Below are 55,900 nucleotides of genomic sequence, written 5' to 3' on the forward strand. Positions count from 1 at the left end.
GGTCAGCGTCTCGAAGACGGCGTAGTCGGCCAGCGTGTACTCCGCGCCGGCGAGCAACCCGGTCAACACCTCGATGTTGCCCGCGACGCTGTGAGGCAGGTGGGCGAACCCGATGGTGAACGTGACGATGAAGATGGTGAACAGTCGGCTGATGGTGTCCTGTGCGGACGTGAGGATCCACGACAGCAGTCCCATCAGCCACCCCGCGAACACCGCGCCCGTGAACGTCGCCAGCGGTGTCAGTGTGATGAACGTGTCGCCGATCTCCCTGAAGGCGCTGAGTTCGATCACGTCGAGTGCGGGGCCAGCGTAGACGGCGACGACGGAGAACAGGGCTCCGCCGACGAGGTTCGTCACGAGGACGACCCCCCAGAGGATGCCGAGTTCCCGGAGCGACGCCCGGTCGGTCAGCACGGGCAACACCGCGAGCGTGGTGTGTTCGGTGAACAGTTCGAGGCGACCGAGGATGACGAAGATGAACCCGAACGTGTAGACGCTCGACGTGACCAGCTTCATCGTCGGCTCGTCCCAGTAGCCGGAGACGGCGGTGTGGACCGCGTACAGCATGAACATCCCGATACCGAGGTCGAGTCCGCAGGAGAGCCCCGAGATGAACTGCCCGCTCATCGGCCGCCGGAGCGCCATCAACCCCTCCTCGACCTGCTGTTCGAGGATGGTGGTGTAGTCCCGTTGCGTGTCGATGGACGGGTCGTTCATGTCGTTCATGTCGTGGGGGTGACCCGGACCTACGACCGTCCCGGCGATACCTGTTGTGCCCGCAGAACTCAGGTCAGCAACTGCGGCCCGAACACCATCAGGACGACGCTGGCGAGCATCACGACGCTCACTGCCGTCGTGATGGTGTTCGTGAGCCGCCTCCCGCCGGGGACCGGCAGCCGCGACACCACCGCCTCCGTCGAGGTCCGCAGGATGTGCCCACCGTCGAGCGGGAACGCCGGGATGCAGTTGAAGAACGCGAGGTTGACGTTGATCCACCCGATCCAGAACAGGACGTTCGCGAGCAGGAACGTGCCGCCGCCGAGCGCCGACAGCGGCCCCTCCACGACGAAGAAGTTCGTGTAGGGCGCGACGAACCCCGCGAAGTTGTACGGCAGTTGGCCGACCGCACCGGCCAGCGGCAGGAACAGCGCCGCGCCGATGCGCGCGAAGAACGTCGCGAGGTCGCCGCCCGTCGCCCCGAGGATGTTGAGGTACTGCTGGGCGGGGTAGGGGTAGACGCCGAAGTCGTCGACGGCGATACCACCGGTGCCCGGCGGGACGGACGCGCCGATGAGGCCCGCGTCGCTGTTCGGGTCCTCCTGCAGCGTCACCCGCAGGTCGTGCGGTTGGCCGTCGACGTACACCGTCACGTCGACGGTGTCGCCGGGACTGGTGTCCTCGCGCACCCGCTGGAACTCCTCGGTGGTGACGACGCGCTCTCCCGCGAATCGCGTGAGGACGATGGAGTGGTCCGTCGCGTCCGTCGGCAGGTCCGCGTCTTCGAGCGCCGTCGCCAGTGCGCCGTCGTCGCTGAGACCGGCGATGTACGCGCCGCCGACCACGTCGAAGCTTCCCCTGTCGGTCTGGACGGTCGCTACCGGGCTATCCCGGAACCCGTCGTAGAACTGGGCGCTCGACCCGACGGACTGCCCGTCGACCGACTGGATGCGCGGCGGGTCGCCGCTCGTGTTCAGGTCGCCGACGACGCTCGGCGTGGTCCGCGTGAGGATGAGTTCGCGCTGGACCTCCACCTGCCGCTCGCCGGAGCCGTTGTCGACGGTGACGGTGATGGCGCTGTCGGGCGTGTCCGAGAGCGCCTGCTGGAGGTCGCCCTCGTCCGAGACGTCCTGTCCGGCGACGCCGACGATGCGGTCACCGGTCCCGATACCCGCGTTCGCGGCGGGCGAGTTCGGCACCACGTCGCCGACGGCCGCACCCGGTGCGACCCCGATGGCGCCGATGACGGGACCGAACAGCAACGCGAAGGCGACGACCGTCACCGCGAAGTTGTTCGTCACGCCCGCCGCGAACATCCGGGTCTGGTCGCCCCGGTCGGCCCGCGCCCGGTCGTCCTCGTCGGGTTCGACGAACGCGCCGACGGGGATGAACGCGAGCAACGCGACGCCCATCGAGGAGATGTTTATGTCTCCGACTCGACAGAACAGGCCGTGGCCCCCCTCGTGGACCACGAGACCGACCAGCAGGCCGAGGATGATCTCCGGGGCGACCGACAGCGGGAGGAACTCGTTGACGCCGGGGATGACGAGGACGTTCTGCGGTTCGGTGACCGCGCTCGGCGTCGGGTTCGTGAGCGCGGTGTACGCCGACAGCAGGACGGCGAAGAAGACGCCGAACATGACGACGAGGACGAGACCGATACCGAAGTTCCCCCACGCCCGCCAGAGTCGTTTCGGGCGAGAGAGTTTATCGAGGAAAATCTTACCGCGCATCGTGTGGATCGTCGTGATGGGGCCGGAGACGCGCACGGACTCGGGGAGGAGGCCGCGGGCGGAAGCGGCCATCACGAGGAGGGTGTAGATGGCGATGCCCGCCAGCACCAGCCACAACGTGTCGACCATTATCGTATCCGAAGAGAGAGGTGGCTATGAGGCTTGTCCCTCGGGCTGGAGACGAACCCATACGTACTGGAGTCCCGACCGGCGACTCCTCGAAAGCCCCCGGACGCTTTCGAGGTCACAACTCCAGCGAGAACGTCGCGACTCGATTCAGAGAACGGTCCGTTACGAACTTACGCTTCCCGACGAAGCCGCTCGACCACGAACGTCCGGTCGAGGGCGGCGAGGAACGGACCGAGTCGCGGTCCCTGTTCCTCGTTCAGGAAGAGACGGTAGCCGAGCGTGAAGAAGTCGCCCACCTCGACGTCGTTGTCGCGGGCGCTCTCGTACACCCGTTCCTGGACGGCCTCGTCGTCTCGACCGTCCGCCTCGATGAACGCCGCGAGCGCGTCGAGCGCGGCGGCCTCGTTCTCGGAGACCTCCACGTCGGGCAGGTCCTCGGCGAGGCGGTAGTTGTACTCGTTGTCCGTCTCCACGGCCCAGGTTCGGGCCTTCTCGACGCGGGCGAGAGCGTCGTCGACGGCCCACGGCTCCGCGTCGTCGGCGAGGTGACCGCTCCGTCGGGCCATCGTCTCGCGCAGGTCGTCGTCGTCGGTCATCCCGAGGACGGCCGCGAAGGTGTACGGGATGCGCTCGACGCCCTCCCGGACTTCGCGTACGCACATGGGGTACGCCCGCTGTGCGAGCGCCCGGTCGCGCTCCTCGACGCTCACGTCGCCGAAGTAGCCGCCCTCGAACCGGTCGAACTCGTCGACTAGCTGGTCCAGCCGGGAGACGTCGAAGTCGCGGGCGCGCTTCGGCTGTTTGGTGAAGAAGTAGCGGAACACCTCGACCTCGAGCATCGAGAGCACGTCGTCGACGGTGATGACGTGGCCCGACGACGAGGAGAGCGCCTCGCCGTTGTAGGTGAACCACTCGTACACCATCGGGACGGGCGGTTCGGCGTCGAACACCTCGCGGACGACGCGCTCGCTGGAGGGCCACGACCCCTCGGCGTGGTCCTTGCCGAACGGTTCGAAGTCGACGCCGAGGACGCGCCACTGGGCGGGCCACTCCAGCCGCCACGGGAGTTTGCCCTCGCGGAACGTCGCCGTCCCCTCGTGGCCACAGCCCTCGATGGTGCGGTTGCCCGCCTCGATGTCCGAACAGCGGTAGTCGACCGTCCGAGCGTCGAGGTCGACGCCCGTCACGTCCTCGGTTATCTTCCCGCACTCGGCGCAGACGGGGTTGAACGGGACGTACTCCTCGTCGACCTTGTCCTGGTACTCCGAGAGCACGTCGCGGACGGTGTCGGCCTTCGCGAGCACTTCGCCGACGACTTCGTCGAACGCGCCCTCCTCGTACAGGTCGGTGTTCGACCGCACTTCGATGGGGACGCCCATCGCCTCCGCCATCTGTTCGAGCAGTTTCGTCTGGTGCGCACCGAAGGAGTCACAGCAGCCGAACGGGTCGGGGACGCTCGTCAGCGGGTGGCCGAGGTTCTTCCCCAGTGCGCCGGGGTTCTCGGTGTCGCCGAGACCGACGATGTCCCAGTCGAGCGTCGAGAGCGTGCGCGGCACCTTGCGCAGTGGGTCCCTGTCGTCGGAGGTGAACACCTGCCGGACCTCGTGGCCACGGTCCCGCAACGCCTCCGCGACGAAGTAGCCGCGCATGATCTCGTTGAGGTGGCCGATGTGAGGGACGCCCGAGGGCGAGACGCCGCCCTTGACGATGATGGGGTCGTCGGGGTCTCGGGCCTCTATCTCGTCCGCGATGGCGTCGGCCCAGAACACGCGGTGACCCTCGCTCGACTCGTCTTCTTCCCCCTCGTCGGCCGACAGCGGGTCGGCGTCGAACGCGTCGCCGGAGTCCGGCGTCTCGTCCGCATCGGAACTCACGGCACGACCTCCGTCCCCTCGTGGTCGCCGTCGGCGATGGCGCGGTAGACACGCTCGGGGTCCTCGCCGTCGAGGACGAGCGTGCGGGTCCCGGAGCGCTGGACTATCTTCGCGCCGAGCAGGTCGATGGGCGCGTTCGACCCCGCGGTCATCTCGATGTCGCCGATGATGTCCACGAGTTCCTCGGTCGCTATCTGGTCGTACTTCTCCGCGTCGGGGTTCTCGCTCGGGTCGGCCGTGTAGACGCCGTCGACGCTCGTCGCGAACACGAGCAGGTCCGCGCCGACGGTCTCCGCGAGCGCCGCGCTGACGGCGTCGGTGGTCTGTCCCGGAATCATCCCGCCGAGGACGGGCACGTCGCCCCGGTGGAAGGCGACGGCGGCGTCCTCGTACCCCTCGGGCGGTGTCGGGGCGGCCTTCTCGCCCAGTGCGGCGATGAGGAGGCGTGCGTTCAGGCGCGTGACGCCGATGCCGACCTGGTCGAGCGCCATCTCGTTTGCGCCGAGTTCTCGCGCGGTCACGATGTAGTCGCGTGCGACCCCGCCACCGCCGACGACGACGCCGAGTTCGACGCCGTCGTCGAGGAGCGATTCGATGACGTCCGCGTACGCCGCGACCCGCCCACTGTCGAGTCCCGGCGCGAGGACGCTTCCGCCGACAGAAACCACTGCTCTCATTGACTGCGGGTAGCTCTGTGCGGCGTTTAAGAGTTGTCAAGGAGTGCGCGGCATGAGTGAGCGAGTGTAGCGAGCGAACGAGCGCCGCGCAGAGGCGAACGGCGACCGAAGGGAGCCGTGAGCGGCGTGGTGTCACGTATGGTAGTCGGACCGAATAAGCGAAACCACTGGTAGCGACCAACGGGAACGAGCGCCGCGCAGAGGCGAACGGCGACCGAAGGGAGCCGTGAGCGGCGTGGGGTGTACGGATTCTGCAGGATGAGCGCGGTTTCGGCTCGTGACAGCTCCTGGGTGTCCACTACAGCGTGACAAACCTCAAGCCGTCGGGCGGGCGTACTCGAACCATGCACGTCGTCTCTGTCATCGGGTCCGACTCGTCGACGCTCGTCGAACGACTCGTCGAGCGACTCGCCGTCGAGGGTCGCGTCGCCACCGTCTCGAACCTTCCGCAGTCGCCCGCACCGGGGTTCGAGGAGAGCGTGACGTTCGGCGGTGCGGGTGCAGGCGTGACGTACGGTCTGGGGGACGGCTGGACCGCGCTCGGAGACGACCGTGACCTCTCCGACGTCGTCGACGACTGCGCGCCGGAGTACGACTACCTGCTCGCCGACGGGTTCCTGGAGGCGGACCTGCCGACCATCGTCGCCGGGAACCGCCCCGAGAACCCCGGTATCAGGGGTCTCATCCTCGCCACCGTCGACGCGGAGACGGCCGACCTGGACGAACTCGTCGACGTGGTCGAGGGGACCGAACCGCACGAGACGCTCGACTCGCTCGTCGCGGCAGTCAAGCGCTCGCCGGACGCCGAACGCTCGGGAGCCATCGCCACGTTCACCGGGCGCGTCCGGGCGAAGGATGACGACGACGACGCCCGGACCGAACTGCTGGAGTTCGAGATGTACGAGGGTGTCGCCCAGGAGACGATGGCGACCATCTCGCGGGAACTGGAACAGCGCGACGGCGTGTTCGAGGTGCGGATGTACCATCGCTCGGGGGTCGTTCGCGACGGTGAGGACATCGTGTTCGTGGTGGTGCTGGCGGGTCATCGAGGTGAGGCGTTCCGGACCGTATCGGACGGTATCGACCGTCTGAAGGACGAAGTACCCATCTTCAAGAAGGAGGTGACCACGGACGAGGAGTTCTGGGTCCACGAACGGTCCTGACACCGTTCCTAAATTATTTCATGGAAAATAACACGGCCATTACACCCGCAGGAGGTAATTAACGCCGTGAAACAGTCGCTGGCCACTCCTTTGATTCATATAGTATATGATAAGAATAAAAAATCGAGAGAGGGTTGTGAAACGTCTAAGAAAATTTGAGAGCTTCGTGAAAGGTCGGCGAGCGCTTTTTCGAACTCGAAATGGGCTGAAGCTATGTTAAGATTCTCTCCGTTATATACTCCCTCCGGAGAAAGCAGGGGTGAGGTCAGAGATGAGCGCAACAGCCCCCTCCCCCCAGACCGAAAGCAAAGAAGACCGACTCCGCTCGTACCTGCGTACGCAGGCCGAGAACGGTGAGATGTACTTCAAAGGGAAGTTCATCTCGGAAGACGTCGGTCTCTCACCGAAAGAGATCGGTGCGCTGATGGTCAAACTCTCCGACACCGCCTCAGACCTCGAAATCGAGAAGTGGTCCTACACGAGTGCGACCACGTGGCGCGTCGCCCTCGCATAGGGTAGCTCGCCAGCTCTCGACAGCCGACCCCCCAGATTCGACACCCCGACACCCCGACACACCCACCCCGCTCGACCGTACTGACACTCCCGACACGTCTCGAATCGGTCCCGTTCTTTCGGTCTCCGACGACACTCACGGGTAGCGCTCCGTCGTTCGACACTCTCAGCGAACGTTCGACGTGGCAGGAAGCTTATCCCACCAGCCACCGTTGCTTGGCGTAGATGGACGAGTTCGAGGAACCGCGTGCAGGCCCTCCCGTCTACGCTCTCCGCTCGGTCTTCCGCGTCTACGAGACCCGACGGGAGGGAGACCGCCTGCTCTACTTCGGTGATCCCATCGTCTCGCCGGACGCCCTCGAACGACACGTCTGGCCACTGTTTCGCGAGGCGGGCTACGAGGTGACCCTCCAGGTTCGGACGGGCGAGCACGTCCTCGTCGCCGAACCGCGCTCGACGGGACTCGACGGCATCCCGTGGACGAACGTCGTGATGGCACTGCTGACGGTTCTGACGACGCTGTTCGCGGGCGTAGAGTGGTACGACGCGACGGTGACGCTCGACGACCCGCTGTCAATCCTTCAGACGTGGCCGTTCGCCGTCGCGGTCCTCAGCGTCCTCGGTATTCACGAGCTCGGCCACTACGCGATGAGCCGCTACCACGACGTGAACGCGACGCTGCCGTACTTCATCCCCGTCCCGACCATCTTCGGGACGATGGGAGCGGTCATCAAGATGAAGGGCCGCATCCCCGACCGCGAGGCGCTGTTCGACATCGGCGTCGCGGGCCCGCTCGCAGGACTCGCCGCGGCCATCGTCGTCACGGCCGTCGGTCTCCAGCTGGAACCGGTCGCGGCCGGGCCGGTGTACGGGCTCGGGGGACTGAACTACCCGCCGCTCATCCAGTTCATCGCGACGGTGACCGGTGGCGAACTCTACCCACCCGGTGGGCGCGTCAACCCCGTCGTCGTCGGTGGCTGGGTCGGGATGTTCGTCACCTTCCTCAACCTGCTTCCCGTCGGCCAGTTGGACGGCGGTCACCTCGTCCGGGCGATGCTCGGGCGACGGCAGGAGACGGTCGGTGCGCTGGTGCCCGCGGGGCTGTTCGGACTGGGCGGCTACCTGCTGTTCGTTCAGGAGGAGACGCTGCAGTCCATCACGCTCTGGTTCTTCTGGGGGTTCGTCGCCATCGCGCTGGCGTACGCCGGTCCGGCGACGCCGGTCCTCGACGACGCGCTGGACCGACGGCGGATGGCCGTCGGCGTGTTCACGTTCGTCCTCGGACTGCTCTGTTTCACCCCGGTTCCGTTCACGTTCGTCTGAGGTCGCTAACGCGAGAACGGGTCCTTCTGTAGTACTCGCCCAGCGAGGGACGACTCAGTGCGTGTAGCCACGGTCCGGGAGCGGCTCACCGTTCATCGTGATGCTGGACTCGGTTACCTCGCCGACTTGCGTCACGGGCGTCGGCGACGCCGCCTGTGCGGCCGCAGGAGCGTCGGTCGTGAACACGAGTTCGAAGTCCTCGCCGTAGTGCGTAGCGAGTTCGCGGCGGTCCGCCTCGTCCTCGGCGACCGCCTCGACTGCCTCGTCGACAGGGAGCGTAGCCGAATCGACGGCGAACCCGCAGTCGCTGGCCTCCGATAGCTGGTGGAGCGAGCGCGCGAGACCGTCGCTGGAGTCCATCATCGCGCTGGCGTGGGGGGCGAGCGCCCGTCCGGCGGGGACCCGCGGAGGGAACTGGAACAGGTCGTTCGCGCGGTCGGGGTCGTCGGGGAACAGTCGAATCGCGGCGGCGGTCCGGCCGAGCGTTCCGGTGACGCAGACCGCCTCTCCGGGGGTCGCGCCCGACCGGCGGACGGGGTCGTCGGTCCTGCCGATGGCCGTCGTCGCGACGGTGAACTCCTCGTGGTCGTCGAGGTCGCCCCCGACGTACTCGGCGTCGACCGACGCACAGACCGCCTGTGCGCCGTCGAGGAACGCGCCGAGTTCGTCGCCGTCGAAGCGCGGGGCGGCGTAGACGGCGACCGCACACCGCGCACTCGCGCCCATCGCCGCGACGTCCGAGAGCGACGCGGCGACGGCCCGCCAGCCGGCGGTGTAGCGCGTCGTGCCCTCCGGGAAGTCGGTGGTCTCGTGGAGCATGTCCGTCGTCACCAGGAGGTCGTCCACGACGGCGGCGTCGTCTCCCGCCGCGGGGAGCGACCGGCCGACGAGCGCGAGCCCGGACCGTTCGTCCATACGCTCTGGTCGAGGGTACGAGCGAAACGCGTTGTGGTTCACCTGCTGCCGGGTCGGCGTGGGTGAATTCGACCCGGTTCGGTGGTTTGAAGCAGCCGACGCTCCCGAATCGAGGTATGGATGTCAACGTGCGAGCCACCGTCGTCGGGTTCCTGGCGGCGCTGCTCCTCCTCGGTGGACTCGTCACGTTCGTCGGTATCGACGCGACGCTGGACGCGTTACGGATGGCGGATCCAGCCATCCTCGCTCTGCTCCCGGTGGTAGCCGTCGCCTGGCTCACCGCGTGGGGGCTCTCGCTGCGAATCGTCCTCACCGTCGTCGGCACGCCGATCTCGACCGCGAAGGCGGTCGGCATCTACACCGCCGCGGTCTTCGCCAACAACGTCACCCCGTTCGGGCAGGCCGGTGGCGAACCCGTCACCGCCTTCCTCATCGCGGACGCGACGAACAACCGCTACGAGACCGGGCTGGCGGCCATCGCGAGCGTGGACGCGCTCAACCTGTTCCCGTCGCTCTCCATCGCGGCCGTCGGTCTGGGCTACTACGCGGCGACGGCGACGCTCGGTCGCCAGCTCCAGATCGCGAGCGCCGCCGTCGCCATCCTCGCCGTCCTCATCCCCCTCGCGGGCTACGCCGTCTGGCGTCGCCGGGACTCCGTCGAGGAGGGCATCACCCGAACGCTGACGCCGCTGGCGGCGGCCGTCACCCGATTCCTGCCGGGTCGGTCGCCGCCGAGCGAGGAGTCGGTCCGCGTGCGCGTCAACGGGTTCTTCCACGCCATCGAACGCGTCGCGACCGACCGGCGACAGCTGGTTCTCGCGCTCGGGTTCGCCACCATCGGCTGGCTGGCCCTGTCGACGTCGCTGTGGCTCTCGCTGTACGCGCTGGGCCACCCCGTGCCGCTCGCGGCCGCACTCCTCATCGTCCCCATCGGCTCCATCGCGTCCGTGACGCCGTTCCCCGGCGGACTCGGAGGTATCGAGGCGGTGCTCATCACGCTGCTCGTCCCGACGACGGGCATCACCGCCGCGACGGCGACGGCGGCGGTCCTCATCCACCGGGTGGCGACGTACTGGATTCCGACGGTTCTCGGTGGCGGGGCGGCGATGTGGTTCGGACTCGACCGGATGTAGAACGTTCGGGAGCACGTTTTTACGGTCCGTCGTCACACGACTGGACGATGCCCTCGTCGACCACGCTCCTCGCGTTCGTCCCGGCCGCACTCGCGCTCATCCTCGCGCCCGGTCCGGACACCGTCTACGTCCTCTCGCGTGGCGTGAGCGGCGGCCGCGAACCGGGTCTCCGGGCGGCCGCGGGCGTGGCGACGGGCGTCCTCGTCCACACCGCTCTCGTCGTGGCGGGCCTCGCAGCGCTGCTACGCGCCGTCCCGGCGGCCTACCGCGTCGTGAAGTACGCCGGCGCGGCCTACCTCGTCGTCCTCGGCGTTCGCGCACTCGCCGAGTCGGCGTCCGGCGGCGATGATGACGACGACGCTACCGTCGCGGCCGACCTCGACGCCGAACCGGCCGGTGGCTACCGGCGGGGACTGCTCGTGAACGTCCTCAACCCGAAGGTGGCGCTGTTCTTCCTCGCTTTCCTCCCCCAGTTCGTCTCGGGCGACGACCCGGTCGGACTCGCCACGCTCGGCGGAACGTACGCGGTCCTCACGCTCGGCTACCTCGGCGGCGTGGCGCTCGGTGCGGACTCGCTGGCCGAGCGTCTCGCGGGTCGGGAGCGAACGCTCGAACGACTCAGCGGTGCGGTCCTCGTCTCCTTCGGCGTCCTCACCGTCGTCGAAGACGCCGTGGCGGCCGTACCCGTTCGACGGTGACCGCGGCAGTTCGGGGCGTCGCTGTGGTGCTACGTCAACTGCTGACACGCCCGCGAACCATCGATGGCCTTAAACGGCGCGCGGGGGAGAGTTGGGGTAATGACGACGTTCTACGACGTCCCGGCCGACGACCTCATCGAGGCCGTCGCCGAGGAACTCGACCTGGAGGAACCGGAGTGGGCCGCGTACTCGAAGACGGGAGTCTCGCGAGAGCTCCCCCCCGAGCAGGAGGACTTCTGGAACGTTCGCGCCGCGAGCATCCTCCGCACCATCGCGAAGGACCAGCCGGTCGGCGTCGAACGCCTCCGCTCCCGCTACGGCGGCAGCAAGCAGGGCTCGACGCGCTACCGCGTCCGCCCGGACCAGAAGACCGGCTCCTCTGGCAAGATCATCCGCACCATGCTCCAGCAGCTGGAGGAGGCGGGCTACGTCCAGATCGCGGAGGGCGAGGGCCGACGCATCAGCGGCGAGGGGCGCGCGCTCCTCGACAACACGGCCAGCGAGGTCCTCGAGGACCTCGACCGCCCGGAACTCGAACGCTACGCGTAACGCCGCCGTAGCCACCGATTCTCTCGGCTCTCGACGCTCCCGAGCCGCTGCTGCCCTCGTTGCTCCTCTTGGCGGTCTACCTTCGACACGGTGGCGTCCGTCCCGCGATACGTGCGCGACGTGGCGTCACGGTTTTGTTTCGGAACCACGAAGGCCCGGACATGCCAGACGAGGACGAACTCGAAGAGCTTCGACAGAAGAAGATGGAGCAGCTGAAAGAACAGCAGGGCGGCGAGGCCGACGAGGAGGCGATGCAGGCCCAGCGCGACCAGGCCGAGGCCCAGAAGAAGGCGGTCCTGCGTAAGTACCTCACCGACGGCGCGCGCAAGCGTCTGAACACGGTGAAGATGTCCAAACCCGACCAGGGCGAGCAGATAGAGCAGCAACTCGTCGCGCTGGCGAAGTCCGGTCGCGTCCAGGACCAGATCGACGAGGACCAGATGAAGGAGCTGCTCCAGGAACTGACGCCGGACAAGCAGAGCTTCAACATCAAGCGGCGATAGTCGGCGCTTCTCTCTCGTCTCTCCTCGACCACCCGTAGCGACCCGCCTGCCACCGAGGGTCGAGCGATCGTCAGCTGACTTCTCTTTCGTGGCGCGATTCGCGCTCCCTCCGGTCGCACTTTCTGAACCGCGCTGCTCACGGGTCGCTCGCGCTCCCCGTTCGCGTCTCCGTGATTCTCACTCGCTCCCTTCGGTCGCTCGTTCCGAATCACGCTCTCCCTATCAGTTGCTTCAAGTACGTCTCGCGTGACCGTCGAGTATGTACGAGCGCATCAAGGGGTTCCGCGACTTCTACCCCGCCGAGATGTCGCCACACCGCGAGACCATCGACACCATCGAGTCGGTGGCGGCGCGCTACGGCTTCCGGGAGATAGCCACGCCCGCGCTGGAGCACGCCGAACTGTGGACCGACAAGAGCGGCGACGACATCGTCGACGAACTGTACGCCTTCGAGGACAAGGGGGGCCGACACGTCACGATGACACCCGAACTCACTCCCACCGTCGCCCGGATGGTCGTCGCGAAGGGCCAGGAGCTCTCCAAACCCATCAAGTGGCGCTCGACGCGACCGTTCTGGCGCTACGAGCAGGTCCAGCAGGGTCGGTTCCGCGAGTTCTACCAGACGAACGTCGACGTCTTCGGCGCGTCGGCACCCGAAGCCGACGCCGAGGTCCTCGCGTTCGCCGCGGACGCGCTGGTCGAACTCGGCCTCGACGCCGAGGACTTCGACTTCCGCGTCTCCCACCGCGACATCCTCGGCGGCCTGCTGGACTCGTTCGACCGCGACGTCGACACCGAGGCGGCCATCCGCGCGGTCGACAAGCGCGAGAAGGTCGAACCGGCCGAGTACTACGGGATGCTGGAGAACGCCGGGCTCACGTACGACGAGGCCCGCGAGTTCGACGACCTGCTGGACGTCGACGACCGGCAGGAACTGGTCGAGTTCGCGGGCACCGACCGGGTCCGCGACGCCGTCGAGAACCTGGACGCCGTCCTCGACGCCGCCGAGGACTTCGGGGCACGCGAGTACTGCACCGTCGCCCTCGACACCGCCCGGGGACTGGACTACTACACCGGAATCGTCTTCGAGTGCTTCGACACGACCGGCGAGGTCGGTCGCTCGGTGTTCGGCGGCGGGCGCTACGACGACCTCATCGAGGACTTCGGCGGCCAGCCGACGCCCGCCGTGGGGGTGGCGCTCGGCGTGATGAACTCGACGCTCCCACTCCTGCTCCAGCGTGCTGGCGTCTGGCCCGAGGAGGCGCTGTCGACGGACTACTACGTGCTGACGGTCGGCGACACGCGCGCGGAGGCGAGCGACATCGCCCGCGAACTCCGCTCGCGCGGCCACGTCGTCGAGACGGACGTGGCGGACCGCGGGTTCGGGTCACAGCTAGGCTACGCCGACGGCGTCAACGCCGAGACGGTCGTCGTCGTCGGCGAGCGCGACCTGTCGAACGGCGAGGTGACGGTCAAGGACATGACGAGCGGCGACGAGACGACCGCACCGTTCGACTCGTTCCTCGACGAGGCGGACCGCCCCACCTACGACGACTTCGCCTGACTCCCCGGACCGTCAGAGCTACCCGTCGGCCTCTCGCTCCCAACGCATGACCGACCGCCGACCGAACGTCCTGCTGTTGCTCACCGACCAGGAACGAGCGGACCTCCTCGCGCCCGACGGCCTCCCCGTCGAGACGCCGAATCTCGACCGGCTACGGGCCGAGGGGACGTGGTTCGACCGGGCGTACACGCCCGTCAGCATCTGTACGAGCGCCCGCGCGTCGCTCCTGACGGGGCTCTACCCCCACGCCCACGGGATGCTCAACAACAGCCACGAGGCGGACGCGGTGCGGACCGAACTCCCGCCGGACGTGCCGACGTTCGGGGAGCGCCTCCGAGACGCTGGATACGAGAACACCTACGCCGGAAAGTGGCACGTCGACCAGCGACGCGGCCCCGAGGCGTTCGGCTTCGAGTACGTCGGCGGGGCCGACGACGTGGGCTACGCCGACGCCGACCTCGACGACGAGATTCGCACCGCCGACGGGACGCTCGTCTCGGCGAGGACGACCCGACCACCCGAGTCACTGCCGGCCGCCCGTCTCGCCGACCGAACTATCGAGATGCTCCAGCGGTGGGCGGACGGTACGAGCGGTGCGGACGGCGGGCCGTTCTTCCACCGCACCGACTTCGTCGGCCCGCACTTCCCGTACGTCGTCCCCGAACCGTACGCCTCGCTGTACGACCCCGAGGACGTCGACCCGTGGCCGTCGTACGCCGAGACGTTCGCCGGGAAGCCAGCCGTCCACGAGCGCTACCGCCACTACCGGGGGGTCGCCGACTTCGACTGGGCGACGTGGGCGGAGGCGGTGTCCATGTACTTCGGGTTCGTCACGTTCATCGACGAACAGGTCGGGCGAATCCTCGACGCGCTCGACGACCTCGGCCTCGCGGAGTCGACGGCCGTCGTCCACGCCGCCGACCACGGCGACTTCGCCGGCGCGCACCGCCAGTTCAACAAGGGGCCGCTGATGTACGAGGACACCTACCGCATCCCGCTTGTCGTCCGACACCCGTCGGTCGAGGGCGGGAGGCGCTCGGACGCGTTCGTCCGTCTCCAAGACCTCATGCCGACGTTCCTCGACTGGGCCGACGCGCCGGTGCCCGACGGCCTCCACGGCCGAAGCATCGACCCCCTTCTCGCGGGCGACCGGCCCGACGACTGGCCGACGTCGGTGTACGCCCAGTACCACGGCGACGAGTTCGGTCTCTACTCCCAGCGGATGGTCCGGACCGACCGGTACAAGTTCGTCTACAACGGCCCCGACCGGAACGAACTGTACGACCTCCACGCGGACCCCCACGAACTCAACAACCTCGTCGACCACGCCGACTACCGGGACGCCGCGAGCGAGACGAGCGACCGACTCGTCGAGTGGATGGAGCGCGTCGACGACCCGCTGTGTGGGTGGGTCCCCGAGACGCTCCCCTGACGGCGACACGTCGCGGGGAGAGAGCAGGTGCCGACGAGGGCGGTGGCCGGACCGCGACTGCCGCGGAATCAGTTCGCTCAAGGCGAGGGATACGCGACTCTCGACCATGCGAGCGTTCCGTGTCGCATACGACGGCACCGCCTTCCGCGGGTTCCAGCGCCAGCCGAGCGTGCGGACCGTCGAGGAGACGCTGTTCGATGCGCTGGCCGAACTCGGAGTCTACGACGCGGAGCGCTTCCGACCCGAGGGGTACGCCGCGGCGGGCCGAACAGACGCGGGCGTCTCCGCCCTCGCCCAGACCGTCGCCCTCGACGCACCGGACTGGCTCGGGCCGAGCGCGTTCAGCAGCGAACTCCCCGCCGAGGTCCGTGTGTGGGCGAGCGCCGACGTTCCGGACGACTTCCACGCGACGCACGACGCGACGGAACGCGAGTACGCCTACCACCTCCACGCGCCCGACGCGGACCCGGACCTCGCCCGTGCGGTCCTCGACGACCTCTCCGGGCCCCACGACTTCCACAACCTCACCCCGGACGACGACGGGACCGAACGGACGCTCGCGACGGCGCTCCACGAGGACGGTCCGTTCCTCGTCGTCGTCGCCCGCTCGGACGGCTTCCCCCGCTCGTTCGTCCGCCGACTCGCCACGCTCGTCGGCGACGTCGCTACCGGCGCGCGTGACCGCTCGTTCGTCGACCGGGTGCTCTCCGAGGAGGACCTGGGCGGCGGCGACGCCGTCGGGACGGCCCCGGCCGAACCGCTGGTGTTGACGGACGTCACCTACCCGGGCGTCGAGTTCGAGCGTGACGAGCAGGCCGTCGCCAGCGCCCGCGAGGTGTTCGAGGGCCGGCGCGTCGAACGCGAGACGGGCGCGCGCGTCGCGGGACGGATTCGCGACGAGGTCTCCGACTAGTCCCAGTCGTCGGGCCAGAGGTCGGCCGCGCGCATCCCGCGCTCCGCGTCGGCCTCGCGCAACTGGTCGGCGAGCGTCCCCGGGTCCACCCGGTCCAGCGGGTCGGCCGAGGCCAGTTCGTCGACGAGCAGTGCCGTCAGGATGGCGTGTTCGCGGACGTCGCGGACGTCGACCTTGTCGCGCGTGTCGGCGTGGGTGTGCCCCCAGCCGCGGCCTCGCTCCGCACCGTCCGGTGGCTGGCTGTGCAACTGGAGCGCCGGGACGCCCGCCCGGACGAACGGCCAGTGGTCGCTGTACGGGTGGGGCTGCTCGGTGACCGAGAGCGGCTGTCCGGCGTCCGCGACGACCCGCTCGGCGAGGTCGTGGACGCCGTCGTGGCCGTGGACGTACGCCCGGAGGTTCCGCGCACGACCTGCGCCGTCGACGTTGACCACGGCCTTCACCGTCGACAGGTCCAGCGAGTCGGCCAGCGCCTCCGCACCCATCAGCCCGGTCTCCTCGCAACTGACGCCCACCAGCCGGACGCGGCAGTCGAGGTCCATCGTGGCGAGGATACGTGCGGCGCTGACGACCGTCGTGATACCACAGCCGTTGTCCTGCGCCCCCTCTGCGATGTCGTGCGCGTCGAAGTGCGCGACGACGACCACCTCCTCGTCCGTGTCGGGGCCGAGCGTCCCGACGACGTTCCGGCTCTCGGCGCGGTCGGTCGTCGCGCTCACCCGGACGGTCGCCTCCGCACCCAGGTCGGCGTACTCGGTGAGCCAGTCGCCCGTCTCCGTCGAGACGCCGACGCCGGGCATCGCCGCCTCGGCGTCGAACTTCAGCGAGCCGGTCGGCGGGAGCTGGCCGGGGACGTGGTTGGCGAAGACGAACGCCTGCGCGCCCGCGGCGGCCGCGTGGCCGAACTTCTCCATCCGGTGGACGAACCGGCCCTTCTCGGGCGGCGTGTCGGTGCTGGCGACGGCGATACCCCCGGCCAGTTCCTCGCCGACGTCGTCTATCTCGTCGGGCGTGCCGTAGCCCACGTCGACGAGCGGCCCGGTGACGTCGCCCGCCGGGGAGTACGGCAGCGCGATGGTCTCGAACGAGCGCTCGACCGGTTCGCCGTCGCGCTCGGCGCGAACCGCGAGTTCCGCGTCGCCGCGCGTCCAGCGGTGCATCTCGAACGGTTCGACCTGGGGGTCGGCGTCGACCGCCTCGAACGCCTCCGAGACGAGGTCGGCGGCCTTCCGCTCGCCGGGGGAGCCGCCCATCCGGTCGCCGAGTTCGGTGAGTCGGGTGAGGAACGTCCACGGGTAGTCGTCGCGCCACGCGCGCCCGAGCGCGGCGTCGGTGTCGTCGTCCATGGACGGGGTTCGACCGTCGGGGGGAAAACTGTGGCCGCCTCGACCCGGCGCTCGGCGCGCCCGGCGACGCGCACTCCGGTGACCGAAAAGCGCGTGACAGCGTAGTGAACCGACGGCGTTAACACGCGTGCAAGCAACTCTCAGCCATGAGTTCGGTTCCCGACCGTGGGGAAGTCGACGAGGAGTACAAGTGGAACCTCGCGGACCTCTACGACGACGACGAGGCGTGGGAGGCGGCCTACGAGGACGCCGAGGAGGAGGTCGAGGCGCTCGCCGCCTACGAGGGCGAGTTCACCGAGGACGCCGCGACGCTGCTCGCGGCGCTCGAACAGTACGAGCGCACGATGCGACTCGTCTCGAACGTCTACTCGTACGCCAGCATGCGGAGCGACGAGGACACGCGCGACCAGGAGTACCAGGCGTTCCAGGCCCGCGCACAGTCGCTGTACGCCAGCGCGTCCTCGGCGTCGAGCTTCATGGAGCCGGAGCTGCAGGACGTCTCGCGGGAGACGCTCGACGAGTTCGTCGAGGAGGAACCCGAACTGGCGGAGTACGACCACTACTTCGACGACGTGCTGCGGATGAAGCCGCACACGCGCTCCACCGAGGTGGAGAACCTGCTCGCCGAACTGAGCGAGGTGACCGGCGCGGCCGGCGAGGTGTACACGATGCTGTCGAACGCCGACATGGAGTTCCCGAGCGTCGAGGGGCCGGACGGCGACGAGGTGGAGGTGACGCAGTCGAACTTCACGAAGCACCTCAAGCACCCGGACCGCGAGTTCCGCCAGCGCGTCCACGAGTCGTTCTACGAGGAGTGGGAGTCGGTGCGGAACGCCGTGGGCGCGTCGTTCAAGAACAGCGTGAAGGCCGACACGAAGCTCGCCGAGGCGCGCAACTACGACACCGCCCGCGAGGCGGCCCTCGACGGGCCGAACGTCCCCGTCGAGGTGTACGACACGCTCGTCGAGACGGTCAACGACAACCTCGACGTCCTCCACGACCACGCCGACCTGAAACGCGAGGCGCTCGGGGTCGACGAACTGCAGATGTGGGACCTCTACGCGCCCATCGCCGACGGCGAGAGCCCCAACGTGAGCTACGAGGAGGCCAAGGAGTACATCGTCGACGCCGTCGAGCCACTGGGCGAGGAGTACCAGTCCCGACTCGCGGAGGGCCTCGACTCGCGCTGGGTCGACGTCTACGAGAACACCGGGAAGCGCTCGGGGGCGTACTCGGGTGGCACGTACGACAGCCAGCCGTTCATCCTGATGAACTACCAGGACGACATCGCCTCGATGTTCACGCTGGCCCACGAACTCGGCCACTCGCTGCACTCCGACCGCACCAGCGACGAACAGCCGTTCGTCTACTCGAACTACGAGATATTCGTCGCCGAGGTGGCCAGCACCGTCAACGAGACGCTGCTCACCCACCACCTGCTGGAGACGGTCGAGGACGAGCAGTTCCGCCGCCACGTCCTCGACGAGTACCTCGAACGGTTCCGCTCGACGCTGTTCCGCCAGACGATGTTCGCGGAGTTCGAACAGCGCGCCCACGAGAAGAGCGAGGCGGGCGAGGCGCTCACCCCGGACGTGCTCGACGACATCTACGGCGACCTGAAGCGGACCTACTACGAACCGGCCGAGGTGGACGACGCCATCGCGCGCGAGTGGATGCGCATCCCGCACTTCTACCGCGCGTACTACGTCTACCAGTACGCGACGGGCATCTCGGCGGCCGTCGCCATCGTCGACCGCATCCGGGACGAGGGCGACGTGGCCGCCGAGGAGTACCGTCGCTTCCTCGACTCCGGCGCGCGGGAGTACCCCCTCGAACTGCTCCGCATCGCGGGCGTCGACATGGCGTCGCCCGACCCCGTCGAGTCGGCCATCGCCACGTACGGCGAGTTCGTCGAGGAGATGCGAGAACTCGTCGTCGACTGAGGGTCGCTCCGTCTGACGGCCGGAATCGTCGGGGACCCAAAGTCACTTTTAGCTCAGTCACGTACTCGGACCAACCACATGTCACGCAGCCCCTCGTTGCCGGATCGGCCCACCCTCGAACTCGATCCGGAGATGTCGCCGTCGGAGCGGCTGGAAGCGCTGCGCGAACACTTCGCCCGCCTCGTCGAGGTCAACGACAAGCTCAGCGACCAGATCGACGCCGCCGAGGAGAAGCAGCAGTCGCTCAGCAACGATGTCGACAGCCTCCAGCGACAGAACGAGACGCTGAAGAGCGCCGCCCGCTACATCGCGACGGTCGAGGAGGTCAACGACGAGGAGGTCGTCCTGAAACAGCACGGCAACAACCAGGAGGTCCTCACCGAGGCCGTCCCCCGCATCCTCGACGAGGTGGAGGCCGGCGACCGCGTCGCCATCAACGACTCCTTCGCCATCCAGTCGGTCCTGAGTACGGAGACCGACGCCCGCGCACAGGCGATGGAGGTCGACGCCAGCCCCGGGGTCACCTACGAGGACATCGGCGGCCTCGAACACCAGATTCGCGAGGTCCGGGAGGCCGTCGAACAGCCGCTCCTCGACCCCGACCAGTTCACCGAGGTCGGTATCGAACCGCCAGCGGGCGTCCTCCTCCACGGCCCGCCCGGCACGGGGAAGACGATGCTCGCGAAGGCCGTCGCCAACGAGACCGACGCGACGTTCATCAAGATGGCCGGCTCCGAACTCGTCCAGAAGTTCATCGGCGAGGGCGCGCGCCTCGTCCGCGACCTGTTCGAACTCGCCGGGGAGCGCGAACCCGCCATCATCTTCATCGACGAGATCGACGCCATCGCCTCGAAGCGCACCGACTCGAAGACATCGGGCGACGCCGAGGTCCAGCGGACGATGATGCAGCTGCTCTCGGAGATGGACGGCTTCGACGACCGCGGTGAGATTCGCGTCATCGCGGCGACGAACCGCTTCGACATGCTCGACCGCGCCATCCTCCGCCCCGGCCGGTTCGACCGCCTCATCGAGGTGCCCGAACCCGAACTGGAGGGTCGCAAGCGCATCCTCGAGATTCACACCGGCGAGATGCCCATCGACGACGCGGTCGACCTCGAAGCGGTCGCCGACATGACCGAGGGGTTCAGCGGCGCGGAACTCGCCAGTCTCTCGACGGAGGCCGGGATGTTCGCCATCCGCGACGGCCGCACGACCGTCGAGATGCAGGACTTCGAGGACGCCTACGGGAAGGTGAGCCACGAGGACGACACCAGCGGGACGCCCGTCGCCTTCCAATAGCACGTTTTTCTTCTTCGGGTGCGCTCGCTCACTCGCGTTGCTCGTTCGCTCGCCGACCACTCCTCGAAAAACCTGCACTAAAAAGGCCGCTCGCTCGGCTTCGCCTCGCTCGCGGTACTGTGGACTTGTTTCTACCGCACCGCCAACAGCACTGCTACCGCCCTCGCTGGCTCGTCGTCGCCGAGTGTGCGCCACCGTCGCACCGTTCGCGCGATGCGAAAGGCGTTACCTCGTCCTGCCGCTACTCCCGGCCGATGGGAACGATTCGGGTCGTCTGGGGCACCGCCAGCGCACCCACGGCGATGTCGTCGTACGACGCGGCGCTTGCGGACGCGGGCATCGAGAACTACAACCTCGTCTCGGTGTCGTCGGTCATCCCGAGCGACGCGCACGTCGAACGCGTGGGGACCGCCCCGGACCTCGGGCCGGTCGGCGAGCGACTGACCGTCGTCGAGGGGCGTTCGACGGTCGAGGACGGTCCCGCCGCGGCCGGACTGGCCTGGGCGACGACCGAGGACGGCACCGGCCTGTTCTACGAGTCGTCCGGTCGAGCGGGCGAGAGCGTCCGCGAGGAGGTTCGGGCGGGCCTCCGGGCCGGGATGGACCTGCGTGACTGGGCGTTCGTCGACGAGGGCTGTGAGGTGGTGACCGCCGACTCGGGCGACGGGTTCACGACGGCCGTCGTCCTCGCGGTGTACGGCCGCAGTTCGCCGTTGCTCTGAGCGAGCCGACCCCGTATGCTTTAAGACCTCGCTCCACTTCTCTCTCCGCGAATGTACGGCAACGCACCGTACGCGGGGTACGAGGGAGAACCGCCGTCGCCCGAGGCGGTCGACCGACTGCGCCGCGAGACCGAAGGAGTGGCCGCCCTGACCCGTGACCTCCTCCCCGACGAGTTCGTCGTCGGGTCGGACCTCCGGCAGGGGATGGAGGGGCCACAGGGGACCGTCGCCGTTCGACCGCCCGTGGGGGACCTGGTACGGACTGGCGTGAGCGCCGACACGACCGACGAAGAGCGCACCGGACTCGCACACGAACTCGCCGCCGGGGCTGCGATGCAGGTGAAACAGGCGGTCAACGACATCTCGCCGACGGCCGGCTGAGCGCTGGCCGACCGGAGTTCGGAATCGTGCAGCCGTTTCCCCGCCGTTCTCAGAGCAACAGCCCGTTCTGGAGCAGCGAGACCAGCGCCGTCACGGTCACCACGCTACAGAGCGTCGAGACGAGCACGACCGAACTGGCGAACTCCGAGGCGAGCGTCGCGTCGGTCTCGCCGAACTCGACGAGCAGGATGAGCGGCGTCACCGCCGCGGGCGTCGCACATTCGAGGACGAACACCGCGCCGACCGTCCCGTCGAGGCCGAACCCGACGCTGTTGAGGCCGAGGGCGACGCCGAGCCCGACGACGGGTGCGACGAGCAGTTTCAACCCCGTCGACAGCGAGACGACCCCGAGCGACGAGCGGACGTCCGTCCCGACGAGTTCGCTGCCGAGCATCACGAGCATCAGCGGGATGGCGGCGTTGCCGACGAGTTCCAGCGTCGTCATCAGCGTCCCGTCCTCGGGCGGGGCGACCCCCGCGAAGCGAATCGCGATGGCGACGACCACCGCGTAGACGAGCGGGATGGTGAACACCTGCCGGATGGCCGTCGCCCCGACGTCGCCGCCGCTCCGGGCGGCGATGTAGACGCCGTGCGTGTAGACGATGACGCTCTGGGCGGCGAGGTAGAGCACGGCGGTCGAACGGCCGACGGCACCGAATGCAAACGCCGACAGCGGGATGCCGTAGTTGCCGCAGTTCGGGTAGACGCTCGTCAGCACCGCCGCGCTCAACAGCGGTTCCTCGACGCCAGCCAGGCGGACGACGGCCTCGACGAGGACGACCATCACGGCGAAGAAGGCGACGATGCCGACGCCGAGCGAGACGAGCGTCCCGCCTTCGATGTCGGTCGTCAGCAGGCTGTGGAAGACGAGCGCCGGGGCGAAGAAGTAGACGACGACGGTGTTCAGCGGGTCGACGTCGAGTCCCTGCGTCCGGCCCAGCAGGAAGCCGACGGCGGCGATGGCGACGACCGGAGCGATGGCAGAGACGAATATCGACGCCAGTGACACGGTTCGTCCGATGAGCGACGGCGTTAGAAACGTTCCGGGATGGCACGACCGCTCGGCGAGAACGAAGCGTCACGGGCGCTACGGAGAACGGCTACCGTGGTCGTCGACGGCCGGCGCCCGTGGTCCGCCTACTCGGAGTCCGGCGGGTCCACGAACAACGCGTAGCCGACCATGCCCGTCGCTGGCAGACTGCCGCCCGCCAGTCCGAACACGAGTGACAGCGAGCTCACGACCGCTGCACACGCGCCGAGGACGAGCGTCAGTGGAATAGCCGCTAACACGACGTCGTGTCGGCTCGACGCTTCGCTCTCTGACATGGTGTCGGTCGGCTACGAAACGCACCTAATTAAGAGTAATTACTGGCGTGGGCAAGGGGGTTCTCACTTCCCCCAGAACGGGTCCACCTTCCGGCGTTTCTCCAGGTACATCGACAACGCCTCCCGTTCGTCGGCGGGGATATCCTCCTTCAGCTCCTGTTCGAGAATCTTCGCGTGCTTCTCGGGGAGTTCGGCCCAGAGTTCGTCGCCCTCGTCTATCTGGCGGCCGACCGTCGGGCCGTCGATGGAGACGGAGACGCGTTCGCCCGCTCGGGCCTCGTCGACGTCCTCGCCCTGACTCTGGATGGCTTTCAGCGTCCCGATGCGGTTGGGGTCGTTACCCTGGAACTTCGCGGCGGGCGTGTTGCGCCGGAGCGTCCCCGAGAGCACCTCGACGCCCACGACGGCGGGGCTCGACTGGCGGAACACGTGGTCCTCGAGGATACGGAACCGACACGGGCGGCGGATCTTGTCGAGGACCGCCGACTGCTGTTCGCGCTCCATCTCCTCGACGAACTCCTCGTACTCGTTGATGAGCTGGTAGATGACGTCGTCCTCGAACAGGCGGATGTTCCGGTCGTTCGCCTCGCGGCGCGCGTCCGGGAGGACGTCGACGTTGAACGCGAGGATGACCTCGTGTTTCGTCTCGTCGGCGGTGGAGGCGACGGCGATGTCCCGCGGTGCGACGTCGCCGACCTCGGCGCGGACGATGGGAATCTCGGCCTCTTCGAGGGCGTTGGCGATGGCCTCCAGCGACCCGAGGGTATCGGCCTTCACGACGACGCCGTTCTCGGCGGTGTCGACCTCTATCTCCGCGAGTTCCTCGCGGACCTCCTCGATGACCTCTGCTTCGCTACGGTCTCGGACGACGCGGACGGGCGCGCCCGCCAGCGCGTCGTCAAGGTCGGGTGCGGCGATCTTCACCCCGGCGGCGGCCGACACCTCGTCGACCTTCTCGAAGCGCTTCTCGGTGCGAATCTCCGCGAGCGGCTGTGGCTGGAGCAGCGCGCGGACCTCGGTGACGATGGGGTCGTTCTTCGCGCCGACGACGACGGTGTCGTCGGTCCGGATGGAGCCGTCGTACAGCACCACGTCGAGCGTCGTGCCGAAGCCGCGTTCCTCCTTGACTTCGAGGACCGTCCCCGCGCCGGGGCCGGTCGTGTCGATGGACATCTCCTCTTTCATGTAGCGCTGTGAGAGGCCCATCAGCACGGCCAGCAGGTCGGGGACGCCCTCGCCCGTCTCGGCGGAGACGGGGACGACGCCGATGTTCCCCCGGAAGTTCTGGACGCGCCAGTACATGTCCGCCGAGAAGTCGTTGTCCGAGAGCTCGCCGATTATCTCGTAGAGCTTCTCGTTGAGCGTCTGCTCGGCGCGGTCGGACTGCGCTTCGAGGGACTGCTGGATGGGGGTGTCGGGCTGTGGGTTCCACCCCGGCGTCGTGTCGACCTTGTTCGCGGCGACGATGAACGGCGTCTGGGTGCGTTTGAGGATGTCGATGGCTTCCAGCGTCTGTGGCTGGAACCCGTCGTTGACGTCGACGACGAGGACGGCGATGTCCGCCAGCGCGCCCCCGCGCGAGCGGAGCGTCGAGAACGAGTGGTGGCCCGGCGTGTCGATGAACAGCAGGCCCGGCAGGTCGAAGTCGTCCGGGTCGACGAGTCGCCCGGCGATGTCGGAGATGGTCGCGAGGGGGACGGCGGTGGCCCCGATGTGCTGCGTGATGGCTCCGGCCTCTCCCGACGTGACGGCCGACCCGCGTACCTTGTCGAGGAGGCTGGTCTTTCCGTGGTCGACGTGTCCAAGGACCGCGACGATGGGCGTTCGTAACCCGCCACCCGCGTCCGTGGTGGTGTCCGTATCAGACATGGCGAAGAACTCTTGGTGTGAAACTGCCGGTGGTTCCGGTTAAGTCTTTCAGAACCGGAGCGAACCCTGCGCACACGTCGCACAGCCGTCGGTGCCCGACGCGGACGGTCACTCGACGGTGAACGACGCCTCCATCCCGATGCCCCGGTGGACGCTGCAGTAGTAGCTGTACTCCCCCGGCGTGTCGAACGTCTGGCTGTAGGAGAACCCGGCGTCCTGCGTATCGGACTGTCCGCCGGGCAAGTTCTCGAACCCGCCGCCCTCGGGCTGAGAGTCGACGAGCACGTTGTGGCCGCCCTGCTCCCACTCCCACGTGACGGTCCCGCCGCTGACCAGCGTGAACGACTCCGGACTGAACCGCGCCTTCCCGTCCGCCCCGACGGCGACGGTGACTGACTCCTGGGGTTCGCTCGACGTGGGGTCGGCAGTGCTGGTCGCAGCCCCGTCGGTCCCCTCCGGGGTGGCCGTCGTCGTCTCGGCCCCACCGTCGGTCGTCGCCATCTCGCTGGTCGTCTCGTCGGTGGTCTCGGGTGCCGTCGTCGTGGTCGCCTCGGTGGTCGCACTCGGCGCTCCGGAACCGTCGGTCGGCTCGTCGGCTCCGTCCGTCGTGCCGTCCCCGCCGTCGCCGGTACAGCCAGCGAGACCGACCGCGCCGAGCAGTGCCGCCCGTCGGAGGAGGGTCCGTCTGTCCATACGGTTCGGCGGGTGGCGGCATGCATGAACCTTGGCCCAATTCGGACCCGAGACCGCCGTGCCCGCGCCGGATTCCCGACCGACGCGCGTCGGACGACGACACGACCGTTTATGTGGGGTCGCTCCGCAAAGGGTGGTATGGCCGAGCTACTCGCCGAGAACCTGTCCGGGAAGGACGTCATCGGCTCCGACGGGGCCACGCTGGGACAGCTCTACAACATCACCATGGACCTGAAGACGGGCGAACTCCACGACCTCGTCGTCGACCCCGAGGAGGGCGTCCGCGACGTGGGCTTTCGCACCAACGACTTCGGTCGCTACCTCGTCCCCGTGGGGAACGTGCAGGCCGTGAAGGACCACATCGTCATCCGCAGGTAATGCGCGTCCTCGACTCGTCGGTGTTCATCAGGCAGTACGACGTGGACGGACCGACCGCGACCATCCCCCGCGTCCGCGAGGAACTGAACGAGGAGTCGGGCCTCCGCTTCGACGCTCTCGAAGGCGGCGGCATGGCGGTCCACGCGCCGTCTCCCGAGTCGGTCCGGACGGTCGAGAACGCGGCCGACCAGTCCGGCGACGGCCGGGAACTCTCCGAGACCGACGTTCGACTCGTGGCCGCGGCGTTCGAACTCGACGCGACGCTCGTCACGGACGACTACGCGATGCAGAACGTGGCGAGTCGTCTCGACGTCCCCACCGAGACCGTCGGCCGGGAGGGAATCACCGAGGAACGGGAGTGGCGCTTCCAGTGCGTCGGCTGTGGCCGGACGTTCGACGAGGACAAGGAGCGCTGTCCGATCTGTGGCAGCGAGCTGACCCGAAAGCGCTAGTCGATTCGCTCGACACGGTCGAGACTGTCGAGACCCGCCGCCAGCAGCTGCCGGAGGACCGCCTCCTGCGTCATGTCGAACTCGTGGGCCAGGCGCTCGATGGCGCGCGCCTGCCGGTCCTCGCAGAGGAGGGTGTACTTCCGCATATACTAGTATTAGGAACAGTCCGTAATAAATACTGGTCAGACGGCCGTCCGCCGCCAGTCAGACCGGTCGCAGTCGGGCGAATCCCACCAGATGTCTCAGAACACGCCCGTCGCCTGCCAGTAGGCGAGGAGGAACTGCAGGGCGTTGTAGAGGCCGTGGACGAGGACCGGAACGAGCAGGTTACCGGAGTATTCGTACAGCGCCCCGAGGAACACCGCCAGGAACGCGACGATGGCGAGCGTGGCGACGAGGCTCGGCAGTGGCGTGCCCGCGTAGCCCCAGACGTGGATGGTCGCGAACAGGACGCTCGCCACGCCGATGGCGACGGCCGGACCGAACGACTGCCGGAGCCAGCCCTGGACGAGTCCCCGGTAGAGCAGTTCCTCGCCGGGGGCGACGACGAGCACCGACAGCGGAATCAGGTAGAGGAACAGCGCCGGGTTCTCCCGCCCCGAGGTGACGATGCTGCTCTCGGCCGTGTCGATGCCGAGTGCACTGTAGAGGAAGTCGAACCCGAAGAACGCGCCAACGAGCAGCGCGAACCCGAGGAGGACCAGCGCGAGGTCACGGCGGGTCGGGCGGTGGACCCGGAGCAGGTCCCATCGGTCGACGAGGTGGAAGAAGAGGAGCGTGCCGCCGACGAACGTGACGCCCTGGACGGCGATGGTGCCGACGAGCGTGCTCGCCATCGGGTTGCCGGTCACCTCGACACCGCCCGCCTCGACGAAGGTGGCGACGAGCGCGGCGACGATGTTCCCCAGCGCGTACCCGCCGAGTGCCAAGAGCGTCGCGGCGACCAGTACGTCTCTACCGTCGTATGTGTCCCGTACCGACCGGTCGCTCACCGTATCGCCCCCGACGGTGTGCCAGTCATGTCTCTCCGTTCGGTCAGGGTCGGGTTAGGTGTTGCGCGCTCGGTCGGCGTTCGGTCGGCGGGTTCGGCGGGCCGCGACACTACTCCACGAGCAGCCGTTCCTTCTCCGCGACCGCGTCGGCCTCCTCGAACGTCCCGCCACCGAGCAGGCCACGGGCGGCGCGCTTGCCCCACTCGACGGCCGGTTGGGTGAACGTCTCGACGCCCATCAGTTCGCCAGTCAGGACGCACGCCGCCTCGAACCCGTACAGCAGTTCGCCGACGCTCTCGGCGTCGAGTCGGTCCACCTCGACGCGGACGTTCGGCAGGCCCGCGGCGGCGAGGCTGGCCTCGGTCGCCTCGAACTCCGCGTCGAGCAGGTCCCCCAGCGACGACCCACCGAGGTACGACAGCCCGTCGACGTCCGTCTCGGGTATCGGGACGGTCGGCCCCTCGCGCGTCCGCACGAACGTCACCTGCTTGTCGTGGCGACCGGCGCGGTACAGCTGCAACTGCGAGTGCTGGTCGGTGGCACCGAGCGCGCGAATCGGCGTCTGACCGAGGCCGTCCTTGCCCAGCGACTCGGCCCACAGCTGCGCGAACCACTCCGCGAAGTACTCCAGGTCCTCCGAGTAGGGAATGCAGACCTGCTGGGTCGCGCCGCGCTGTTCGAGCGCGTACGAGACCGCACCGTAGGCGTACGCCGGGCAGTCGAAGAGGCTCCCGGCGAGCGACTCGCGGCCCGCGCGCCCGCCGGCCAGCAGCCCCTCGACGTCGTGGCCCTGGATGGCCGCCGGGACGAGACCGACCGTCGAGAGCGCCGAGAACCGGCCGGGGACGCCGTCGGGAACGTCGAGCGCTGGAAGGTCCTCCTCCTCGGCGAGCGTCCGCAGTGGGCCGTCGGGACCGGTCGTGACGACGGTGCGCTCGGTCCAGTCGACGTCCTCGTCCTCGTAGGCGTCGCGGACGACGAGGAAGTTCGCCAGCGTCTCGGCGGTGGTTCCGGACCGGGAGACGACGTGGAGGGCGGTGTCGGCGAGCGGCAGGTCGTCGAGCAGTCGCGCCGCGCGCCGGGGGTCCACGTTGTCGAGGACGAACGTCCCGGCGCTCCCCGGACCGAGCGCCCCCGAGACGGTAGCTGCGCCGAGCGCACTCCCCCCGATACCGACCGTGAGGACGGCGTCGACGTCGAGGTCCGCCACCGGCTCGACGGCCGACTCGATGGCGGCGGCGTCGGTGTCTGCCGGGAGCGCGAGCGCGGCGTACCCGAACTCCCGGTCCTCGATGCCGCGCTCGATGCGGTCGTGCGCGTCCGCGACCCTCTCGTCCAGTCGGTCGAGCGACTCGCGCGAGACGCCCGGCGTGGCGACCGACGACAGCGCGTTCCCGATGTCGACGTCCATGCCGGAGCCTCACCCGCCCCGTACATAAATCCGGCATCGTTAATCGACGCCGACCCGTCGGTCGAGTATGAGCGAGACGGCTCAGGAGCGCGCGGGTAGTGACGAGGAGCACACCTACTCCGGGCTCTTCGGCGCGTTCCCGTACGCCTACCGCGCGAGCGACTCGCGACTGTTCCGCGCGTACGTCGTCCTCGGCGGTCTGCTGGCGCTGGTCCTCGCCCTGTTCTTCGGTCTCGCCATCGTGACACTCCTCGGTCAGACGGCCACCGCCTCCGGTGGGACGTTCACCTTCTCACGGTCGCTGTTCGTGCTCGTCGGCTTCTTCGCCGTCGGGCCGCTCGTCGCCCCCGTCCTGTTCGTCGCACGGCAACACCGGCGCGGACTCGGTGACGAGCGGTACGACCGGACGATGGCACTGCTGGGCCTCGGGTTCGTCCTCTCGCTGTACGTCGCGTCGGTCGTCTCCATCCCGCCGTCGTACGAGATGGACGGCCAGGTGATGCAGCGCGACGCCCCGTCGGGGCTGTTCGCCCCGATAGTCGGCGCGCTCTACGCGCTGCCCGCGTGGACGAGCCCGGTTTTCCCCGCCATCGTCGCACTGGGGATGTACCTCGTCCACCGGCGACAGCGCTGAGCGGTCGAGGCGGCTAATCTCGGTCGGCGACCCGCCGACACTCGAACGATACGCCGAAGAGGGCAGCGACGCTACCGGGCGCTATGAGCGACGCCGACGGACCGACCGAGAAGACCGGCCGGTTCCTCGTCACCCACGCCGAGGCGGACAGCGCCGTGCTGAAGGACGTCGACGACGGGCAGGTCCACACGCTCGACGGTAATCCGGGGGTCGAGCCGAACGACGTCCTCGACGGGACGCTCGTCGCCCAGCCACCGATGGAGGTGACCTGGGAGGTGGTCGACGTCGAGTCGCGCCGCAGTCTCCGGGTCGAGGAGAGCGCGGAGCCACCGACCGCACGCGAGCGTGACGTCGCGGACTCCCAGGCGGAGGGTGACATCACTCGCGAGGAGCGGGCGGGGATGGGGGAGATTCACGTCATCACCGTCCCCGACGAGCAGACCGAGTCGGCCGTCGAGGACGTCCTCGACGACGAGGCGACCCTGGTTCGGGCCGCCCGGATGGACGACGTGGTCAGGGTCGAAATCCGGACCGAGGCGGGTGTGGTCGCGGTCCGATACCTCCCGTGAACCGGCTGTAAGCTCACCTTTACAGGGGGTTTCGGACGTTTTGAGATGCCGTTGTCGTGGGCTCGCGGTTCTGCCGCGAGCGTCTCGAACGGTCGTCCACCGGCGGACAGCGCAACCGCTCAGGACGAGAAGAGAGCAGGAACGAACTGGTCGAAGAACTCGGGAGTGACGTCGCCTCACTTCATGCCGCGACTGGCGAGGTGGTACTCCATGACCGTCTCCATCCCGCCGATGTACGCGCTCACGTCGACGCTCTCGATGTCGTACTCGCGTTCGCAGACGCGTTTGTGGCGGTCGCACCACTCGTCGAGGAACGCCTCCTCGACGCCACACTCCTTGATGCGCTCGACGATGGACTCGAGGTCACCGGCCGGGTCGAGTTCGTCCGCGTCGACGACGTCGTCCTGGATGGCCTGGACGATGACGCCCGCCGAGTAGTCGCCCTCGGTGAGTTCGCGTTCCCAGGTCGTGACCCAGTTGCCGATGCGGGCCATCTTCTGGAGGTCCCAGGTCAGGTCGCGCAGCGACGAGAGGTCGTCCATCGCGAACCGGGAGGAGAACATGAGGTCGATGTCCGTGTAGGGGAACAGGACCATGTTGTGCGCGTCGTACGTCCGTGCGCCAGTCGCGTTCGCGATGTGCGCGTTGTCGCTGACGAGGCGCGTGTACTCCATCGCGTTGAACCCCTGCCGCAGGTCGTACATGAAGATGTCCTTGAACTCGCCGTAACGCGGTGCCGTTCGGAGCCCGTCGTCGATGTCCGTCCAGATGTCCTGGATGAACTCCAGTATCTCGCCGTTCACGCCCTCGCGCGTGGGGTCGACGGTCTCCGGGTCACGGACGACGCGGCGTGCCTCCTCGAAGGTCGCCTTGTCGTCGTGGGACTCGACGAGGTCGTCGAGCGTCGTGATGAACACTGTAAATAGCGTCTTAATCTCCTTCACGCGGTCGACATCGCGGGCGTCGACCGACGAGAGCGTGAACGCGTCGAACAGACTGTGAATCCACTTCCAGAGGAAGGTGTCTCGGTCCGCGACGACGCGGTCGTACTCCTCTACGACCTCGATGACCGTCTGAGGCAGCTCGACGGCAGAAACCTCTCCGATGAGGTCTGTCTGCTCCCGTCCGACGGGAAGGGAGGGCTGTTGCGGTGTGAGATCGACCAGTTCGTGTGCCATAACCAACTCCACCTGAGCAATCACCTCACGTAAAGCTTTGCATTATTGAGTTCCAAAATCAGAACATTCTCGATTTGGTGAACTAAACAATCCTGATATCGTGAATTATATGTCTGAAAGAACCCGGATTGTCCAGTCAGAGCCGAACGATTTATACAGCAGTAGATGTGCTGATTAAGCGATGATTACGGGTCGGGTGCAAAACGACACGACGAACGCTCCCCTCCGCGTGCTCCACGTGGCAGGGGTTAACGACAGTACGACCGAGGTTAACGGCCTCACAGTCTCCACGGCGAGCCCTCCGGAGGCGCTCGACCGCATCTCCGCGGGTACGCGTGTAGACTGCGTACTGGTCGAGTACGAACTACCTAACACGACCGGGCCGGAGGTCGTGGACCGCATTCGCGCGGTGAACAAGGACATCCCCATCGTCGCTCGCGTCTCGGACGAGGTCGGGACCGGTGACGTCCTCGCGGCCGGGGCGACCGACGTCGTCTCCGAGGACGCAGCGGGCAGGGAGCTCCACCGACGCATCGAGAACGCGGTCGGGTCGCCGGACGCGGCCGACTGGGCGACGCGCCGCGAGGCGCTGGCGGACCTCCGCCAGTCCGCCCTCGAAGGGCAGAACCTCCCGCGGCTGTTCGAGGAGGCGACCGCCATCATCCAGGCGTCGCTCGGCATCGACCGCTGTGGACTGTTCGAGTACCAGGCCGACGAGGACGACCTCTCGCTGGTCGCCGAGACGGGCTGGCGCGGTCCCGAGACGATCTCGGACGACCAGTCGCTCGCGCGCGCGGCGCTCGACGCGACCGGCGCCGTGTGTGCCGACGCCTCCGTCGGCGACGTCGCCGGCGGCATCGCACTCGGACTCGACCTCCCGGGTGGCCCGTGGGGCGTGCTCGCCGCGTACACGACTCACCCGCGCGAGTTCGGCGACGCCGAACGCCAGCTGCTCGTCCGCGTCGCGGACATCCTCGAACCCGTCATCGAGCGCGAACGACGGCAGGAGGAACTGGAGCGCTACGAGACCATCCTCGAGACCGTCGACGACGCCGTCTACTCGCTGGACCCGAACTTCCGCATGGAGTGGGTCAACGACGCGACGACCGAGATGACCGGCTACCAGCGCGAGGACCTCATCGGCCAGCACTCCCAGATGCTCGCCGACGACGACGTGTTCGAGATGGTCGAGGAGCTCTCCGCGCAGATGCTCGAATCCGGCGAGGACGTCGCGAGCGTCGACACGAACCTCGCGACCAGCGAGGGCGACTCGGTCCCCATCGAGACGCGCTTCTCGATGCTCTCGCGACGGGACGGCAGCCAGGGGTTCGTGGGCGTGGCCCGCGACATCACCGACCGGAAGCGCTACGAGCAGACGCTGACCGCGCTCCACAACTCGACGCGCGAACTGCTGACCGCCGAACGCCGGGACGACGTGAGCGACCTCATCGCCCGGACGGCCTCCGACGTGCTCGACCTGCAGGGCGTCGGCGTCTACCTGTTCGACGGTGACGAGGGCCGACTCAGACCCTCCGCGTGGTCCCCCGAGATGACCGAACTCGTCGGCGACCTGCCGACGGTCGGACCGGCCGAGCCGGCGCTCGTCTGGCGGACGTTCGTCGCCGGGGAGCTGCTCTCGTACGACGACATCCGCGAGGCGGAGTCGGTGTACGACGAGGACACGCCGTTCCGCTCGGGACTCTACGTCCCCCTGGGCGAGCACGGCGTGCTGTTCGCTGAGTCGACCGAGACCGCCGCGTTCGACACGCAGATGACCGAACTGGTCGACCTGCTCGCCGCGAGCGCGGAGGCCGCGCTCGACCGGGTCGAGCGCGAGGACGAACTCCGGAAACGCGACGAGGAACTGCGCGAGCAGAACGCCGCCCTGACCGGCCTGAAGCAGACGAACGACATCATCCGGTCGGTCGACGCGGCGCTCGTCGGCGCGAACACGCGCGAGGAGGTCGAGACCGCCGTCTGCGAGGAACTCGTGACGGCCGACGAGTTCTCGTTCGCCTGGACCGCGGCCGTCGAGGACGGGAGCCTCGTCTCGCGCGCGACCGCGGGCGACGAGCGTGGCTACCTCGACACCGTCGACCTCAGCCTCGGCGAAGAGTTCGCCGAACCCGCCGCACGCGCCGCCGCGACCCGCGAGCAGGTCGTGGTTGGCGAGGTGGCGACCGGCTTCCAGGACGAACCGTGGCGGCGTACCGCGCTCTCGAACGACTACCTCTCCGTGCTCGCCGTCCCGCTCCTCCACGGCGACGTGCTGTACGGGGTGCTCGCGGTGTACGCGAACCAGCAGGACGCGTTCGACCAGATGCGCCGCGAGGTGCTCGCCGAGTTCGGCGGCACCATCGCCAACGCCATCAACAACGTCGAGACGCGGCGGACGATGCTCGCCGACCGGGTCGCCGAACTGGAACTGCAGGTCGACGAGGACCTGACGCTCCGCTCGCTCGCCGAGACCGCCGACTGCCGACTGGAGATAGACGACATCATCCACGAGTCCGGCGACAGCACGCTGGTGTTCTGTAGCGCTCACGGCGCAAACCCGGACGACCTGCTCGCCCTCGAAGACGAGTTCGTCGGCGTCGAACACGTCGGCATCATCGCCGAGGACGACGACGCCGTCCGCTGCGAGATGCGCCTGACGACGGACATCATCGCCACCCACCTCGCCGACTGCGGGGCGGTGACCCGCTCCATCCACGTCGACGAGTCCGGTGCTCGCGTCGTCGTCGAACTGCCGCAGGACGCCGACGTGCGAGAGTTCGTCGAGGCCGTCCAGCGTCGCTACCCCGGCACGGACCTGCTCGCCCGGCGCAACCGGTCGTCGTCGGCTCAGACCCGCCGCGACGTGCGTGCAGGCATCTCCGAGCGACTGACCGACCGCCAGCACGAGGTGCTGCGGACCGCGTTCGCGAGCGGCTTCTTCGAGTGGCCCCGCGACCGGACCGGACAGGAGGTGGCGACGTCGCTGGACATCTCCCAGCCGACGTTCAACAAGCACCTCCGGGCGGCCGAGCGCAAACTGTTCTCCATGCTCCTGGAGGGCTGACCGCTCGACGAGTCCCTCCCCGCACGACCGACCCGACCCGTCCTCCATCGCTTCACGCCAGCAGTGACGACTGCGTCGAACGGCCATCTCCTCGCGACGGAATCACCGAAAAGGAACGCTTAACAGCGGCCACTTCGCAGCCACGCCCATGTCTCGATTCGAGGTGTCGACTATCGACTACACCCGCTACAGCAACCGGCAGCTGGTGGCCGTTCCGGTGCTGGTGCTGTTGCTCGCCCTCCTGGTTCTGGTCGTCGTCCCCCCGACGCCGGGCATCGCGTTCACCGGTGGGACGGAGCTCCAGATACAGACGGGGGCGTCGCAGGCCGAGATTACGGAGGCCTTCGAGTCGCGCGTCCCCTACGAGGTCGAGTCCATCCAGCAGGCCGGAAGCGGGAACTCCTATCTCGTCACCTTCCAGGCGACCGAGAACAGTGAGGTTCAGGAGATAACCGCCGCCGCCGAGGAGGCGGGCTTCGACGTCCAGTCGTCCAGTTCGCGGTCGGCGTCGTTCTCCTCGGAGTCTCAGGAGCAGGCGCTCGTCGGTATCGGCGTCGCGTTCCTCGGCATGAGCCTCATCGTGTTCGCGCTGTTCCGCACGTTCGTCCCCTCCATCGCCGTCGTCGCGAGCGCGTTCTCGGACATCGTCATCCCGCTCGCCCTGATGAGCCTGTTCGGCATCAAACTCACACTGGGGACCGTCGCGGCCCTCCTGATGCTCATCGGGTACTCCGTCGACTCGGACCTCCTGCTCAACAACCACATCCTCCGTCGGCCGGGCGGGTTCTACGAGTCGACCTACCGCGCGATGCGCACCGGGGTGACGATGACCGTCACCTCCATCGCCGCGATGTCGGTGATGACCATCGTCTCCTCCCGGTTCGTCTTCGGCATCCCGCTGCTCCCGGAGGTCGGTGTGGTTCTCGTGTTCGGCCTCACCGCCGACCTGATGAACACCTACCTCCTCAACGTGAGTCTACTCCGCTACTACAAGTACGAGGGGATCGCCAAATGAACGTCCGAGAGAACTGGCGGGTCGTCCTGCTCGTCGTCTTCGTCGTCCTCTCCAGCGTCGCGCTGTTCGCCCCGCGCGGCGGGTCGGACACGCCCGCGGCGACGCCGTCGCCCGTGCAGAACGGTACCAACGGGACGAACACCACGAACGTCACCACGACGGTGAACACCGACAGCGGCCCGACGAACCTGAAGTTCGGCCTCGAACTCTCGGGCGGGACGCGCATCCGCGCGCCGTTGATCGGTCTCACCGCCGAGGGCGTCTCGATACCGAACGAGAACGCCACGAGCGTCGAACAGGACCTCGCCTCGCGGCTCAACCTCTCGACGCTCGACATCCAGATTCGCTCGCAGGGTGACACCGTCGAGGTGTTCTCGAGCAACGTCTCCCGCGAGCAGTTCGCCAGTGCGCTCCAGTCGGCGGGCTACGACGTGAGCACGGGCGACATCCGCGACGGCGTCACGGACCGGACGCTCCAGACGGCCGTCGAGGTGCTGGACCAGAAGATTCGCGGTGCGGGGTCGCTCTCCGGCGGTGACGCCGCTATCGCGCGCTCGGGCGGCGAGGCGTTCGTCCTCGTCGAGGTGCCCGGCGCGACGCGCGCGGAGGTCCTGGACCTCATCGGCGACCGAGGGCAGGTCGTCGTCGTCGCGCACTTCCCCGGTGAGGACGGGTCGTACCGGAACGTTCCGCTGTTCACACAGGACGATATGACACCTGGGCAGGTGACTGAAAACGAACGGGGGCAGCCCGTCGTCCCGACGACGCTCACCGACTCCGCTGCCCAGAACTTCTCCGATGCGATGCGGAAGTTCGGGTTCACCGACCAGGGTGTCTTCGCGTGTCGGTACAGCGGGAACCCCGACGACTCGGGCTACTGTCTCTACACCGTCCGCGGAGGCGGGGTCGTAAACGGCGAGATACAGGGCGATGTCGTCTACGCGGCGAGCATGGGCGACAAACTAGCTTCGACCATCGCCAACGAAGACTTCACGAAGGACCCGACGTTCGTCACGAGCGCGTCCAACCAGTCCGAGGCCCAGCGCCTGCGCCTCGACCTGCAGGCCGGTGCGCTCCCGGCGCAACTCGACATCGACGGTGGAACCAGCTACTACCTCCAGGCGACGCTCGCAGACCGGTTCAAGACGTTCTCCGTGGTGACGGGTATCGCCGCGATGCTCGCCGTCGCGGTGGTCGTGGGCGCGCGCTACCGCGAACCGGGTGTCGCGCTCCCGATGGTGCTGACCGCGGCCGCCGAGGTGTACATCCTGCTCGGGTTCGCCTCCGCGGTCGGCCTGGCGCTCGACCTCTCGCACATCGCTGGGTTCATCGCGGTCATCGGGACGGGGGTGGACGACCTGGTCATCATCGCCGACGAGATTCTCCAGAGCGGGGACGTGAAGACGGGCCGCGTGTTCAAATCGCGGTTCCGCAAGGCGCTCTGGGTCATCGGTGCGGCCGCGGCGACGACCATCGTCGCGTTGAGTCCGCTCGCGGTGCTCTCGCTCGGCGACCTGCAGGGGTTCGCCATCGTCACCATCGTCGGCGTGCTGGTCGGCGTGCTGGTCACGCGACCGGCGTACGGTGACATCCTCAGGAACGTCGTCCTCGACTGAACGCCGTCGCTTCCGACACCCGATTCTCGGCGTCCTACCGTCTGAAGAATTCGTACGTGGACACAGGCGCTTGTGTCAGAGGCTTGAAAGGGCGACTGCGTCCACTATCGGTAGGGTTGATTTGTGATGGTAAAGCCGTTTGGAGAACGCAGTTACCCATAGCCGGTTGACATCAGTCGACGACCTCCCACTCGACGACGTCGAGGTCGCCGTCGACCACGTGTCGAAGCGTGTCGCCGTCGAGGGTGACCCGGACCTCGATACGCCACGGGTCCTCCGATTCGACCGTCACCTCCAGCTCACCGTCGACGTTCGGCCGGGTGTAGTGGCCGGGCCGCCCGCGCTCTTCGTAGAACTGTTCGGTCGCGTGGTGGTGGAACGCCACCATCTCGACCGCCGGGTGGTTGAACCAGCCACAGGTCGAGCAGGTGAGGTGCGCGAAGGCGTCTCGCTCGTCCAGTCCGAGGTCGCCGCGGTCGGCCGTCGAGACGTCGTGGTGGACCGCTCCGGAGCAGTACGGACAGAGGCCGTCGAGCATCGACCGCAGGTCGAGATGTATCTTGGTCATCGCGACCGAGACCAGTCCGTCGACGTCGGTCGGGTCGACCGCGTTCGGCGAGAGCGGGTAGCGGATCTGGGTGACCTCGCAGGTCGGACAGCGGACGAAGAACCGGCCGTCCTCGTAGGCGACCTGGACCGGTTCCTCACAGCCCTCACACCGGGAGTCGACCTCGGTCGGTGGGACGGTCGGTCGGTCGCCCGCGAACTGGCCGGAGGCGACGGCCTGGTACATCCGGATGCCGGGGATAAGCAGTCGATAGCCGTCGTCGGTCCGTTCGACGAACCGGCCACGGAGCTTCCGGAGGTGGTAGTTGAGGTTCCCCGTGTCGACCCCGTCGAGGGCGGCTCTCACCTCCGAGTACGAGAGGCTGGCGTACTCGCCGTCGCCGCTTCGGTCGCCGATGGCCTCGACGATGCCGAGGCGCGTCTCGTCGGCCAGCAGCGAGAACGGACTCTCACCGGATGCCGTCGACGCCGTTCGGTCGAGCGTCACGGCTCGTCGTCCGTGCTTCGCGGGCCGTTGACGCGTGGTGCCCCACCCGTCGACCTCCCACTCGACGACGTCGAGGTTCTCGTCGACCACGTGTCGAAGCGTGTCGCCGTCGAGGGTGACCCGGACCTCGACTCGCCAGGGGTCGGTCGAGCGAACGGTCTCGGACCACTCGCCCTCGACGGTCAGTCGCGAGTGCGGGGCGGCCCTGCCGTGGCGTTCGTAGAACACCGCCGTCGTGTGGTGGAGGTAGGTCGCCATGGTCGCCTGCGGGTGGTTGAACCAGCCACAGGTCGAGCAGGTGAGGTGGGCGAACGTCTCGGGACCCTCCAGTCCGAGGTCACCACGGTCGTCCGCCGAGAGGGTGCACTCGACGACGCCCGAGCAGTACGGGCAGACCCCGGCGAGCATCGACCGCAGGTCGGCGAACGCGACCGTCAGCCCGGCGTCGGCGAGGCTCGCCGCGTCGCCGGGATCGAAGGCGCTCGGCGAGAGCGGATACCGGTGGTAGGTGACGTCGCAGGTCGGACAGCGGACGAAGACCCGTCCCTCCTCGTAGGAGACGAACAGGGGGTCGCCGCAGTCACCACAGGGCGAGTCGATCTCGGTCGGCGGGACGGTCGGCCGGTCGGCCGCGAGCTGGCCAGAGGTCACGGCCTGGTACACCCGGATGCCGGGAATCAGCAGTCGATAGCCGTCGTCGGTGTGTTCGACGAACCGCCCTTCGAGCTGTCGGAGGTGGTAGTTGAGTCTCCCGGAGTCGACCTCCCCGAGCGCCGTCTGAATCGTCGAGTACGAGAGGCTGGCGTACTCGCCGTCGCCGCTTCGGTCGCCGATGGCCTCGACGATGCCGAGGCGCGTCTCGTCGGCCAGGAGGGAGAAGGGGTTCGTCGACTCGTCGCGACCGCTCATGCGATTTACTTCGTCGCCGAACGTAACTCAATTTCGACGGACGATGGTCGGGAAATCGGAACGACCGTGTCGGTCGGGAGGGCACTCCTCGTATGGACTCCACGTACTCCCTCCACCATCGCGTGCCGACCGCCGACGAACTGGCACACCTCCGGGAACTGAACGAGATGGGGGCTCGCTCGATGGCGGGTCTCCGGCGTGGCCTCCCGAACTCGCTGTTCGGCGTGGTCGTGACGACGAGCGAGGAGGGGGCCGAAGTGGTCGTCGGCACCGGGCGCGTCGTCGGCGATGGAGCATCGGTGTTCCACGTCTGCGACATGGTGGTCCACCCCGACCACCAGAGCGAGGGTCTCGGTACGCGAATCATGGACGCGCTGATGGCGTACATCGAGGAGGCGGCGTCGCTCGACGCGTACGTCAACCTCCTGGCGGACGTCGAGGGGTTCTACGAACGATGGGGGTTCGAACGGACCGCCCCCGTCTCCCGTGGGATGTTTCTCCGGACGGAGTGAGTGGACCGCTCACCGAGACGGTTCGACCGCCCGACGGATCGTCTCGGCCTCCTCGCCGTAGCCGACGAACCGGACGGTCGCGAGCGTCTCGGGGTCGTAGGCGTCGATGGCCTCGCCGACGAGTGTCGCGCCCTCGGCGAGGTCGAACCCCGCGACGCCACAGCCGAGCGCCGGAATCGCGAGCGACTCGCAGCCGAGACGGTCGGCCCGGCGGAGCGCGCCCGCGACGCCCGACCCCATCCGAAAGGAGGTCCCGGCGGCGTTGACCAGTGCGTCCGCTGTCTGTGCCGAGACGTCACCTTCGACGACGGTGAACTCCATGGCCGAGCGTCTCGCTCGACGCTGGTAAACGGTCGTGTCGGAAGAGGAGGGCCGAATCGTCGCGGGGGTCGACTCGTCGCGTCGGTCGGACGCGTCGGGAGGGGAGGCTTCGAGCGCGGACCGTCGCAGGAGGCGGTGCGTCCACACCGCGTCAGCGAGGGGGTGAACGGTGGTCGAAGAGGCCCGGGGCGTGCCATCGATAGCCCACCTGTGACCTGACCCACTGAGGCGCGTCCCGGGTGACCACCCGGTCGACCGTGGGCGGGTGACGATGGTTCGTCTGGTGGCTACGCACCTAGCGAACGCGTCGTCACGGGGCTACGCACGTAGCCTCAGAACGCGTCGAGGTTCGACTGCTCTGCCGACGCCAGCACGTCCCGACTGGTCTTCCACGACGCGCGCGCACACGAGGGGAGAGAACCGTGTTCCCGGACGTACTCCCTGAGGAACGCGCGCGTCGTCCGGTCGCTGGGGTAGCCGCTACCCACCTCGCCGAGTCGGTCGGCCACGTCCGCGAGCGCAGCGTCCCGTTCGACCTTCGCGACGATGCTCGCGGCACCGACGAGCGCCGAGGACTCGTCCGCGCCGTGTTCGGCCCGGAGGTCCACGTCCGCCTCGACGCGCCCGGCGACGCGCCGGGCGAACCGCGCCGCGTCCACGTCGCAGGCGTCGGCGAGGCCGGCTCCCGTCGCCCCGGCGTCGTCGATGGCCGCCGCGTGGGCGACGACGGTCAGCGTGTTCATGTCCTCCTCGCCGTCGATGCGTTCCGGGTCGATGGTCGCGACGCCGACGCGGACCCGCGGGTCCTCGCGGAGCGTCGCGGCGATGGCCTCGCGGCGGGTCGGAGCCACCCGCTTCGAGTCGTCCACGTCGTCGGGGAGGGCGTCGGACGGCGCGGCGACGCACGCCGCGACCATCGGTCCGAGCACCGGCCCCTTCCCGGCTTCGTCGACACCGAACTCCATACCAGCCGGCCGTATCCGGGACGTAAAGTCGTTCTCCATGTGGTTCAGTCCCCACGACAGGTGGCCAACAGGTAGATAGGTGGGCACCCACTGGAACTGACACGGAACGAACAGGCGTCGCCCCAGAACGGCTGCAGGAGGGTCTCTGTGGGCGATACTGCTACCGACGTCCCGGTAGCCGGCTCGCCACCCGTTCCAGAACGCCATGAGACCCAACCCATCCGGTGACCGGAACCGCGACCCGGCATCCCTGGCAGTGGGGCCACAGAGTCCGCAGGAGACGGAGGCCGCGTCCGACGCCTCGCCGACCGTCGCCGAACTTCGGCTCTCGGCCGAGGACCTGGCGCTGGCGTCGTCGTTCGAGCGACGGCCCGACCTGTCGATACGCGTCGAACCCGTCGCGGCGAGTCGTCCGGCCCACCCGTTCTCGTTCGCGTGGGTGGGCGGCGAGGGTGGCGACGCGGACCCGACGCAGGTCCGTCGAGGGCGCGGCGCTCGGGAGGACGACGACGTCGGTGGCCTGCTCGACGCGCTGGCGGCCGACCCGACCGTCGACGTCCGCTCGGTGCTCGCGCGGCGCAGCGGGATGGCGCTGTGCGAACTCGGGTTCTGCGACCACGTCTCGCTGGTCGCCGACGTCGTCACCAGCCGGGACGGGACCGTCCTCTCGGCGAGCGCTACCGACGGCGAGTGGTCGCTCCGGGTCCGCTACGCGACGCGGGAGGCGCTCGCGGAGACGGTGTCGACGCTCGACCGCTTCGACGTCGAGGCGCGACTCTCCCAGATCGGCTGTCGGAGCGGGTCGGCGGGAACCGACCTGACCGAGAAACAGCGCGAGACAGTCGCCGTCGCCTTCGAACGGGGCTACTTCGAGATTCCCCGGCAGGTGTCGCTGGAGGACCTCGCCGAGGAACTCGACGTCACCCACCAGGCGCTCTCCGAACGACTCCGCCGGGCCGAGCAGGCCCTGCTGCGTGCGGAGTTCGGGGACTGAGCGAACCGGTACGGCTCGTCGAGCGGGTGATACGGGCAACTGAGTCGGTCGGTACGGACGGCTGAGTCGGTCGCGACCGGCGACCGACCACCGCTGTCCTCTCTACCTTTCGTGGACTCGGAGTTCGACCGGATACGCCGGCGTCGCCGTCGCACTCGCGACCAGGTCCAGCGGTCGCTCGGTGACCGACTCGACGCGCCAGTTCCGGAGGAGCGTCCCGAGGACGAGTCGCGTCTCTAGCTCGGCGAATCGCATCCCGATGCAGTGGCGAGGGCCGCCGCTGAACGGGAAGTAGGCGTACTCCGGGCCGTCCCAGTCGAGCCAGCGCTCCGGGTCGAACGTCAGCGGGTCGTCGTACCAGCGCTCGTCGCGGTGGACGACCCACTGCGGGAGCGATACGACGGCGCCCTCCGGAATCCGGTAGTCGCCGACCGTCACGTCACGGATCGGCTCTCGGAAGTGAGTGTACACCGGCGGGTAGAGGCGCATCGCCTCGCGGACCGTCCGGTCGAGCACGTCGAGGTGGGAGAGGGCGTCGGCGGTCAGCGGGCCGTCGTGCGCGTCGAGTTCGTCGTGGAGTCGTGCCTGCGCCTCGGGGTCGTGACCGAGACAGAACAGCGCGTAGGTCAACGCGAGCGCCGACGTCTCGTGGCCGGCGAAGAGGAACGTGAGCATGTTGTCCCGGAGCGTCTCGTCGTCCATCCCGCCCGCCTCGGCCGCCGCGACGAGCATCGTGAGCAGGTCGCTCTCACCGCTCGGGTGGCTGCCCTCGCGCCTGCGCCGTTCGATGAGGTCGTCGATGAGGGCGCGGGCGTCCGCGACGGCCCGTTTGTAGGCTCGAATCCGGGGTGCCGGCACCCAGTCGGGGAGGTACGCGACGACCGTGGAGGCGTCCATGCGCTCGCGCATCGCGTCGGCCGTGTCGCGGACGACCGACTCCTCGCCGCGGATGTCGAGGCCGAACAGCGTCCGCGCGAGGATGCGCAGGGTGAGTTCGCTCATCTCGGGACGGACGTCGAGGACGTCGCCGTCCGACCACTCGCTGGCCGTGCCGTCGGCGAAGTCGACCATCGTGTCGCCGTACGCGGCGACGCGTTCGCGGTAGAACGCTGGCTGTGCGGTCGTCCGCTGGGCGCGCCAGTCGTCGCCCTCGGCGAGCAACATCCCCTCTCCGAGCGCTCCCCGGAGCGTGCGCTGTAACAGGTCGCCCTTGACGAACGCCTCGTCGTCGGTCACGAGCACCTGTTCGACGAGGTCCGGGTGGGCGACCATGTACCCCTCGTCGCCGGCCACCTCGTAGCGAACGACGTCGCCGTACTCGGCGTGCAGTTCCTCGTAGAACCTGAACACGTCGCGCGTGAGGTCGAGCGTGTTGCCGAGCACCGGGAGGCCGTCGGGGCCGGACGGGACGCGAGTGCGGTTCGTCGCCATGGATGGAACTCGGCCGCGACGTTCCTTGCTGGTTCCGACGAACTCGTACGTGTGTTTAAGTAGTCGCGGTCGCCAACCTCCGGTCGACGTGAAGTACATCCGTCTCACCGTCCGGTTCCCGCGGACGCTCCGGCACCCGATGCACCAGTACCTCGACGAGGCCGACCACGCTCGCTGGTCGAAGATGCTGACGTGGAACCACTCCCACGAGGACCTCACGTTCGCGCTGTTCCACGTGCTCGCCGAGCGCGAACCCTACGTCGAGCGACTGGCCGCCGTCGACAGGGTCGTCGACTACGACATCACCGAGGCGGCGGGCGGCGGGTTCTACGTCTTCGTCCGCGAGGAGACGTCACCGCAGGTCGAGACGTTCCAGCGGGCGTTCACCCACGAGGGGTTGCTGGTGGTGCCGCCGCTGACCTACCAGCCGAACGGCGAACTGACGCTGACCGTGCTCGGCGCGCCCGAGGCGCTCCGGTCGGTCGTCGGCGGATTTCCCGAGGAACTGTCCGCGACGGTCGACCGACTGGGCGAGTACGACCACGAGGGCGTCGGGCGGCGACTCACGTCGAGACAGCGGGACGCGTTGCAGGCGGCGCTGGACGTCGGCTACTACGACGTACCGCGGTCGGGCGGCGTGGACGACGTCGCCGACGGCCTCGGCTGTGCACCGAGTACGGCGTCGACACACCTCAGAAAAGCGGAGTCGAGCCTCGTCCGCGAGGCACTGGAGTAGTCGCGGTCAGTCGTCCGCGTTCCGGGCCACGCGGGCCGCTTCTCCGTCGATTCGCCGCGTCTCCTCCTCTGGCTCCTCCTCTCGTCGGTCCTCTCGTTCGCCGAGGACGTAGTGGGCGTACTCCTCGGTCGTGTTACGATGGCACATTTGTGACACCCTACCACACGGTTAACAACCGTTACGAATAAATCTGATGGCTGCTATTCCCGTGGAAAGAAACGGACGGTGCCACCGTGGCGAGTTCATCCACGCCGTCAGGCCGTGGCGTCGCGGAAGAACTCGGAGCGTTCGAACGGTTCGTCCTCGCCCTCGACGGCCAGCACGTCGAGTGCCGTCACCGTCGCGCCGACGCCGAGGAGTCCGGCCAGCGACGGTTCGGTCCGGCCCTCGTCGCTGCTGACGAGCTCCTTGATGTAGAGGCCGCCCTCGCCGTGTATCTCGACGGTGGCGTGACGGTCGTCGTCCAGGTCGGCACCGATGCCGTACACCGTCCGGGTGCGCACGATGTCGGCCCGGCGCTGGTCGACGCGGTGGGGCGTCCGCTGTTCGACAGTGGCCCCGTCCAGTTCCTCGACGGCCGTCGCGAGCGCCGCCTCGTCGACCGGTTCGTCGAACTCGACCTGTGCGCGGTAGGTCTTCGATGCGTCGAGGCTCTTCACCCGCTCGACCATGTCGTGGGTGGCGAGTCGCAGGCCCTCCACCTCCGCACGGCCGCCGGCGAACTCGTTGACCGCCTCCTCCAGTGCGGCCACGTCCACGTCGCGCCGCCTGGGCTGCTTCACCTCGATGACGAACGGGCGGCCGGTGTCGAGCATCAGGGCGTCCACGTCCTCGCGGCCCGCGCCGTGGAACGTCGCCTCCTCGCCGTCCATCGCCTCGACGACGGGCGGAGCGGTCAACTGCTCGACGCTCGTCCCGTAGCGAAAGCCGGTCCCCTCGCAGGCTTCGCACTCCTCGCCCCGTTTGATGCCCGTCGTGTTGCAGTCGGTGCAGGGCCAGCGGGTCTGGGGGATGTCGCGTTCGAGCTTCCGGTACCGGCCGTAGACGAACGCGGAGTTGACCTGCACGTCGATCTCGTCGGTCGAGAGGTCGATGAGGACGAGGACGTCCGGCCGTTCGAGGTCGACGTCGGTGCCCGTCGCCGCCCCGATTCGCTTGCCGACCTCGCGGTTGAACTCCTTGTTCAGCGTCTCTTTGGGAGCGTCGTCGGTCTCCGCGTCGCTCTCGTGGTCGTAGTCGCCGTCCGCCGGTTCGAGACCGGCGTCCTCGCGGAGGAACGCCTCGTTCTCCTCCAGCAGCGGCGAGACGCGCGTCCCGACCTGGTACGTCTCGAACTCCCAGCCCTCGAGGGCGGCGACGGCGCGTTCGGCGAACGCCTCGAACCGCTCGCACTCGCCCTCGCAGACCCAGCACGTCTCCTCGGGCGGCTCGTAGGGTTCGTCGACGGCCAGCGCGTGGGCGGTGCGCATCGCCCGGCCGCGCTCGGCGTTCGTCAGCCCGAACGACCGGTCGGCGACGAGTCGTCCGAGACACGAATCACAGAGCGGCCCCGTCGCCACGGCCCGCTCCGTCACCTCGATGAGGTCCATGGCGGGCGAACGCTACGCCGCGCCTTTGGCCTTCGCATTACGGGTTGCGCGGGTGGTCGGTGTCGCTGTTCGCCATCCCCGCACCGGGTCCGTGGTCGCTCGTCCCACCGACCTCGCGAGAGACTGGCCCTCCATCGAGATACGCCAGCGCCGCCGCGGAGAACGCGAGACAGAGCGGTGCGGTGACGACCGCGCCGAGGAAGAGTCCGACGAAGCCGAAGTTCACCGTGAACAGCGTGACTGGAATCGAGAGCAGTGCCCCTGCCCCGAGATACTTGAAGAAGAAGGAAGCGTGCTCGCCACCGTCCATGGCGAGTCGGTAGCTACGCTGGACCGCCTCGGCGAGCGAACGGTCGTCGGTGACGACGAGAAACGGCGTCGCCCAGAACAGATAGCCAGCGACGAAGAAGCCGACGAACGCGACTAGGATGGCCGGTGGGAAGACGCTCGCCAGACCTCCCACGAGCACACCGGCGAGTGCGACGAGCGCCGCGTAAGAGAGTTGTGGGACCGCGAAGCGGACGACGTTCTCGACGAACCCTCGACGCTCGGGAGCGGCCATCGCGGCGTGCAGTTCGCCCAGGAAGCCCGCCGTCAGGAGCCCCCCGACGACGAAGGCGACGGGGACGCCCAGGATGGGTGGGAAGACACCGCCAGCCCCCGTCGGCGGGTTGACAGTGATTCCACTCGACGGAACCCTCGCGAAAGTCCACAGCGTCGGGAGAGCCGCCGGTACCGGGAGTCGGAGGCCGACCGTGAAGCCGTGGTAGTCGAGGACCGACTGCACACTGCCGAACTGCGCGAACGACCAGACGAACGGGACGACGACGAGCCATCGGACGGACTCGGTGCGTCGCCACCCCTCCCCGGCCAGGGACTGGAACGACACCATCAGCGTGTCACCGTCGGTTCGTCGGCAATCACCTGCCGCAACGTCTGACGCCGCGTTCCCGTCACCGGCCGGTACGTCGGTGCGTCGCGTCGTGAGGGGACCATACACGAACAATACTGCCGACTGTCATAATCTTCTCGGAGGGACCGTCCCGAAGGCGACAACAGTTTTCCCGTCGGCACGAGTCGGCAGTTTCGATGCGATTACTACAGGTGCTCGTGCCGACGTCCGAGCGCGCCCAGGTCGAGGACGCGCTGGACGACCTCGGGGCGGAGTATCTCGTCGTCGACGAGGTGAGACGCACCGAAGCGGTCGTGATGTACGTCCCGGCCCCGCAGGGTGCCGTCGAGCGTGTCCGGGAGCGACTGCGCGAGGCCGGTCTCGGCGACGACACGTACATCGTCGTCACCGACGCGGAGGCGGTCGAGGGCGTCGACACCGGCGAACTGGAAGGACTCGTTGAGGGGCCGAAGGGCGAACGCGGCGTCTCTCACGCCCGACTGCGCGAACGGGCCGACGACCTCTGGCCCGACGGCGGGACGTACATCGCGCTCTCCTTCCTGGCCGCGCTCGTCGCGGTGTCGGGACTCCTGCTCGACTCGGCCATCGTCATCGTCGGGGCGATGGTCATCGCACCGTTCGCCGGGTCGACGCTGTCGGCGAGTGCGGGCGCGGTCATCGGCGACCGCGACATGGTCGTCCGGAGCGCCCGTGCCCAGATAATCGGGCTGTTCGTCGGGCTGATGGGGGCGCTGCTGGTCGCGTTCGCCATCCAGCAGGCCGGGTTCGTCCCCGAGTCGCTCGCCATCTCGCAGGCCCAGCAGGTCGGCTTCTTCCTCACGCCGAGTCTGCTCGCGCTCGCCATCGCCATCTGTGCGGGCGCTGCGGGGGCGCTGGCGCTGGCGACCGACCTCCCCGTCGCCATCGCCGGCGTCGCCGTCGCCGCCGCCATCATCCCGGCGGTGGCGACGTCGGCCATCGGCGTCGTCTGGAACCAGCCGCTGATGGCCGCCGGCTCCATCGTCCTGCTGCTGATGAACATCGTCTTCCTCAACCTCACCGCGTACGTCGCGCTCGTCGCGCTGGGCTACCGCTCGTCGGTGGTCCGCAGCGCGGTGTCCGGCTCCGGTCTCACCGCCCGGACGGGTGTCTACGCGATTCTCGTCGTCGTCTTCCTCGCCGTCACCGTCGTCACCGTCGGCGCGGCCAGCACGCACATCCTGTTCGAACACGACGCGGCGACGGCCGTCTCGGCCACGCTCGACGACCCGCAGTACGCGTCGCTCGAACTCCACGACATCTCGGTCAGCTACGAGGACAACGGCCTGTTCAGCGAACCCGAATCGGTTACGGTCGTCCTCGGTCGGACCACCGACGACGACTACGCGTTACTCGCTCAGTCGCTCCAGGACCGGGTCGCCGAGCGGACGGGCAACGACGTCACGGTCCGCATCCAGTTCGTCGACTACCAGTCCGCGTCGGCGGACGGTCAGGACGTCGCCGGGTCGCCCGCTCGGGGCGTCCACGCCGCGCCGGCGTGAGTCGTTACTGACGAGTTCTCTAGCGGTCGAGGTCTGCCGACGGACCTATCGGTCTCGGTCGGTTCGACGCTCGGTTCAAAAACGGGCGTGCGTGAACACCCCGCCTCTCGTGCGGCCGGTTAGGCCACAGACGCGGTCACACCAGGAAGGAGATGACCGCCAGGACGATGAAGACGAGTACCAGGAGTCGCGCGGCGCCCATCGTGAGCCCCGCGATACCCCTGAACCCGGCCAGTCCAGCGACGACTGCCAGGATGATGAACACGATGGCGAGCCAGAGCAGGCCCCCGCCTTGGAGCGGAAGCGCGGAAACGGCTGCGAGCGCGTTCATGCACACTCACCTTCGAGTGTCACTGAACCATGACGACCGTTGAGTTGGCACATGGTACGTTCCTCTGACGCGGAGTTACATGATAACCGTTGGGCCTGCAAGGACACGAAATACGGGGCGTTTCTGGGCAAACGAACTGCCCTACAGGGCGTTCGTGAAACTGTTGGTGTACGCAAGTGGTCTCACTGAACGCGTTTGCCCCCGAGGGGTACCCTCCGACCTCACTCTGCCCGGCCGCACTCTCACAGCTCCGGGAAGTAGCGGCCGTGGAAGTCGTACGGAATCGCGTGGGGGACGGCCGCTCGCGCTCGCTCCTCGAACGACTCGCCGTCGAGGACGACCAGCCACGAGTGGCCCGCCGACTCGTCGAGTTCGACGGCGAGGACCACGCCGTCGTCTTCCGGACCGTCGACCGGCGCAGTTCCTCCGGTGCGGGGCGTCGTGGCCTCTCCACGCGGCACGAACACGGGTTCGCCGACGTGGCCGTCAGGCGGGTCGTACGTCCACGACTCGCGGGTCTCGACGTCCACCTTGACCAGCGCGCTGGGCCACTCGGTGACCGGCTGGTCGGTGGCCTGCGCGTAGGCGTAGCGGTACGGCCGACAGCGACGGAGCGGCGACGCGGTCGGGAGGGCCGTCCCGTCGTGGAGTCGCTCGCGGGTCACCGACGCGCCGTCCGCACGGAGGGCGACGACGAACCGGTCGAGCGCCCCACCGAACACCCCGAGGTCGCCCGACCGGAGGCGGTCGAGCGAGAGCGCGGCCAGCGACTCGGCGTCGGGGACCGTCTCCAGGTCGACGACGAGTTCCGCTCCCGGTCTGGGTCGGACGTCGTCGGTAGGGTCGTCACTCTGCTCGCCGGGCCGCCCCTGCACGTCGCGCTCGTAGGCGTTGACGTGGTGGAACCCGAAGCACGCCGTCGTGGTGGGTGTGGCGACGACGCCTCCCGAGTTCCGGTCGACGACGACGAACCGCGTCCCCCGCTCGGGTTCCCAGCGGAACGCGTCGACGAACGCGCCGGCGCTGGTGAGCATCGCCACGGGGTCGACGACGAACGGGAACTCCGTGAGGACGACGTAGTTCGGCGTCAGCGCGAAACTGTGCATGTACGCCGGTTCTCGCACGGGAATCGACGCGACGTGTCGCCGGGTCACGGCGTCGCTCGTCTCGTAGACGTGGTAGTTCGCGGGGCGACCGTACTCCACCTCGAAGGAGACGAACCGGCCGGTCCACGGGTCGCGCTGGAGGTGAGCACAGGCCTGGTGGCCGCTCGGCTGGTCCCCCGCGTACTGGACGTGGTCGCCCGTGGCGAGCGTCCGGGGGTCGAACGCGACGTGGCGTGGCGTCTCCGTCAGCGCGAGGTAGCGGTCGGCGAACCGCTCGGCGACGATGTTCGTGTTGTCGTACGGGGCGTCGACCAGGAACGACCGGAGTTTGCGGAGCATCGACGCGCTTCCGGTGGCGAATCCCGTCGGGACGTCGCCGCGACTGGCCCGCTCGTAGCTCTCGGTCTGGAGGAAGCGGTTTCGGTAGCGGACCGCGCCATCCTCGAAGGCGAAGCGGTGGAGCATCGCGAGGCCGTCGAACCAGTGGTCGACGCCGTTCCCCTCGGCCTCGAACAGCGCGGGGCCGTTCCGGACGAGACTGCCGTCCAGCCACGTCGGCAGGTCGCCCTCGACGCGCAACTCGGCGTCCACCTCCGAATCGAGCGTGTGGAACCCCAGGTCGGACATACCGGGGAGACGCTCGCAGTCGCTAAAATCCGCGGGGTCGCGTCAATCCGCTCGTCCCGCCGCCCGATGGCCGGACGGCGAGCAGTGGTTCGTCCAGTCGACTGCCCGTTCAGACGACGGCGTCGTGCTCCTCGCGTGCGTGTTCTCGGAGTTCTTCGGCGCTCTCGAACGTCGCTCCGCACGAACAGCGATGTAGGGCTTCGGCCTCGGCCTTCTTCGGAGCCATACGGCGCGTTCGTGTCCGGCCACGTTATACGTTGTGCAAGGGCACACAGGTTCGTTCCGTTACGATAACTCGCCGTCGTGGTGGTCCGGGACAGTTCGCACTCGGCAGGGAGACAGAGAGGGGTTACCCCATCGCGCGGTGGAGCGGGTCGCGCCACGGTTCGGTCTTGTCGTGGGTCGCGAGCGACTCGCTCACTCGCTCGCCGAGCAGTCGCTCCGCGAACCACCCGTCGTCGACCACGCTGTCGAACTGGCCGAGCGCGTCCGTCAGTTCTCGGCCGTCGTCGATGGCGTCCTGCGCACCGGTGCGGGTCGGGGCGGGGACGTACGGGACACTGGCGGCGAGCGTCTGGGCGTTCTCGTCGTACTCGCCGTGTCTGATGACCTCGAAGGCGCTGTCGTAGTGCGACGCTGGCTGGTTGACGAACCACTCGACGGCGGAGTCGGGGTAGCCGAGCGCCTCGCCGTACTCGGCCTCGGTGCGGTCGTTCGGGTGCGTGCCGGTCTGTTCGAGGAACTCGGGGAGCGTCGTGCAGTCGGCTCCGAGGAGCAGTTCGTACCACGTGAACGTCTGCCCGTCGTCTCGAACCGTCTCGACGGGGGTGAACGTCCACTGGAACCCGGCGGCGCTGAGGCGGTCGCCGAGCGCCGACCGTGGCATCGCCGGGTCGGTCTCGATGGCGTCCCACGCCGGTTCGCCGTCGGCGGTGTAACAGGTGGCCAGCCCCGCCATCGGCTTGACGCCGATACCGACGGCCAGCATGTCGATGATGTCCCCCGATGGCGCTGCGGCTCCCAGGTCCTCCCCCAGCCTGAGTAGACGGTTCGCGACGGTGGGTTCGACGGTCATCCGGGGGGGCCTTCCCCTGTATCGGGGTGCGACGCTTCCTGGTCGTTCGAGGCGAATTGTCCCGTGTCCGTCATACCCGGTACGCAGGACTGACCACGTTTGAATGTGCTGCCTGAGTATGCGGGAACTGTCGGCAGTTCAGCGGGTACAATCGCCACGGTGTCATGCGATTCGAGGCAGTTATGGCGACTCGTTCACGCGTCAGTGTATGAACCGTTCGCTGGTCGTCGCGCTCGTCGTCGGTCTGCTCCAGGGCGTCTTCGAGTGGCTTCCCGTCTCCAGCGAGGGCCAGGTGACCCTGTATCTCACCGTCGTCGAGGGCGTTCCGGCGACGACGGCGGCCCGGTTCTCGCTGTTCCTCCACGCCGGGACCGCACTCTCCGCGCTCGCGTACTACCGCGGGACGGTCCGCGGGACCCTCGCGGACGCCGTCGGGTGGCGACCGACCTCCAGGCGGCCATCCGGTTGGCGACCGACCCAGGCACTCGACTGGTCGCCCGAGCGCCGGTTCCTCGTCGCCGCGACGCTCGTCTCCGCGCTGGTGGGCGGGGCGGCGTACCTCGCGTTCGACGCCCTCGTCGACGCCGTCACCGGCGGCGTGTTCGTGGCGCTCGTCGGCCTCGCCCTCGTCGGGACGGGCCTCTTCCAGCGGTTCGCGGGGCGTGCGGTCGAACGCCGGACGGCTCCAACGCTCGTGGACGCGGTGCTCGTCGGCAGTCTGCAAGGCGTCGCGGTACTCCCCGGCGTCTCGCGGTCCGGAACGACGACCGGTGCGCTGTTGTTGCGGGGCCACGACGCCAGCGAGTCGTTCCGGCTGTCGTTCCTGCTGTCGATTCCCGCCGCGTTCGGGGCGGGAGCGCTCGTCGTCCTCACCGAGGGGGTGCTCGCGCTCTCGCCCGCGAGCGCGCTCGTGGCGCTCGCGGCGAGCGCCGTCGTCGGCTACCTGACCATCGACGCGCTGGTTCGCGTCGCCGAACGGGCGTCGTTCTGGTGGGTCTGCGTCGGTCTGGGACTGCTCGCGGTGGTCGGCGGCCTGTTCGTCCCGGCGTGAGCGTCGGTCGAGAGCAGCAGAACGTTGACGACCCTTCGGACGTAGCGGTAGGTATGACAATCGACACCGCCGTCGTCCTCGCGGCGGGGGAAGGCAACCGGTTGCGCCCGCTGACGCACAACCGACCGAAGCCGATGCTCCCTGCGGCGAACCGGCCCATCATGGAGTACGTGCTCGACGCGCTCGTCGACGCCGGCATCTCCCGGCTCTGTCTCGTCGTCGGCTACAAGCGCGACCGGGTGCAGGACCACTTCGGCCCCACCTACCGGGGCGTCCCCATCGACTACGTCGTTCAGGAGAAGCAACTCGGCAGCGGCCACGCCCTCCAGCAGGCCGCCGGCACGGTCGGCGACTCGTTCGTCGTCGTCAACGGCGACCGGGTCATCGAGTCGAAGATGGTGGCGGCGGTCATCGAGGCCCACGAGGAGTCGCCCGCCGCGCTGGCCGTCCTCGAACACGGGAACGCCCAGCGCTACGGCGCGGTCGACGTCGAGAACGGTACCATCACCGCCCTCGTCGAGAAGCCGGACCGCCGCGAGTTCCGCCTCATCAACGCCGGGGTGTACGCGTTCGACCGGGACATCTTCGACGCGCTGGCACGGGCCGACCGCACCGACGGCACCCTCCCGCTGACCACCGCCGTCGAGGAACTGGTGGAGGCGCGACAGGTTCAGGCCGTCCGAACGGGCGGGCTCTGGGTCGACGCGACGTACCCGTGGGACCTGCTCGAAGTCGCCCGCGAGGTGCTGCGGCACGGACTCGTCGAAGCACCCGAGCGCGACCCGGACGTCTGGGTCGCGGACAGTGCGCGCGTCCACCCCGACGCGACGCTCCAGGGACCGGTCGTCGTCGGTCCGGACAGCGAGATAGCGGCGGGTGCGGTCGTCGGCCCGAACGTCTCGCTGGGGCGGAACGCGACGGTCGGCGCGAACGCGACGCTCGAGGGCTCCGTCCTCGACACGGACACGCGCGTCGGGGCGGGGAGCGTCCTCATCGACTGCGTGAGCGGTCACGACGTCCACCTCGGCCCCTCGACCATCGCGCCGGGCGGTCCCGCCGACGTACAGGTCGGCGACGCGGTCCACCGCGGCGAGCGACTGGGGGCGGTGTTCGGCGACAGGGTCCGCGCCGAGGGTGGCGTGAACTGTGCGCCGGGGACGCTCGTCGGGACGAACGGCCACCTCCGGACCGGCGTCGTCGTCTCGGGACAGGTCAGGGCGGACAGCGAGGTGATCCGCTGATGTGTGGCATCGTCGGCTGTGTCGGCCGGGACGACGAGACGCTCGCGACGCTGGTCCACGGCCTCTCGAAACTGGAGTACCGCGGCTACGACTCGGCGGGCGTGGCGCTGGTCGGGGACGACCTCGACGTGGTCAAGCGCGCGGGCGAACTCGACGACCTGCGGGCGGCGCTCGACGACTACGACATCGGCGGCCACGTCGGCATCGGCCACACGCGCTGGTCGACCCACGGGCCGCCGACGGACGCGAACGCGCACCCGCACCGCGACTGCTCGGAGCGGGTCGCCGTCGTCCACAACGGCATCATCGAGAACTACGAGGAACTGAAGGCCGAACTCCGCGAGGACGGCCACGAGTTCCGCAGCGACACGGACACCGAGGTCATCCCCCACCTCGTCGAGGAGCGCCTCGACGCGGGCGACGACACCGAGACGGCCGTCAGAGCCGCCGTCTCGCGGCTGGAAGGCAGCTACGCGGTCGCCGTCGTCGTCGCGGGCGACGACCGCGTGTTCGCCGCCCGCGAGGACTCGCCGCTCGTCCTCGGCATCGACGACGGCGCGTTCTACCTCGCCAGCGACGTCCCCGCGTTCCGGGAGTTCACCGACCGCGTCGTCTACCTGGAGGACGGCGAGTTCGCCGTCATCTCCGCCGACGAGTGGCACGTCACCGACTCGGCGGGCCAGCGCCGCGAGAAGGATATCGATACCGTCGAGTGGTCGCCCGAGGAGACCGGCAAGTCGGGCTACGACCACTTCATGCTGAAGGAGATCCACGAACAGCCACGCTCCCTCCGGCAGTGTCTCCGGGGGCGCGTCTCGGAACTCGACGGGACGGTCGACCTCGACGTGGACGTCGACCCGGACGGCGTGCAGTTCGTCGCCTGTGGCACCTCCTACCACGCGGCGCTCTGTGGCGTCAGCCTGTTCCACGAGGCGGGTATCCCCGCACAGGCGTTCCTCGCGAGCGAGTACGCCACCTCGCCGCCGCCCGTCGACGGCGACCTCGTCATCGGCGTCACCCAGTCCGGCGAGACCGCCGACACGCTGAGTGCGCTCCGGGAGGCCAAACGCCGCGGGGCGGAGACGCTCGCCGTCACGAACGTCGTCGGGTCGTCGGTGTCCCGCGAGTGCGACCAGACGCTGTACATCCGCGCCGGTCCGGAAATCGGCGTCGCCGCGACGAAGACCTTCTCCTCGCAGGTGCTCGCGCTGGCGCTGCTCGTCCTCTCGGGGACCGGCGCGTCGCGCCAGGACGTTGCCGCGCTCCGCGACCTGCCGGGGAACGTCCAGCAGGTACTCGACGAGTCGAACGCCGAGGACATCGCGCGGGCGTACGACGGTTCGGACGCCTACTTCTTCATCGGCCGTGGCCTCCAGTACCCCGTCTCGCTGGAGGGCGCACTGAAGTTCAAGGAGATATCGTACGAGCACGCCGAGGGGTTCGCCGCGGGCGAACTGAAACACGGCCCACTCGCCCTGGTCACCGAGAACACGCCCGTGTTCGCGGCCGTCACTGGCGACGACCTGCTGGCGCGCAAGACCATCGGGAACGTCAAGGAAGTCGAGGCGCGCGACGCCCCGGTCGTCGTCGTCACCGACGGCCAGAACGACGCCGCGCGCTACGCCGACCACGTGCTGGAGGTACCGGTGAGCGACGACCGCACGGCGGCCATCCTCGCGAACGTCCAGCTACAACTCGTGGCGTACCACGCCGCCGCGCTGCTCGACCGCTCCATCGACAAGCCGCGGAACCTGGCGAAGAGCGTCACCGTGGAGTAGTACGGCGGTCGGGCGCAGTCCGCGCACGACCCCGCCGCGTACGTCTTTCCCCTCGCAGGAGTATCTTCAGCTATGGACTCCACGACGAACGAGACGAGCGCCCCCGCCCCGCTACCAGCGACGAGTCACGTCGGCCGCGTCGCGCTTCGCGTCGCCGACCTCGGCCGGGTAGCGTCGTTCTACGAGTCGGTCGTCGGGCTGGACCGCCTCGACACCGACGGCGACGAGACCAGCGACGACCGGGCGACGCTCGGTGCGGGCGATACCCCGCTCCTCGAACTCGCCGCCCGCCCCGAACTCCCCGAGCGCGGCCGCGACGAGACGGGCCTGTTCCACGCCGCGTTCCTGTTCCCCGACCGGGGAGCGCTCGGCGACGCCCTCGCCCGCGTCGAGGCGGAGTGGCGACTCGACGGTGCCTCGGACCACCGCGTCAGCGAAGCGCTCTACCTCACCGACCCGGAGGGCAACGGCGTCGAACTGTACCGCGACCGACCAGGCGAGCAGTGGCCGACCGCGGACGGCCGTGTGCAGATGGACACGCTCCCGCTGGACCTCGACGCGCTCCGGGCGGACGCCACTGGCGACGACGGCGCGCCGGATGAGACGACAGTGGGGCACATTCACCTCGAAGTATCGTCGGTGCCCGACTCGCGGGCGTTCTACGTCGAGGAACTCGGGATGAATCTCAGACAGGAGGGGTCGGGCGCGGCGTTCGTCGCCGCGGGAGACTACCACCACCACGTCGGCCTGAACTCGTGGAACGACCGTCGCGGTCCGGGGGATGGCCTGGGCCTCGACTGGTTCGAACTCGTCGTTCCCGACGCCGAGACGCTGGACGCACTCGCGACGCATCTCGACGCACGGGGCGACGTATTCGAGCGGTCGGACGACGGCCTGACCGTCGAGGACCCGGACCGTATCGCGGTCCGCGTTCGCGTCGAGGAGTAGTCGGGAACGCTCTTTCTCGACCGGCCGACCGGCGACTCAGAGCGCCGGGCCGACCAGCATCGCCGTGAGCGCGCCGAG

54 protein-coding genes (2 of these 54 cut by a window edge) are annotated in these 55,900 nt (G+C 68.5%); 29 read left to right on the forward strand and 25 right to left on the reverse strand.

All coding sequences use genetic code 11. The annotated features are described in order from the left end of the window. From MX571_RS08160 to pyrH, 4 genes are all read right to left on the reverse strand, one after another. A protein-coding gene (locus MX571_RS08160; RefSeq protein ID WP_247415330.1) for a formate/nitrite transporter family protein crosses the window boundary here: on the reverse strand, positions 1-726 show its 5' portion. It extends 129 nt beyond the left edge of the window; the window shows 726 of its 855 coding nt (coding positions 1-726); its start codon is at positions 724-726; its stop codon lies beyond the left edge, outside the window. A gap of 59 nt (positions 727-785) precedes the next feature. Next, the gene (locus MX571_RS08165; RefSeq protein ID WP_247415331.1) at positions 786-2,579 is read right to left on the reverse strand and encodes a site-2 protease family protein; all 1,794 of its coding nucleotides are present in this window, start codon (positions 2,577-2,579) and stop codon (positions 786-788) included. Positions 2,580-2,749: 170 nt separating this feature from the next. Further along, complete coding sequence (gene lysS, locus MX571_RS08170; RefSeq protein WP_282594601.1) at positions 2,750-4,396, reverse strand: lysine--tRNA ligase; 1,647 nt, start codon at positions 4,394-4,396, stop codon at positions 2,750-2,752. Positions 4,397-4,449: 53 nt separating this feature from the next. Next, complete coding sequence (pyrH, locus tag MX571_RS08175; protein WP_247415332.1) at positions 4,450-5,130, reverse strand: UMP kinase; 681 nt, start codon at positions 5,128-5,130, stop codon at positions 4,450-4,452. A gap of 344 nt (positions 5,131-5,474) precedes the next feature. Here pyrH and MX571_RS08180 point away from each other — a divergent pair, with 344 nt between their 5' ends. The 3 genes from MX571_RS08180 (at position 5,475) to MX571_RS08190 (ending at position 8,129) form a co-directional block, all read left to right on the forward strand. Beyond that, entirely contained in the window at positions 5,475-6,293 is an 819-nt protein-coding gene (locus MX571_RS08180; protein ID WP_247415334.1) for a molybdopterin synthase, read from the forward strand. Positions 6,294-6,564: 271 nt separating this feature from the next. After that, positions 6,565-6,807 carry a DUF7123 family protein gene (locus MX571_RS08185; RefSeq protein ID WP_247415335.1) on the forward strand — a complete coding sequence of 81 codons (243 nt, stop codon included), beginning with the start codon at positions 6,565-6,567 and terminating at the stop codon, positions 6,805-6,807. A 224-nt stretch (positions 6,808-7,031) separates the two neighbouring features. Continuing rightward, positions 7,032-8,129 carry a site-2 protease family protein gene (locus tag MX571_RS08190; RefSeq protein ID WP_247415337.1) on the forward strand — a complete coding sequence of 366 codons (1,098 nt, stop codon included), beginning with the start codon at positions 7,032-7,034 and terminating at the stop codon, positions 8,127-8,129. Between the two features lie 54 nt (positions 8,130-8,183). Here the strand turns inward: MX571_RS08190 and thiL are convergent, their stop codons facing one another. Then, positions 8,184-9,044, reverse strand: coding sequence for a thiamine-phosphate kinase (gene thiL / locus MX571_RS08195; RefSeq protein WP_247415338.1), 861 nt, complete (start codon positions 9,042-9,044; stop codon positions 8,184-8,186). A gap of 116 nt (positions 9,045-9,160) precedes the next feature. On the opposite strand from thiL, the gene MX571_RS08200 reads away from it, so the two are divergent. The 7 genes from MX571_RS08200 to truA all read left to right on the forward strand — a co-directional run bounded on the left by MX571_RS08200 (position 9,161) and on the right by truA (position 15,836). Then, complete coding sequence (locus MX571_RS08200) at positions 9,161-10,177, forward strand: lysylphosphatidylglycerol synthase transmembrane domain-containing protein (protein WP_247415340.1); 1,017 nt, start codon at positions 9,161-9,163, stop codon at positions 10,175-10,177. Positions 10,178-10,224: 47 nt separating this feature from the next. Then, positions 10,225-10,875 carry a LysE family translocator gene (locus tag MX571_RS08205; protein ID WP_247415341.1) on the forward strand — a complete coding sequence of 217 codons (651 nt, stop codon included), beginning with the start codon at positions 10,225-10,227 and terminating at the stop codon, positions 10,873-10,875. 99 nt (positions 10,876-10,974) lie between these two features. Beyond that, complete coding sequence (locus MX571_RS08210) at positions 10,975-11,424, forward strand: 30S ribosomal protein S19e (RefSeq protein WP_247415342.1); 450 nt, start codon at positions 10,975-10,977, stop codon at positions 11,422-11,424. Between the two features lie 161 nt (positions 11,425-11,585). Beyond that, positions 11,586-11,927 carry a DNA-binding protein gene (locus tag MX571_RS08215; protein WP_247415344.1) on the forward strand — a complete coding sequence of 114 codons (342 nt, stop codon included), beginning with the start codon at positions 11,586-11,588 and terminating at the stop codon, positions 11,925-11,927. A 259-nt stretch (positions 11,928-12,186) separates the two neighbouring features. Further along, positions 12,187-13,491 carry a histidine--tRNA ligase gene (gene hisS / locus MX571_RS08220; protein ID WP_247415346.1) on the forward strand — a complete coding sequence of 435 codons (1,305 nt, stop codon included), beginning with the start codon at positions 12,187-12,189 and terminating at the stop codon, positions 13,489-13,491. Positions 13,492-13,537: 46 nt separating this feature from the next. Beyond that, the gene (locus MX571_RS08225; protein WP_247415347.1) at positions 13,538-14,923 is read left to right on the forward strand and encodes a sulfatase family protein; all 1,386 of its coding nucleotides are present in this window, start codon (positions 13,538-13,540) and stop codon (positions 14,921-14,923) included. A 106-nt stretch (positions 14,924-15,029) separates the two neighbouring features. Beyond that, entirely contained in the window at positions 15,030-15,836 is an 807-nt protein-coding gene (gene truA, locus MX571_RS08230) for a tRNA pseudouridine(38-40) synthase TruA (protein ID WP_247415349.1), read from the forward strand. Here the strand turns inward: truA and MX571_RS08235 are convergent. Next, entirely contained in the window at positions 15,833-17,182 is a 1,350-nt protein-coding gene (locus tag MX571_RS08235; protein WP_247415350.1) for a M28 family metallopeptidase, read from the reverse strand. The genes truA and MX571_RS08235 overlap by 4 nt on opposite strands. Before the next feature lie 146 nt (positions 17,183-17,328). On the opposite strand from MX571_RS08235, the gene pepF reads away from it, so the two are divergent. The 4 genes from pepF to MX571_RS08255 all read left to right on the forward strand — a co-directional run bounded on the left by pepF (position 17,329) and on the right by MX571_RS08255 (position 21,527). Beyond that, a complete protein-coding gene (gene pepF / locus MX571_RS08240) occupies positions 17,329-19,125 on the forward strand; it encodes an oligoendopeptidase F (protein ID WP_247415352.1) in 1,797 nt (598 codons plus the stop codon). Between the two features lie 78 nt (positions 19,126-19,203). After that, positions 19,204-20,424, forward strand: a complete 1,221-nt coding sequence (gene pan2 / locus MX571_RS08245; RefSeq protein ID WP_247415353.1) for a proteasome-activating nucleotidase Pan2 — start codon at positions 19,204-19,206, stop codon at positions 20,422-20,424. A 254-nt stretch (positions 20,425-20,678) separates the two neighbouring features. Further along, the gene (locus tag MX571_RS08250) at positions 20,679-21,146 is read left to right on the forward strand and encodes a pyruvoyl-dependent arginine decarboxylase (protein ID WP_247415355.1); all 468 of its coding nucleotides are present in this window, start codon (positions 20,679-20,681) and stop codon (positions 21,144-21,146) included. A 51-nt stretch (positions 21,147-21,197) separates the two neighbouring features. Next, positions 21,198-21,527: a DUF5811 family protein gene (locus MX571_RS08255; RefSeq protein ID WP_247415356.1), complete on the forward strand. Its 330-nt coding sequence runs from the start codon at positions 21,198-21,200 to the stop codon at positions 21,525-21,527. Between the two features lie 49 nt (positions 21,528-21,576). Here the strand turns inward: MX571_RS08255 and MX571_RS08260 are convergent, their stop codons facing one another. From MX571_RS08260 to MX571_RS08275, 4 genes are all read right to left on the reverse strand, one after another. After that, positions 21,577-22,536 carry an AEC family transporter gene (locus tag MX571_RS08260; protein ID WP_247415357.1) on the reverse strand — a complete coding sequence of 320 codons (960 nt, stop codon included), beginning with the start codon at positions 22,534-22,536 and terminating at the stop codon, positions 21,577-21,579. 128 nt (positions 22,537-22,664) lie between these two features. Continuing rightward, on the reverse strand, positions 22,665-22,853 hold the full coding sequence (locus MX571_RS08265) for a DUF8015 family protein (RefSeq protein WP_247415358.1): 189 nt from the start codon (positions 22,851-22,853) through the stop codon (positions 22,665-22,667). Between the two features lie 63 nt (positions 22,854-22,916). Then, entirely contained in the window at positions 22,917-24,722 is a 1,806-nt protein-coding gene (infB, locus tag MX571_RS08270) for a translation initiation factor IF-2 (protein ID WP_247415360.1), read from the reverse strand. Positions 24,723-24,830: 108 nt separating this feature from the next. After that, positions 24,831-25,415, reverse strand: a complete 585-nt coding sequence (locus MX571_RS08275; protein ID WP_247415362.1) for a plastocyanin/azurin family copper-binding protein — start codon at positions 25,413-25,415, stop codon at positions 24,831-24,833. A gap of 138 nt (positions 25,416-25,553) precedes the next feature. Here MX571_RS08275 and MX571_RS08280 point away from each other — a divergent pair, with 138 nt between their 5' ends. Both MX571_RS08280 and MX571_RS08285 read left to right on the forward strand, forming a co-directional pair. Continuing rightward, positions 25,554-25,793, forward strand: coding sequence for a PRC-barrel domain-containing protein (locus tag MX571_RS08280; protein WP_247415364.1), 240 nt, complete (start codon positions 25,554-25,556; stop codon positions 25,791-25,793). Further along, the gene (locus MX571_RS08285; RefSeq protein WP_247415365.1) at positions 25,793-26,245 is read left to right on the forward strand and encodes an NOB1 family endonuclease; all 453 of its coding nucleotides are present in this window, start codon (positions 25,793-25,795) and stop codon (positions 26,243-26,245) included. Before MX571_RS08280 ends, MX571_RS08285 begins: the two co-directional genes overlap by 1 nt. Here the strand turns inward: MX571_RS08285 and MX571_RS08290 are convergent. From MX571_RS08290 to MX571_RS08300, 3 genes are all read right to left on the reverse strand, one after another. Next, positions 26,242-26,391: a CopG family transcriptional regulator gene (locus MX571_RS08290; protein WP_247415366.1), complete on the reverse strand. Its 150-nt coding sequence runs from the start codon at positions 26,389-26,391 to the stop codon at positions 26,242-26,244. The genes MX571_RS08285 and MX571_RS08290 overlap by 4 nt on opposite strands. 96 nt (positions 26,392-26,487) lie before the next feature. Next, positions 26,488-27,237 (reverse strand): CPBP family intramembrane glutamic endopeptidase, encoded by a 750-nt coding sequence (locus tag MX571_RS08295; RefSeq protein WP_247415367.1) that lies wholly within the window; start codon positions 27,235-27,237, stop codon positions 26,488-26,490. A gap of 109 nt (positions 27,238-27,346) precedes the next feature. After that, positions 27,347-28,648 carry a phosphoglucose isomerase-related protein gene (locus MX571_RS08300; protein WP_247415368.1) on the reverse strand — a complete coding sequence of 434 codons (1,302 nt, stop codon included), beginning with the start codon at positions 28,646-28,648 and terminating at the stop codon, positions 27,347-27,349. A 67-nt stretch (positions 28,649-28,715) separates the two neighbouring features. Between MX571_RS08300 and MX571_RS08305 the strand changes: the two genes are divergently transcribed. Further along, the gene (locus tag MX571_RS08305) at positions 28,716-29,282 is read left to right on the forward strand and encodes a DUF8056 family protein (RefSeq protein WP_247415371.1); all 567 of its coding nucleotides are present in this window, start codon (positions 28,716-28,718) and stop codon (positions 29,280-29,282) included. Between the two features lie 83 nt (positions 29,283-29,365). Then, positions 29,366-29,851, forward strand: a complete 486-nt coding sequence (locus MX571_RS08310; RefSeq protein ID WP_247415372.1) for a DUF5812 family protein — start codon at positions 29,366-29,368, stop codon at positions 29,849-29,851. A 176-nt stretch (positions 29,852-30,027) separates the two neighbouring features. On the opposite strand, the gene MX571_RS08315 is transcribed toward MX571_RS08310, so the two are convergent. Beyond that, positions 30,028-31,029: a hypothetical protein gene (locus MX571_RS08315; RefSeq protein ID WP_247415374.1), complete on the reverse strand. Its 1,002-nt coding sequence runs from the start codon at positions 31,027-31,029 to the stop codon at positions 30,028-30,030. A gap of 391 nt (positions 31,030-31,420) precedes the next feature. Between MX571_RS08315 and MX571_RS08320 the strand changes: the two genes are divergently transcribed. From MX571_RS08320 to MX571_RS08330, 3 genes are all read left to right on the forward strand, one after another. After that, the gene (locus MX571_RS08320) at positions 31,421-34,090 is read left to right on the forward strand and encodes a bacterio-opsin activator domain-containing protein (protein WP_247415375.1); all 2,670 of its coding nucleotides are present in this window, start codon (positions 31,421-31,423) and stop codon (positions 34,088-34,090) included. Positions 34,091-34,238: 148 nt separating this feature from the next. Further along, a complete protein-coding gene (gene secF / locus MX571_RS08325; RefSeq protein WP_247415376.1) occupies positions 34,239-35,105 on the forward strand; it encodes a protein translocase subunit SecF in 867 nt (288 codons plus the stop codon). Beyond that, positions 35,102-36,721, forward strand: a complete 1,620-nt coding sequence (locus MX571_RS08330) for a preprotein translocase subunit SecD family protein (RefSeq protein WP_247415378.1) — start codon at positions 35,102-35,104, stop codon at positions 36,719-36,721. Before secF ends, MX571_RS08330 begins: the two co-directional genes overlap by 4 nt. 172 nt (positions 36,722-36,893) lie before the next feature. On the opposite strand, the gene MX571_RS08335 is transcribed toward MX571_RS08330, so the two are convergent. Continuing rightward, the gene (locus MX571_RS08335) at positions 36,894-38,684 is read right to left on the reverse strand and encodes a helix-turn-helix domain-containing protein (RefSeq protein WP_247415379.1); all 1,791 of its coding nucleotides are present in this window, start codon (positions 38,682-38,684) and stop codon (positions 36,894-36,896) included. A gap of 92 nt (positions 38,685-38,776) precedes the next feature. On the opposite strand from MX571_RS08335, the gene MX571_RS08340 reads away from it, so the two are divergent. Further along, the gene (locus MX571_RS08340) at positions 38,777-39,196 is read left to right on the forward strand and encodes a GNAT family N-acetyltransferase (RefSeq protein ID WP_247415381.1); all 420 of its coding nucleotides are present in this window, start codon (positions 38,777-38,779) and stop codon (positions 39,194-39,196) included. A gap of 9 nt (positions 39,197-39,205) precedes the next feature. Here the strand turns inward: MX571_RS08340 and MX571_RS08345 are convergent, their stop codons facing one another. Together MX571_RS08345 and rnhB are read right to left on the reverse strand one after the other, a co-directional pair. After that, positions 39,206-39,517 carry a macro domain-containing protein gene (locus tag MX571_RS08345; RefSeq protein WP_247415382.1) on the reverse strand — a complete coding sequence of 104 codons (312 nt, stop codon included), beginning with the start codon at positions 39,515-39,517 and terminating at the stop codon, positions 39,206-39,208. A gap of 332 nt (positions 39,518-39,849) precedes the next feature. Continuing rightward, a complete protein-coding gene (gene rnhB / locus MX571_RS08350) occupies positions 39,850-40,482 on the reverse strand; it encodes a ribonuclease HII (protein WP_247415384.1) in 633 nt (210 codons plus the stop codon). Between the two features lie 205 nt (positions 40,483-40,687). Between rnhB and MX571_RS08355 the strand changes: the two genes are divergently transcribed. After that, on the forward strand, positions 40,688-41,476 hold the full coding sequence (locus tag MX571_RS08355; RefSeq protein ID WP_247415385.1) for a helix-turn-helix domain-containing protein: 789 nt from the start codon (positions 40,688-40,690) through the stop codon (positions 41,474-41,476). Positions 41,477-41,578: 102 nt separating this feature from the next. On the opposite strand, the gene MX571_RS08360 is transcribed toward MX571_RS08355, so the two are convergent. Beyond that, positions 41,579-42,907: a cytochrome P450 gene (locus MX571_RS08360; protein ID WP_247415387.1), complete on the reverse strand. Its 1,329-nt coding sequence runs from the start codon at positions 42,905-42,907 to the stop codon at positions 41,579-41,581. Between the two features lie 88 nt (positions 42,908-42,995). Between MX571_RS08360 and MX571_RS08365 the strand changes: the two genes are divergently transcribed. Continuing rightward, positions 42,996-43,643: a helix-turn-helix domain-containing protein gene (locus MX571_RS08365; protein WP_247415389.1), complete on the forward strand. Its 648-nt coding sequence runs from the start codon at positions 42,996-42,998 to the stop codon at positions 43,641-43,643. Between the two features lie 6 nt (positions 43,644-43,649). Here the strand turns inward: MX571_RS08365 and MX571_RS08370 are convergent, their stop codons facing one another. The 3 genes from MX571_RS08370 to MX571_RS08380 all read right to left on the reverse strand — a co-directional run bounded on the left by MX571_RS08370 (position 43,650) and on the right by MX571_RS08380 (position 46,124). Further along, entirely contained in the window at positions 43,650-43,790 is a 141-nt protein-coding gene (locus tag MX571_RS08370) for a hypothetical protein (RefSeq protein WP_247415390.1), read from the reverse strand. Between the two features lie 107 nt (positions 43,791-43,897). Further along, on the reverse strand, positions 43,898-45,232 hold the full coding sequence (locus MX571_RS08375; protein WP_247415391.1) for a tRNA pseudouridine(54/55) synthase Pus10: 1,335 nt from the start codon (positions 45,230-45,232) through the stop codon (positions 43,898-43,900). 37 nt (positions 45,233-45,269) lie between these two features. After that, a complete protein-coding gene (locus MX571_RS08380; RefSeq protein ID WP_247415393.1) occupies positions 45,270-46,124 on the reverse strand; it encodes a hypothetical protein in 855 nt (284 codons plus the stop codon). A 197-nt stretch (positions 46,125-46,321) separates the two neighbouring features. Between MX571_RS08380 and MX571_RS08385 the strand changes: the two genes are divergently transcribed. Further along, positions 46,322-47,665, forward strand: coding sequence for a DUF389 domain-containing protein (locus MX571_RS08385; RefSeq protein WP_247415396.1), 1,344 nt, complete (start codon positions 46,322-46,324; stop codon positions 47,663-47,665). A gap of 136 nt (positions 47,666-47,801) precedes the next feature. Here MX571_RS08385 and MX571_RS08390 read toward each other — a convergent pair whose 3' ends face one another. The 3 genes from MX571_RS08390 to MX571_RS08400 form a co-directional block, all read right to left on the reverse strand. Beyond that, positions 47,802-47,996 carry a DUF1328 domain-containing protein gene (locus tag MX571_RS08390; protein ID WP_247415397.1) on the reverse strand — a complete coding sequence of 65 codons (195 nt, stop codon included), beginning with the start codon at positions 47,994-47,996 and terminating at the stop codon, positions 47,802-47,804. Positions 47,997-48,238: 242 nt separating this feature from the next. Beyond that, positions 48,239-49,729, reverse strand: a complete 1,491-nt coding sequence (locus MX571_RS08395; protein ID WP_247415399.1) for a carotenoid oxygenase family protein — start codon at positions 49,727-49,729, stop codon at positions 48,239-48,241. A gap of 349 nt (positions 49,730-50,078) precedes the next feature. Further along, the gene (locus tag MX571_RS08400) at positions 50,079-50,804 is read right to left on the reverse strand and encodes a hypothetical protein (protein WP_247415401.1); all 726 of its coding nucleotides are present in this window, start codon (positions 50,802-50,804) and stop codon (positions 50,079-50,081) included. Positions 50,805-51,012: 208 nt separating this feature from the next. Between MX571_RS08400 and MX571_RS08405 the strand changes: the two genes are divergently transcribed. The 4 genes from MX571_RS08405 to MX571_RS08420 all read left to right on the forward strand — a co-directional run bounded on the left by MX571_RS08405 (position 51,013) and on the right by MX571_RS08420 (position 55,822). Further along, complete coding sequence (locus MX571_RS08405; protein ID WP_247415404.1) at positions 51,013-51,855, forward strand: undecaprenyl-diphosphate phosphatase; 843 nt, start codon at positions 51,013-51,015, stop codon at positions 51,853-51,855. Between the two features lie 53 nt (positions 51,856-51,908). Beyond that, complete coding sequence (locus MX571_RS08410; protein WP_247415406.1) at positions 51,909-53,096, forward strand: sugar phosphate nucleotidyltransferase; 1,188 nt, start codon at positions 51,909-51,911, stop codon at positions 53,094-53,096. Next, entirely contained in the window at positions 53,096-54,874 is a 1,779-nt protein-coding gene (glmS, locus tag MX571_RS08415) for a glutamine--fructose-6-phosphate transaminase (isomerizing) (RefSeq protein WP_247415408.1), read from the forward strand. The genes MX571_RS08410 and glmS overlap by 1 nt, the downstream gene beginning before the upstream one ends. Positions 54,875-54,946: 72 nt before the next feature. Continuing rightward, a complete protein-coding gene (locus MX571_RS08420) occupies positions 54,947-55,822 on the forward strand; it encodes a VOC family protein (RefSeq protein WP_247415409.1) in 876 nt (291 codons plus the stop codon). A 36-nt stretch (positions 55,823-55,858) separates the two neighbouring features. Here MX571_RS08420 and MX571_RS08425 read toward each other — a convergent pair whose 3' ends face one another. Continuing rightward, a protein-coding gene (locus MX571_RS08425) for a site-2 protease family protein (RefSeq protein WP_247415411.1) crosses the window boundary here: on the reverse strand, positions 55,859-55,900 show its 3' portion. It continues 1,710 nt past the right edge of the window; 42 of the gene's 1,752 nt are visible here — the last part of the coding sequence; the start codon falls outside the window, past its right edge; the stop codon is at positions 55,859-55,861.

Source organism: Halomarina salina (genome assembly GCF_023074835.1).
Classification (GTDB): Archaea; Halobacteriota; Halobacteria; order Halobacteriales; family Haloarculaceae; genus Halomarina; species Halomarina salina.

Coding starts and splice junctions, on each gene's coding strand:
- MX571_RS08200 (WP_247415340.1), top strand. CDS start 9,161: ATGGATGTCAACGTGCGAGCCACCGTCGTCGGGTTCCTGGCGGCGCTG.
- pyrH (WP_247415332.1), bottom strand. CDS start 5,130: ATGAGAGCAGTGGTTTCTGTCGGCGGAAGCGTCCTCGCGCCGGGACTC.
- MX571_RS08315 (WP_247415374.1), bottom strand. CDS start 31,029: ATGGCACACGAACTGGTCGATCTCACACCGCAACAGCCCTCCCTTCCC.
- MX571_RS08420 (WP_247415409.1), top strand. CDS start 54,947: ATGGACTCCACGACGAACGAGACGAGCGCCCCCGCCCCGCTACCAGCG.
- MX571_RS08340 (WP_247415381.1), top strand. CDS start 38,777: ATGGACTCCACGTACTCCCTCCACCATCGCGTGCCGACCGCCGACGAA.
- MX571_RS08300 (WP_247415368.1), bottom strand. CDS start 28,648: ATGGACGTCGACATCGGGAACGCGCTGTCGTCGGTCGCCACGCCGGGC.
- MX571_RS08250 (WP_247415355.1), top strand. CDS start 20,679: ATGGGAACGATTCGGGTCGTCTGGGGCACCGCCAGCGCACCCACGGCG.
- MX571_RS08375 (WP_247415391.1), bottom strand. CDS start 45,232: ATGGACCTCATCGAGGTGACGGAGCGGGCCGTGGCGACGGGGCCGCTC.
- glmS (WP_247415408.1), top strand. CDS start 53,096: ATGTGTGGCATCGTCGGCTGTGTCGGCCGGGACGACGAGACGCTCGCG.
- MX571_RS08275 (WP_247415362.1), bottom strand. CDS start 25,415: ATGGACAGACGGACCCTCCTCCGACGGGCGGCACTGCTCGGCGCGGTC.
- infB (WP_247415360.1), bottom strand. CDS start 24,722: ATGTCTGATACGGACACCACCACGGACGCGGGTGGCGGGTTACGAACG.
- truA (WP_247415349.1), top strand. CDS start 15,030: ATGCGAGCGTTCCGTGTCGCATACGACGGCACCGCCTTCCGCGGGTTC.
- MX571_RS08165 (WP_247415331.1), bottom strand. CDS start 2,579: ATGGTCGACACGTTGTGGCTGGTGCTGGCGGGCATCGCCATCTACACC.
- rnhB (WP_247415384.1), bottom strand. CDS start 40,482: ATGGAGTTCGGTGTCGACGAAGCCGGGAAGGGGCCGGTGCTCGGACCG.
- MX571_RS08370 (WP_247415390.1), bottom strand. CDS start 43,790: ATGTGCCATCGTAACACGACCGAGGAGTACGCCCACTACGTCCTCGGC.
- MX571_RS08410 (WP_247415406.1), top strand. CDS start 51,909: ATGACAATCGACACCGCCGTCGTCCTCGCGGCGGGGGAAGGCAACCGG.
- MX571_RS08310 (WP_247415372.1), top strand. CDS start 29,366: ATGAGCGACGCCGACGGACCGACCGAGAAGACCGGCCGGTTCCTCGTC.
- MX571_RS08255 (WP_247415356.1), top strand. CDS start 21,198: ATGTACGGCAACGCACCGTACGCGGGGTACGAGGGAGAACCGCCGTCG.
- MX571_RS08385 (WP_247415396.1), top strand. CDS start 46,322: ATGCGATTACTACAGGTGCTCGTGCCGACGTCCGAGCGCGCCCAGGTC.
- pan2 (WP_247415353.1), top strand. CDS start 19,204: ATGTCACGCAGCCCCTCGTTGCCGGATCGGCCCACCCTCGAACTCGAT.
- MX571_RS08345 (WP_247415382.1), bottom strand. CDS start 39,517: ATGGAGTTCACCGTCGTCGAAGGTGACGTCTCGGCACAGACAGCGGAC.
- MX571_RS08290 (WP_247415366.1), bottom strand. CDS start 26,391: ATGCGGAAGTACACCCTCCTCTGCGAGGACCGGCAGGCGCGCGCCATC.
- MX571_RS08225 (WP_247415347.1), top strand. CDS start 13,538: ATGACCGACCGCCGACCGAACGTCCTGCTGTTGCTCACCGACCAGGAA.
- MX571_RS08330 (WP_247415378.1), top strand. CDS start 35,102: ATGAACGTCCGAGAGAACTGGCGGGTCGTCCTGCTCGTCGTCTTCGTC.
- MX571_RS08280 (WP_247415364.1), top strand. CDS start 25,554: ATGGCCGAGCTACTCGCCGAGAACCTGTCCGGGAAGGACGTCATCGGC.
- hisS (WP_247415346.1), top strand. CDS start 12,187: ATGTACGAGCGCATCAAGGGGTTCCGCGACTTCTACCCCGCCGAGATG.
- pepF (WP_247415352.1), top strand. CDS start 17,329: ATGAGTTCGGTTCCCGACCGTGGGGAAGTCGACGAGGAGTACAAGTGG.
- MX571_RS08210 (WP_247415342.1), top strand. CDS start 10,975: ATGACGACGTTCTACGACGTCCCGGCCGACGACCTCATCGAGGCCGTC.
- MX571_RS08400 (WP_247415401.1), bottom strand. CDS start 50,804: ATGACCGTCGAACCCACCGTCGCGAACCGTCTACTCAGGCTGGGGGAG.
- MX571_RS08265 (WP_247415358.1), bottom strand. CDS start 22,853: ATGTCAGAGAGCGAAGCGTCGAGCCGACACGACGTCGTGTTAGCGGCT.
- MX571_RS08395 (WP_247415399.1), bottom strand. CDS start 49,729: ATGTCCGACCTGGGGTTCCACACGCTCGATTCGGAGGTGGACGCCGAG.
- MX571_RS08235 (WP_247415350.1), bottom strand. CDS start 17,182: ATGGACGACGACACCGACGCCGCGCTCGGGCGCGCGTGGCGCGACGAC.
- MX571_RS08335 (WP_247415379.1), bottom strand. CDS start 38,684: ATGAGCGGTCGCGACGAGTCGACGAACCCCTTCTCCCTCCTGGCCGAC.
- MX571_RS08215 (WP_247415344.1), top strand. CDS start 11,586: ATGCCAGACGAGGACGAACTCGAAGAGCTTCGACAGAAGAAGATGGAG.
- MX571_RS08405 (WP_247415404.1), top strand. CDS start 51,013: ATGAACCGTTCGCTGGTCGTCGCGCTCGTCGTCGGTCTGCTCCAGGGC.
- MX571_RS08390 (WP_247415397.1), bottom strand. CDS start 47,996: ATGAACGCGCTCGCAGCCGTTTCCGCGCTTCCGCTCCAAGGCGGGGGC.
- MX571_RS08180 (WP_247415334.1), top strand. CDS start 5,475: ATGCACGTCGTCTCTGTCATCGGGTCCGACTCGTCGACGCTCGTCGAA.
- MX571_RS08190 (WP_247415337.1), top strand. CDS start 7,032: ATGGACGAGTTCGAGGAACCGCGTGCAGGCCCTCCCGTCTACGCTCTC.
- thiL (WP_247415338.1), bottom strand. CDS start 9,044: ATGGACGAACGGTCCGGGCTCGCGCTCGTCGGCCGGTCGCTCCCCGCG.
- MX571_RS08355 (WP_247415385.1), top strand. CDS start 40,688: ATGAGACCCAACCCATCCGGTGACCGGAACCGCGACCCGGCATCCCTG.
- MX571_RS08360 (WP_247415387.1), bottom strand. CDS start 42,907: ATGGCGACGAACCGCACTCGCGTCCCGTCCGGCCCCGACGGCCTCCCG.
- MX571_RS08205 (WP_247415341.1), top strand. CDS start 10,225: ATGCCCTCGTCGACCACGCTCCTCGCGTTCGTCCCGGCCGCACTCGCG.
- MX571_RS08285 (WP_247415365.1), top strand. CDS start 25,793: ATGCGCGTCCTCGACTCGTCGGTGTTCATCAGGCAGTACGACGTGGAC.
- secF (WP_247415376.1), top strand. CDS start 34,239: ATGTCTCGATTCGAGGTGTCGACTATCGACTACACCCGCTACAGCAAC.
- MX571_RS08185 (WP_247415335.1), top strand. CDS start 6,565: ATGAGCGCAACAGCCCCCTCCCCCCAGACCGAAAGCAAAGAAGACCGA.
- MX571_RS08380 (WP_247415393.1), bottom strand. CDS start 46,124: ATGGTGTCGTTCCAGTCCCTGGCCGGGGAGGGGTGGCGACGCACCGAG.
- MX571_RS08305 (WP_247415371.1), top strand. CDS start 28,716: ATGAGCGAGACGGCTCAGGAGCGCGCGGGTAGTGACGAGGAGCACACC.